The 57207-nt window shown below is 63.8% G+C and carries 51 protein-coding genes (2 of these 51 cut by a window edge); 31 read left to right on the forward strand and 20 right to left on the reverse strand.

Annotated elements, in window-relative coordinates; genetic code table 11:
* The 11 genes from CMV14_RS25375 to CMV14_RS25425 all read left to right on the forward strand — a co-directional run.
* Positions 1 to 148, forward strand: the 3' portion of a protein-coding gene (locus tag CMV14_RS25375; RefSeq protein WP_066701135.1) for a hypothetical protein. Its footprint begins 212 nt before the window's first position; 148 of the gene's 360 nt are visible here — the last part of the coding sequence; its start codon lies off the left edge, out of view; the stop codon is at positions 146 to 148.
* A complete protein-coding gene (locus CMV14_RS25380) occupies positions 141 to 815 on the forward strand; it encodes a TrbI F-type domain-containing protein (RefSeq protein WP_066701134.1) in 675 nt (224 codons plus the stop codon). Before CMV14_RS25375 ends, CMV14_RS25380 begins: the two co-directional genes overlap by 8 nt.
* Positions 796 to 1332, forward strand: a complete 537-nt coding sequence (locus CMV14_RS25385) for a S26 family signal peptidase (protein WP_066701133.1) — start codon at positions 796 to 798, stop codon at positions 1330 to 1332. Before CMV14_RS25380 ends, CMV14_RS25385 begins: the two co-directional genes overlap by 20 nt.
* Positions 1329 to 1985: a type-F conjugative transfer system protein TraW gene (gene traW, locus CMV14_RS25390; RefSeq protein WP_066701132.1), complete on the forward strand. Its 657-nt coding sequence runs from the start codon at positions 1329 to 1331 to the stop codon at positions 1983 to 1985. The genes CMV14_RS25385 and traW overlap by 4 nt, the downstream gene beginning before the upstream one ends.
* Positions 1985 to 2254, forward strand: coding sequence for a hypothetical protein (locus CMV14_RS25395; protein ID WP_066701131.1), 270 nt, complete (start codon positions 1985 to 1987; stop codon positions 2252 to 2254). Before traW ends, CMV14_RS25395 begins: the two co-directional genes overlap by 1 nt.
* Positions 2254 to 3273 (forward strand): conjugal transfer pilus assembly protein TraU, encoded by a 1020-nt coding sequence (traU, locus tag CMV14_RS25400; RefSeq protein ID WP_096367889.1) that lies wholly within the window; start codon positions 2254 to 2256, stop codon positions 3271 to 3273. The genes CMV14_RS25395 and traU overlap by 1 nt, the downstream gene beginning before the upstream one ends.
* Before the next feature lie 12 nt (positions 3274 to 3285).
* Positions 3286 to 4032, forward strand: a complete 747-nt coding sequence (trbC, locus tag CMV14_RS25405; RefSeq protein WP_066701129.1) for a type-F conjugative transfer system pilin assembly protein TrbC — start codon at positions 3286 to 3288, stop codon at positions 4030 to 4032.
* Positions 4033 to 4070: 38 nt separating this feature from the next.
* Complete coding sequence (traN, locus tag CMV14_RS25410) at positions 4071 to 5864, forward strand: conjugal transfer protein TraN (RefSeq protein ID WP_066967405.1); 1794 nt, start codon at positions 4071 to 4073, stop codon at positions 5862 to 5864.
* Between the two features lie 283 nt (positions 5865 to 6147).
* Positions 6148 to 6975 (forward strand): conjugal transfer protein TraF, encoded by an 828-nt coding sequence (gene traF / locus CMV14_RS25415; RefSeq protein ID WP_083216030.1) that lies wholly within the window; start codon positions 6148 to 6150, stop codon positions 6973 to 6975.
* Positions 6975 to 8429 (forward strand): conjugal transfer protein TraH, encoded by a 1455-nt coding sequence (locus tag CMV14_RS25420; protein ID WP_066701128.1) that lies wholly within the window; start codon positions 6975 to 6977, stop codon positions 8427 to 8429. The genes traF and CMV14_RS25420 overlap by 1 nt, the downstream gene beginning before the upstream one ends.
* Positions 8430 to 8447: 18 nt before the next feature.
* Positions 8448 to 11261: a conjugal transfer protein TraG N-terminal domain-containing protein gene (locus CMV14_RS25425; protein ID WP_066701127.1), complete on the forward strand. Its 2814-nt coding sequence runs from the start codon at positions 8448 to 8450 to the stop codon at positions 11259 to 11261.
* 8 nt (positions 11262 to 11269) lie between these two features.
* Here the strand turns inward: CMV14_RS25425 and CMV14_RS25430 are convergent, their stop codons facing one another.
* The 5 genes from CMV14_RS25430 to CMV14_RS25450 form a co-directional block, all read right to left on the reverse strand.
* Positions 11270 to 11473, reverse strand: a complete 204-nt coding sequence (locus CMV14_RS25430) for a hypothetical protein (protein ID WP_066701126.1) — start codon at positions 11471 to 11473, stop codon at positions 11270 to 11272.
* A gap of 331 nt (positions 11474 to 11804) precedes the next feature.
* The gene (locus CMV14_RS25435; protein WP_083216031.1) at positions 11805 to 12530 is read right to left on the reverse strand and encodes a superoxide dismutase; all 726 of its coding nucleotides are present in this window, start codon (positions 12528 to 12530) and stop codon (positions 11805 to 11807) included.
* Positions 12531 to 12561: 31 nt separating this feature from the next.
* Positions 12562 to 13977, reverse strand: coding sequence for a chromate efflux transporter (gene chrA / locus CMV14_RS25440; protein WP_066701125.1), 1416 nt, complete (start codon positions 13975 to 13977; stop codon positions 12562 to 12564).
* Complete coding sequence (locus CMV14_RS25445; RefSeq protein WP_066701124.1) at positions 13974 to 14825, reverse strand: chromate resistance protein ChrB domain-containing protein; 852 nt, start codon at positions 14823 to 14825, stop codon at positions 13974 to 13976. Before CMV14_RS25445 ends, chrA begins: the two co-directional genes overlap by 4 nt.
* 136 nt (positions 14826 to 14961) lie before the next feature.
* Positions 14962 to 15231 carry a metal-sensing transcriptional repressor gene (locus tag CMV14_RS25450; protein WP_066701123.1) on the reverse strand — a complete coding sequence of 90 codons (270 nt, stop codon included), beginning with the start codon at positions 15229 to 15231 and terminating at the stop codon, positions 14962 to 14964.
* 91 nt (positions 15232 to 15322) lie between these two features.
* Between CMV14_RS25450 and CMV14_RS25455 the strand changes: the two genes are divergently transcribed.
* From CMV14_RS25455 to CMV14_RS25480, 6 genes are all read left to right on the forward strand, one after another.
* Complete coding sequence (locus CMV14_RS25455) at positions 15323 to 16660, forward strand: MFS transporter (RefSeq protein ID WP_066701122.1); 1338 nt, start codon at positions 15323 to 15325, stop codon at positions 16658 to 16660.
* A 58-nt stretch (positions 16661 to 16718) separates the two neighbouring features.
* On the forward strand, positions 16719 to 17087 hold the full coding sequence (locus CMV14_RS25460) for a hypothetical protein (RefSeq protein ID WP_066701121.1): 369 nt from the start codon (positions 16719 to 16721) through the stop codon (positions 17085 to 17087).
* A gap of 54 nt (positions 17088 to 17141) precedes the next feature.
* Positions 17142 to 18410 (forward strand): TolC family protein, encoded by a 1269-nt coding sequence (locus CMV14_RS25465; protein WP_066701120.1) that lies wholly within the window; start codon positions 17142 to 17144, stop codon positions 18408 to 18410.
* Positions 18407 to 19555 carry an efflux RND transporter periplasmic adaptor subunit gene (locus tag CMV14_RS25470; RefSeq protein ID WP_066701119.1) on the forward strand — a complete coding sequence of 383 codons (1149 nt, stop codon included), beginning with the start codon at positions 18407 to 18409 and terminating at the stop codon, positions 19553 to 19555. The genes CMV14_RS25465 and CMV14_RS25470 overlap by 4 nt, the downstream gene beginning before the upstream one ends.
* Positions 19552 to 22788, forward strand: coding sequence for an efflux RND transporter permease subunit (locus CMV14_RS25475; RefSeq protein WP_066701118.1), 3237 nt, complete (start codon positions 19552 to 19554; stop codon positions 22786 to 22788). The genes CMV14_RS25470 and CMV14_RS25475 overlap by 4 nt, the downstream gene beginning before the upstream one ends.
* A 261-nt stretch (positions 22789 to 23049) precedes the next feature.
* On the forward strand, positions 23050 to 23268 hold the full coding sequence (locus CMV14_RS25480) for a hypothetical protein (RefSeq protein WP_066701117.1): 219 nt from the start codon (positions 23050 to 23052) through the stop codon (positions 23266 to 23268).
* Here the strand turns inward: CMV14_RS25480 and CMV14_RS25485 are convergent.
* On the reverse strand, positions 23254 to 23787 hold the full coding sequence (locus CMV14_RS25485) for a hypothetical protein (RefSeq protein ID WP_066701116.1): 534 nt from the start codon (positions 23785 to 23787) through the stop codon (positions 23254 to 23256). The genes CMV14_RS25480 and CMV14_RS25485 overlap by 15 nt on opposite strands.
* A 174-nt stretch (positions 23788 to 23961) precedes the next feature.
* Between CMV14_RS25485 and CMV14_RS25490 the strand changes: the two genes are divergently transcribed.
* The 5 genes from CMV14_RS25490 to CMV14_RS25510 all read left to right on the forward strand — a co-directional run bounded on the left by CMV14_RS25490 (position 23962) and on the right by CMV14_RS25510 (position 32975).
* Complete coding sequence (locus CMV14_RS25490; RefSeq protein ID WP_066701115.1) at positions 23962 to 24693, forward strand: ImuA family protein; 732 nt, start codon at positions 23962 to 23964, stop codon at positions 24691 to 24693.
* Positions 24614 to 26170, forward strand: coding sequence for a DUF6504 family protein (locus CMV14_RS25495; protein ID WP_066701114.1), 1557 nt, complete (start codon positions 24614 to 24616; stop codon positions 26168 to 26170). Before CMV14_RS25490 ends, CMV14_RS25495 begins: the two co-directional genes overlap by 80 nt.
* Entirely contained in the window at positions 26167 to 29436 is a 3270-nt protein-coding gene (locus tag CMV14_RS25500; RefSeq protein WP_066701113.1) for an error-prone DNA polymerase, read from the forward strand. The genes CMV14_RS25495 and CMV14_RS25500 overlap by 4 nt, the downstream gene beginning before the upstream one ends.
* A gap of 270 nt (positions 29437 to 29706) precedes the next feature.
* Positions 29707 to 31860, forward strand: coding sequence for a hypothetical protein (locus CMV14_RS25505; protein ID WP_139114822.1), 2154 nt, complete (start codon positions 29707 to 29709; stop codon positions 31858 to 31860).
* Between the two features lie 17 nt (positions 31861 to 31877).
* Positions 31878 to 32975 (forward strand): DUF4238 domain-containing protein, encoded by a 1098-nt coding sequence (locus CMV14_RS25510; protein ID WP_066703447.1) that lies wholly within the window; start codon positions 31878 to 31880, stop codon positions 32973 to 32975.
* Between the two features lie 78 nt (positions 32976 to 33053).
* On the opposite strand, the gene CMV14_RS25515 is transcribed toward CMV14_RS25510, so the two are convergent.
* From CMV14_RS25515 to CMV14_RS25525, 3 genes are all read right to left on the reverse strand, one after another.
* The gene (locus CMV14_RS25515) at positions 33054 to 33551 is read right to left on the reverse strand and encodes a GNAT family N-acetyltransferase (RefSeq protein ID WP_096367890.1); all 498 of its coding nucleotides are present in this window, start codon (positions 33549 to 33551) and stop codon (positions 33054 to 33056) included.
* Positions 33552 to 33630: 79 nt separating this feature from the next.
* Positions 33631 to 35034 (reverse strand): HEPN domain-containing protein, encoded by a 1404-nt coding sequence (locus CMV14_RS25520; protein ID WP_066703444.1) that lies wholly within the window; start codon positions 35032 to 35034, stop codon positions 33631 to 33633.
* Complete coding sequence (locus CMV14_RS25525) at positions 35031 to 35567, reverse strand: hypothetical protein (RefSeq protein WP_066703440.1); 537 nt, start codon at positions 35565 to 35567, stop codon at positions 35031 to 35033. Before CMV14_RS25525 ends, CMV14_RS25520 begins: the two co-directional genes overlap by 4 nt.
* A 13-nt stretch (positions 35568 to 35580) precedes the next feature.
* Between CMV14_RS25525 and CMV14_RS25530 the strand changes: the two genes are divergently transcribed.
* Complete coding sequence (locus CMV14_RS25530) at positions 35581 to 36609, forward strand: hypothetical protein (protein WP_233423699.1); 1029 nt, start codon at positions 35581 to 35583, stop codon at positions 36607 to 36609.
* Positions 36610 to 36661: 52 nt separating this feature from the next.
* Positions 36662 to 37438 carry a hypothetical protein gene (locus tag CMV14_RS25535; RefSeq protein ID WP_066703428.1) on the forward strand — a complete coding sequence of 259 codons (777 nt, stop codon included), beginning with the start codon at positions 36662 to 36664 and terminating at the stop codon, positions 37436 to 37438.
* A 4-nt stretch (positions 37439 to 37442) separates the two neighbouring features.
* On the opposite strand, the gene CMV14_RS25540 is transcribed toward CMV14_RS25535, so the two are convergent.
* A complete protein-coding gene (locus CMV14_RS25540) occupies positions 37443 to 38060 on the reverse strand; it encodes an SOS response-associated peptidase (protein ID WP_066703426.1) in 618 nt (205 codons plus the stop codon).
* Between the two features lie 57 nt (positions 38061 to 38117).
* On the opposite strand from CMV14_RS25540, the gene CMV14_RS25545 reads away from it, so the two are divergent.
* Complete coding sequence (locus CMV14_RS25545) at positions 38118 to 38639, forward strand: SOS response-associated peptidase family protein (protein WP_066969933.1); 522 nt, start codon at positions 38118 to 38120, stop codon at positions 38637 to 38639.
* Here CMV14_RS25545 and CMV14_RS25550 read toward each other — a convergent pair.
* A complete protein-coding gene (locus CMV14_RS25550) occupies positions 38636 to 40162 on the reverse strand; it encodes a hypothetical protein (protein ID WP_066703424.1) in 1527 nt (508 codons plus the stop codon). The two genes, CMV14_RS25545 and CMV14_RS25550, sit on opposite strands and share 4 nt — an antisense overlap.
* A 109-nt stretch (positions 40163 to 40271) precedes the next feature.
* A complete protein-coding gene (locus tag CMV14_RS25555) occupies positions 40272 to 41930 on the reverse strand; it encodes a hypothetical protein (RefSeq protein ID WP_066703421.1) in 1659 nt (552 codons plus the stop codon).
* 261 nt (positions 41931 to 42191) lie between these two features.
* On the opposite strand from CMV14_RS25555, the gene CMV14_RS25560 reads away from it, so the two are divergent.
* Genes CMV14_RS25560 through CMV14_RS25575 form a run of 4 tightly spaced genes read left to right on the forward strand, consistent with a single transcriptional unit; the run spans position 42192 to position 46828 of the window.
* Positions 42192 to 42770: a TnsA endonuclease N-terminal domain-containing protein gene (locus CMV14_RS25560; RefSeq protein ID WP_202820847.1), complete on the forward strand. Its 579-nt coding sequence runs from the start codon at positions 42192 to 42194 to the stop codon at positions 42768 to 42770.
* Entirely contained in the window at positions 42767 to 44449 is a 1683-nt protein-coding gene (locus tag CMV14_RS25565; RefSeq protein ID WP_066970322.1) for a TnsB C-terminal domain-containing protein, read from the forward strand. Before CMV14_RS25560 ends, CMV14_RS25565 begins: the two co-directional genes overlap by 4 nt.
* Positions 44440 to 45342, forward strand: a complete 903-nt coding sequence (locus tag CMV14_RS25570) for a TniB family NTP-binding protein (protein ID WP_066970319.1) — start codon at positions 44440 to 44442, stop codon at positions 45340 to 45342. The genes CMV14_RS25565 and CMV14_RS25570 overlap by 10 nt, the downstream gene beginning before the upstream one ends.
* Entirely contained in the window at positions 45329 to 46828 is a 1500-nt protein-coding gene (locus CMV14_RS25575; RefSeq protein WP_066970315.1) for a TniQ family protein, read from the forward strand. Before CMV14_RS25570 ends, CMV14_RS25575 begins: the two co-directional genes overlap by 14 nt.
* Positions 46829 to 46965: 137 nt before the next feature.
* Here CMV14_RS25575 and CMV14_RS27305 read toward each other — a convergent pair whose 3' ends face one another.
* The 5 genes from CMV14_RS27305 to CMV14_RS25600 form a co-directional block, all read right to left on the reverse strand.
* Positions 46966 to 47379: a hypothetical protein gene (locus CMV14_RS27305; protein ID WP_228227682.1), complete on the reverse strand. Its 414-nt coding sequence runs from the start codon at positions 47377 to 47379 to the stop codon at positions 46966 to 46968.
* A gap of 268 nt (positions 47380 to 47647) precedes the next feature.
* Complete coding sequence (locus CMV14_RS25585; protein ID WP_066703418.1) at positions 47648 to 47848, reverse strand: hypothetical protein; 201 nt, start codon at positions 47846 to 47848, stop codon at positions 47648 to 47650.
* 46 nt (positions 47849 to 47894) lie between these two features.
* Positions 47895 to 50954, reverse strand: coding sequence for a MobF family relaxase (gene mobF / locus CMV14_RS25590; RefSeq protein ID WP_066703415.1), 3060 nt, complete (start codon positions 50952 to 50954; stop codon positions 47895 to 47897).
* A gap of 3 nt (positions 50955 to 50957) precedes the next feature.
* Positions 50958 to 53252 (reverse strand): type IV secretion system DNA-binding domain-containing protein, encoded by a 2295-nt coding sequence (locus CMV14_RS25595; RefSeq protein ID WP_030090598.1) that lies wholly within the window; start codon positions 53250 to 53252, stop codon positions 50958 to 50960.
* On the reverse strand, positions 53242 to 53532 hold the full coding sequence (locus tag CMV14_RS25600) for a hypothetical protein (RefSeq protein ID WP_030090597.1): 291 nt from the start codon (positions 53530 to 53532) through the stop codon (positions 53242 to 53244). The genes CMV14_RS25595 and CMV14_RS25600 overlap by 11 nt, the downstream gene beginning before the upstream one ends.
* 658 nt (positions 53533 to 54190) lie before the next feature.
* Here CMV14_RS25600 and CMV14_RS25605 point away from each other — a divergent pair.
* Positions 54191 to 54409, forward strand: a complete 219-nt coding sequence (locus CMV14_RS25605) for a hypothetical protein (RefSeq protein WP_030090596.1) — start codon at positions 54191 to 54193, stop codon at positions 54407 to 54409.
* 113 nt (positions 54410 to 54522) lie between these two features.
* Here CMV14_RS25605 and CMV14_RS25610 read toward each other — a convergent pair whose 3' ends face one another.
* The gene (locus tag CMV14_RS25610; protein WP_066703412.1) at positions 54523 to 54750 is read right to left on the reverse strand and encodes a hypothetical protein; all 228 of its coding nucleotides are present in this window, start codon (positions 54748 to 54750) and stop codon (positions 54523 to 54525) included.
* A gap of 731 nt (positions 54751 to 55481) precedes the next feature.
* Here CMV14_RS25610 and CMV14_RS26965 point away from each other — a divergent pair.
* Positions 55482 to 55646 carry a hypothetical protein gene (locus tag CMV14_RS26965; RefSeq protein WP_157077779.1) on the forward strand — a complete coding sequence of 55 codons (165 nt, stop codon included), beginning with the start codon at positions 55482 to 55484 and terminating at the stop codon, positions 55644 to 55646.
* Between the two features lie 72 nt (positions 55647 to 55718).
* Here CMV14_RS26965 and CMV14_RS25620 read toward each other — a convergent pair whose 3' ends face one another.
* Positions 55719 to 56297: a hypothetical protein gene (locus CMV14_RS25620; protein WP_030090593.1), complete on the reverse strand. Its 579-nt coding sequence runs from the start codon at positions 56295 to 56297 to the stop codon at positions 55719 to 55721.
* A 211-nt stretch (positions 56298 to 56508) separates the two neighbouring features.
* Positions 56509 to 57207 carry the 3' portion of a DUF2493 domain-containing protein gene (locus CMV14_RS25625; RefSeq protein ID WP_030090592.1) on the reverse strand. The gene runs 276 nt beyond the window's last position, so only the last 699 of its 975 coding nucleotides appear in the window; its start codon lies beyond the right edge, outside the window — the gene reads right to left on this strand; its stop codon occupies positions 56509 to 56511.

Below are 57207 nucleotides of genomic sequence, written 5' to 3' on the forward strand. Positions count from 1 at the left end.
CTACGTTGCCGCGGACCCGGCGCGCACCGCCGCCTTCCTCAACATGTTCGCGATCGCGCACATGATCCTTTCCACCGCCGTCGTCGCTCTTCGCGCCAATCGCATCCTTCCGCAGCGTGCGGATGAGGGAGTTCCGCCTCATGGCTGACCAACCCCAACTCGACCTTCCTCCCCCTTCCGCGCCTGAGACCCGAGCAGCGAAGCGCAGGGTCGGTTTTGGCGGCTTCACGCGCGTCCAGATGCTGATCCTGTTGCTGCTCGTCGCTGCGATCATCTGGGGAATGTGGGTGACGCGGGCACTGACCCAGTCGAAACAAGACCATATCGTTTCGGCACGGTTGTCGGCGCTGGTCGGCGACTATGTCGAGGCACAGCGCTTCTCAGGCTCGCCGCCCGACCGCGTGCGCGCCGAGATGCAGGCGTTCATGTCCTCGCTCGACAAGGAACTGCAGCGCAGGAGCCAAGACGGCCAGATCGTGCTTGTCGGTGAAGCCGTGCTCACCAAGAACGTGCCGGACATCACCGACAGCCTGAAAATGGCGGTCTTTGCCTCGGGCGTTCCCGAACCCAAGCGTATGTCCGTCGAGGAATTGCAGCGGATGCAGGAGCTCTCGGCTGCCCAATCGGCGCTGGCCGCCTCGCGTGCAGCACCGCTGGCGGCGCCGGGGGCAACCATCGATCCGATGGCTGGCGTCCCCGGCGCCAGCCCTCAGGTGCCCGCGGGCCAGGCTTTTCCGGCCCAGCCAATCCCGCCGCAGATTCCCGGTGCGTCCGTCTCGACGTTCGGAGGACCTGATGGCAACGGCGGCCAATAGGGTGGAAGCCCTGCGTTGGCGTCCCCGCACGCGCATGTGGGGGATGCTGGCGGTGGCCGTCGCCGGGACGCTTGGCTTCGGCGCGATCGGCGAATGGCGTGATGGCCACGCCCTTTTGATCAACACGACGGACTCGCTCCCGAATTGGGCGTTTCTCATCCAGCGCCACAAGCTGCCGGCACGCGGCGACTATGTGTTCTTCGATCCGCCGCCCGGCGAGCTCCTCCGCCGCCATTTCGGCGCGAAGCCACAGATGTTCGGGAAGATCGCCTACGGCGTGCCCGGCGACATCATCAGCCATATCGGCCGGACGGTCGCCGTGAATGGTCACCCGGTCGCGCAGATGAAGCCCTTCACACGCTTCGGCGAGCCGCTGACTCCTGGCGCCACCGGACGGGTGCCGGCCGGATGCTATTTCGCGGCGACGCCTCACAAGGACGGCTTCGACAGCCGTTACGGCGAAATTGGCTTCGTCTGCGGGCGCCAGATCATTGGGACAGGGGAGCCAATCCTATGAGGATGCTTGTCACGAGCTGCGTGTGCGCGGTTGCGGCGCTAGGCGCGGCGCTCGTCTTTCCCCCGATGCGGTCGGAAGCGAAGGATTATGGCCAGGCGGCACAGGCATTTCCGGTGATCGAGCCGGATCTGCTTTCGACGATCGAAGCCCGACTGCGCAGGGCCGAGGCGAGTGGCGAACTCGCGCGCACCAATGAGATGTTTGCCAAGCGCGTCGAGGCGAAGGTTCGGCGTCCTGATCCCGTGGCGGGGATAACCGCGGCGCGAGCGGCCCGAAGCTGGGACTTCGATCCTTCGGTCATGATGGAGCGCGACATTCGCGATCAGAAAGGAAACCTGATCGCCGCGGCCGGCCAGCGTATCAATCCGCTCGACTTCGTCTCGGTCCGACAGGACCTCGTCTTCATCGATGGTGACGACCCCGCGCAGACGGCGTGGGCCATCGAGCATTACTCCGACATCAAGGCCAAGATCATCCTGGTCAATGGCTCGCCGGTCGAGCTGATGACCGCGAAAAAGCGGCGTTTCTATTTCGACCAGGCAGGCAAGCTCACGACCCGGTTCGGCATCGAGCACACACCGGCAATCGTCACCCAGGCCGGCAGGGTGATGCGCGTGTCCGAAGTCGCGCTCAAGCCCGGAAAAACAGGCTGATGCCACCTTGGCTAGACATGCTTCGCACGCCGATGGCGGCCCCCGAGACCGGCGCGCTGCGACGTCTGCGCCTGATTTGGCAGATGCTTTGTCTGATGCTCGGCGCCGCGATTATTGGCCTGCAGCCGCTATCGCTCGCCTTCGGGCGGGCGGCGCCATGCGCGATCGCAGTACTTCTGCTTGCCAATATCTGCACGACCGCCGTCTACCTCGCGCGGAAGCATCGCGCCGACACCTCATTTCTGGAAGCAAGCGGGGAGGAGCAATGATGCATAGCGCGCGATGGGCTCTGCGGCTCCTCCTGACGATGATCGCCGCCTTCATTCTCGCGCCGAGCGCTCAGGCCGCGGGACCGACCTGTCACGGGAAGTTCGTCAACCCGATCACCGATGTCTGTTGGTCGTGCCTCTTCCCGCTGTCGGTGGGCGGCCTCAAGATCTGGCCGAGCGGCCGGCCGGATACAGCCAATCCGGCTTCGCCTATTTGCGCCTGCGGCAGCCCCATTCCTCGGATCGGTATCTCCGTCGGTTTCTGGGAACCAGCGCGCCTCGCGGACGTGACCATGAAGCCTTGGTGCTTTCCGAACCTTGGTGGTATCCGCATCGCACCCGGCTTCGACATCGGACAGGGCTATTTGGCCGGCCCGTCGATGGTGGGCGGCCGCTCCCAGAGCACGGCCAAATGGCACGTCCATTGGTATGTGTACCCGCTCCTCTACTGGATGGAAATCCTGACCGACTTCGTCTGCTTCGAGCAGGCAAGTTTCGATATCGCGTACATGACCGAGATCGACCCGCTCTGGCAGGACGACTCGCTGACAGCACTTATCAACCCGGAAGCCATCGTTTTTGCCAATCCGATCGCCCAGGTTGCCTGCGCCGGAGACTGCATCGCCGGCACCGCCCATTTGCCGCTCGATCCGCTATTCTGGTGCGCTGGCTGCCAGGGCAGCATGTATCCGCTCAATGGAAACGTGCCGTCGTCGATCGGCCACGTTCAGTCCTCGCGGCTCGCGCTGTCGCGCTTTGCGTACAAGATGCACCGCGAGGCGCTGGCGTGGGGAACGATGGGGTCGGCGGGCCTCTGCAAGAAGTACCTCATGCCGATCATGCGGAAGCAGCAATACCGCTTTCAGATGGTCAATCCGATCCCGACCGTGAGCGGTCGCTTCGCTTGCTCCGCGATCGGGGCATCCACCATGCCGCCCGACGCAGGCCGCGCCTATCCCGCCGGTGGCGAGGACATGGGCTACCTGGTCTGGCGCAAACGCAACTGCTGCGTTCTCTAGGGGGGCCTTTCGATGCGCGGATATCTTTGGGCTTCTACTGCTGTTCTCGGCATCGCCAGCATATCGGCGGTGCTTGCGCAGAGCGTCGATGGGATCGACGTTCAGGCGATCAAGAAGCGCTCAGCCGAGCTTCAGGCTGATGCCGAGGCGTTCGTCAATCAGGTGAAGGACAGGGGTGATGCGTTCCGCGAGGAGGCGGCCAATGTGAATGACGGTGGCATGGCCAACATGCAGCGCGTTGCGAAGACCGATCTGCCCAAGGGGCCCGCTGGTCCGGTCGACTTCGACGAAATCGTAGCGGGCGCCGCGTCGAACGCGACGGTGGGGAAGGGCGAAGCACCCCAGTTCATAGTGTTTGCCAGCCTGTCGATGCCGCCACAGGCGCTCAAGCAATTGATCGGCGATACCGCGCGCGCGGGCGGTGTGGTCGTCTTCCGGGGCTTTCCGAACAATTCGATGAAGGAGTTTTCGTCCGCCCTCGGGAAGATCGTGACCCGGCAGGACGATTTCGCCAATGTCGGTATTGATCCGCGCCTCTTCCGCGCTTTCGACGTCCAAGCTGTTCCGACCTATATCGCCGTCTCGTCCGATTTCGACCTTTGCGCCGGTTTCTCGTGCCAGACCAAGGTTCCGCCCCACGACCGTCTCATTGGCAACGTCTCGGTTGAATATGCGCTCGAGCAGTTTGCCGAGGGGAATGGCCCGGGTGCCCGCGTCGCCGCCGTTGGGCTCTCCAACATGCGCAAGGTCAATCGGTGAGGTCGATCCCCGCCTCGGCTGCGCTCGTTGTCGCGCTGATGGTCGTAACGCCGGCGCTGGCGCAAACGACCGTCGAGGAGGCGCGGGAGCAGGGCAAGGAGCTCGGCACCCAGAAGCGCAACGATCCGACGCTCGTACCGTCGAGTGACGCCCCGGCGGCAGCGGTCCCCGGCTATTCCGGCCCGAGCCTGCCCGAAGGTTCCTATTTCGACGATCCCGAGCGACTTGAGGCGGCCGGTCAATCGGCGAAGTCCTCGAACGAGCAATATCGCATCACGACGGACGCCGATCGGACGCGCGCGACGTTCAGCAATTCGGAGATCTTGGCGGCCACGCAGAGGGCGACGTCGGTTGAGAACGATCCATCCACCTATCTGGCCGGTGAAGATTATAGCGGCGGTGGCGGGTCTTGTGTGCCGTTGCCACCGGCGGTTGGGAACGCAGGCTACTACGAAGCGACCTGCAATCAGGGCACGAAGATCGAGGACCAGCCGCGCTCCTGCTCGATCACGATGGTGCCGGAGACGACGACGGTCGACGCCTTCAAATTCTTTGTGGTTCCCAACAGCGCCTACGGCACCCCGTTCGCACGGTACGATTCGATGGCGCCGCATATAACGGCCGGGACATGCCGTCCGACTGGCGTGGTGATGCAGGCGTGCGCCGCCCATCGCATCTACGGCGTTTCGACGAACAAATTTTGCGACGATTACAACGCCACCGAATATGTTTGCTCCCAGGACCTGACGGGAATTGCCTTCCTCCCTAGCCCGATTACCGGACGGGATTGGCATGCCAAAACGACCGACACGCAGGTCACCGTCAAGAGGGCCGACGGCTGTGGACCTCTTACAGCGGATGCCATGTGCATGGCCGATCCTGCGGGGGAGATTTGCACCGAGGGCCCGGAGACCCGCGTCATCAATGGGGTGCCGATAACCCAGGCATGCTGGGCGTGGAAAAGAGACTTCACCTGCCACACGCTGACTCCCGCCAGCGACTGCGGCGACCTCGAGAGCAATCGGGCCTGCACCTATTTGCGGACCGAATGCCTTGATGACGAACCGAACGGCGGCGCATGTCAGGTCGAAAACCGGGTTTATAAATGCCCGACGCCCTTGAGTGGGACCAGCGACGCACCGCAATATATTTGCGGCGACGATGTCTACTGCATCAACGGTGATTGCGAGCCGATCGTTCGCGAGGCGTCGACCGAATTCAAGGATGCGCTCGTCGCCTTGCATTCGATCGACCAGGCCGGTGAGGAGTTCGACGAGACCAATTTCACGGTCTTCAAGGGCAATCGCGAGACCTGTCACAAGCCGGTGTTCGGGCTCATCAACTGCTGCGCCGGCAAAACGTCAGGCCTGCTGACGGTCGGTGCAGGCGCAGCCGCACTGGCCGGCGGGCCTGCGGCGATCGCCGCGTTGGCGACGCCCTTCCTGACCCTGTTCGCTTGTTCGCAGGACGAGATGAAGCTCGACATCAAGGATCGGATGGGTCTGTGCCACAATCTCGGAACCTATTGCTCATCGAAGATCCTCGGCATCTGCACAACGAAGCGGACCGCCTATTGCTGCTTTGAAAGCAAGCTCAGCCGCGTGCTTCAGGAACAGGGCCGGCCACAGCTCGGCAAGCCTTGGGGGAGCGCCAAAAAGGAAACGTGTCAGGGCTTCACCGTCGACGAATTTGCCCGCCTCGACCTCTCCGTCATGAATTTCACCGAGGTGTATGCGGACTTCATGGATGCGGCGAAGCTGCCTGACGAAGTCCAGACGATGACGGACATCCAGGCGAAAATTCAGTCCTACTACGACCTCCACGGAAAATGAGGCGGGTCAGATGTGCACCACGCCGGGGGGAGGCCGTCCGAAGCCAGAAAGTCAGGGAGAATGATCATGTCGATGCCGCTTCTTGAGCTGCCCGTCATCGCGGCAGCGCTGCTGCTTCAGCCAGCGCACGAGAGCCCGTCGCCGCGCCCGCCGTGCGCCTCCCGGCACGCCGCAACGGTGGCCGATTGCTGTGTTCATTTACCGGATTGGGAAGCGCGCAAAGAAAGCCCGCCCCGCGAACGCCCTGCACAGTCGCCCGGTAAGGCCGAGGGAGGGACGGAACATGGCAATTCTTGACCGGACGGTGATCCTTGCGGCAGCTCTCTCGGCGGCGATTTGGGCGCCCGCGCTTGCCCAGGACGCGCCCGCGGCCCGAAATGATACCATCGAGCAGGATCGGCCGGACGAATTCTACTGCGGCGAGCGCAGGCTGGGGCAGTGGTTCTATTGCGCGAAGCCAAAGCCGATGGACAACGCCAAGCCGGCGACGCCTGTCGAAGCGGATCGCGCCACGGATCGGATCGCCGCGATCGCCAAGCAACTCGACGAGCTGAAGGCCAAGGCCATCCTCGAGCCGACGGAAGCGAACGTCATCAACTATATCCGCTTCCAGCGCGAACAGCTCGATCGCGCGTCGACATTCTCGGACACCTGGCAACGCGCGCTCTGGCAGAACCCGGACCTCGACTATACGCTGCAACGCCCGGTTTCGACGGTCGGCAAGCGTCTGTGGCTCGATAATCGGAAGGCCGACCGCGATGCTGTCCTCACCAGCCTCGGCCAGCGCTACGGGCTGTTCTATTTCTATGCCCAAAGTTGCGGCGCGTGCGAGGTGTTCGCGCCGATCCTGCGATCGGTCACCGATAGTCATCGGATGACGGTGATGGCCGTATCCATGGACGGCGGGCCGAGCAGGGATTTTCCGAATTACGTCGTCGATTCCGGGCAGCGGGCACGAATGGGTGTGCCGGGCAATGAAACGCCTGCGCTGGTCCTGTTCGATACCCAGACCAAGCGGACGATTCCGGTCGGCTACGGCGTGCTCAGCGCCGACGAAATCATGGACCGCATCTTCATGCTGACCAACACCAAGGTCGGGAGCGACTATTGATGACACAGGCAAAAAAGGGCGTCCTGCGCCGGAAGTTCGGCTCTGGTCTGGCGTTAATCGCAGCTTCCCATTTCGCGATCGTCGGCGTCGCGCACGCTGATGTCGCGTCTGAGATGAACGGCTTCTTCAACGATGCCGGTGGCGCCGCAAATGTCACCGGGCCGACGGCATTCCAGGGTCAGTCCGCGGGCTATTACTCGCTTGGCAACGTGTGGACCCGCTTTCCGCAGAAGAGCGTCTCGCCGTTCAATCTGCAGCTTCCGAGCGCGCGGGCGGGCTGCGGCGGCATCGACCTGTTCGCAGGCAGCTTCTCCTTCATCAACGCCTCGGAAATCGTGGCGATGTTGAAGGCGACCGCCAACAATGCCCTTGGTTTCGCCTTCAAGCTCGCGATCGATTCCGTTTCGCCAGAGATCGGGAAGGTAATGGATGAGTTCAGCCAGAAGGCGCAGCTTCTCAACCAGATGAATATATCGAGCTGCGAGACGGCGCAGGCGCTGGTCGGTGGAATCTGGCCGCAGATGGAAACCACCCGCTCGACGATCTGCGAGGCGGTCGGCAACAGCCAGGGCATATTCTCCGATTGGGCCGCTTCACGGCAAGGCTGCAACAACGGCAACCGCCGGGACAGCACAATCGCTGGCAATACCGATGCGAGCATGAAGGACCAGCTCGTCGGCGAGCCACACAACTACACTTGGGAGGCGCTGAAGAAGTCCGCCAAATTCGGGGCGTTCGACCAGTCATTCTCCGAATATATCATGACGCTCGTCGGCACGGTGATCACCACGCCATCAACCGATCCGAGCGTAGGCGGGAAGGTCATCATGTTCGGGCCCGCCGAGGAGGCGGTGGTTACGGCGCTGCTCGACGGCACGGCGAACGCACCGGCGGTGAAGATGCTCAAGTGCAACGACACGGATTGCTACGATGTCGGTGAGCAGACCCTGACGGTGCCGGCCTCGTCGGCGTTGCGGCCGCGGATCGCAGGGATGATCCGCTCGATGAGCAGCAAGATCAGGACGGACACCGCGCTCGACGGTTCGGAGAAGCAGCTCCTCAACCTCGCGACCGTACCGCTCTACAAGATCCTGTCAGTCCAGGCCTATGCGCATTACGCGCTGACCGACGGCGAAATCGAAACGCTCTCAGAGATCGTCGCAGTCGATCTGCTGGCCGCGATGCTCGATAACATGCTCGATCGCGTCGAGCAGGCGCAGACTCACTATCAGACGTTCGACCAGGCCACCGCGACGCAGTGGAAACAGCAAATCGCTGCGACGCGGCAGAAATTCGCGCAGCGTGACGTGAAGCTCTCCAACAAGCTGCAGGTGACGATGCAGATCATCGATCGCAGCATCATGCTCGAATCCACGCTCCAGAATTCGATGACGCCGGGCATGGCGTCCGCGCTCAATTTCTCGCGCGGGTTGAACGCACAAGGGCTGAATTAGGGCAGGGGAGCCGGCGCGATGCTCGAGGTCTTTACGGTCGGGGGCGGGGAATATCTCGTCAACACCTTCAACGCCGTCGCTGCCTGGTCCGGGGGAGGTGGATACCGCTCGCTCCTCCGCGTCGTGATGGTGATGGGGCTCATCTACTCTCTGCTCGTCGTCGCCTTCACGATGAACTTTCGCGTGTGGATGAACTGGTTTCTGCAATCGACGGCGATCTATCTCTGCCTCATGGTGCCGACCATCGACGTGAAGGTCACCGACCGGATCAATCCGTCACTGGCACCGGCAACGGTCGCGAACGTGCCGCTCGGGCTTGGTGTTCTGGCAAGTTTCACCACGCAGATTGGCGACTGGCTGACGCGGACGGCCGAGACCGTTTTCGTGATGCCGAGCGAGCTCAACTATTCGACCAACGGCATGGTCTATGGCGCGCGCCTGTTCGACGCCACTCGCAACTTCGTGATCCGCGATGCCGAGTTCTCGACCAATCTTGAGGAGCATTTCAAGAAATGCGTCTTCGGGGACGTGATGCTCTACCGGAAGTCGCTGACCGTCCTGGCGCAATCGAAGGATCTCTGGGCGGAAATCGGTCCCGGCTCGGAAGCCCGATCGCAGGAATGGCTCGAACGGCAGGGCGATGGGACCGTCACCAGCGCGATCGTCACCTGCCGGCAGGCTTACGACATGCTAAATGCGCGGTGGGCGCCGATGATCGAGGCGAACACGCCGTTCTGGGGGAAGGAGCTTTACCCGAAGCTGAGCAACGCGCTGGCGGCCGACAAGCTGAGGCACGATCTGCCGATCGCCAATGCCGCGTTCACCGGCTCGGGCAGCAACTACAGCGATTCCATGCGGCAGAACACGGCGATCAACGCCTTCATGCAAGCCCGCAACAGCATGGCGGGCGGATCGGGCGCGGCGACGATCGACACCTTCGCGCAGACCCGCGCCGACATTCAGGCACGCAACACTTATAATTCGATCGCACAGCAGGCGATGGCCTGGGTGCCCATCCTCAACATCGTGCTGACCGTGGTCTTCTTCGCGATGTTCCCGGTGATATTCCCATTGTTCCTGATGCCGCAAACGGGTCTCGCGACCCTGAAGGGCTATGCGATGGGCTTCTTCTATCTCGCAGCCTGGGGGCCTCTCTATGTCATCCTGCACATGATCTGCATGACAAGAGCCGAGGCCGCCGCCGCGGGGGTCGCGCCCGGCGGCGTCACGCTGGGCACCTATGCCGGCATCGGCGCCGTGAATGGAGAGACTGCGACGATCGCCGGCTTCATGCTGATGAGCATCCCATTTCTCGCCGCGGGTCTTGCACGGGGCGCGATGTCGATCGCGGGCCAGGCGACCTCGATGCTTGCGCCGGCACAGAACGCCGCCGAGGCTGCCGCGCTGGAACAGACCACGGGAAACTATTCTTACGGCAATGTGAGCTGGGCGAATGCGACGTCGAACATGCGCCAGAGCGACCAATGGTCGATTGCGCCGAGTTTCACGGGCGGTGCGACCAGCGTGGGTTGGCGCCAGGACAACGGCGCCGTGGTGTCGGGCTTCGGCAATGGACAAGATGTCATCGACATGTCGGGCGCGATCTCGCGGCTGGGGTTCACGCCAACCATGAACAGCGGCACCGTCGCGGAATGGCGGGAAATGTCGAGCGCGGCGCATCGCCAAGCGCAAGCGTGGGAGAATGCCGCGCAGGATATTCTGACCAGCACACACACGAACCGAAGTGCGTTTGGGGTCTCGTCCGAGCGATCCAGAGGCTTTGAATCTGGAAGCGGGTCCACCGCAAATACAAATGTCGAGAAGTTCGATCGTGTTACCGGGTCGAGCTCGCAGGGCCTAGAGGAGCGCTCCTCGACCGGGTTGACCGATCGGATCTCGATGGGCCGTGATCGGTCAGCCGGCACGCTCGATCAGGTGACCGGCGGGATCAATGGCGGCATCGGCGGCGGCGGAGGTCGTAAGGGTGGCGGTGGGCGGGCAGGCGGCGGGGGACTTCTTCCCAATGTCGGCGGTTCCCTTGGGGTCAGCAAGACCGGGCAACAGGTCGACAATCTTCGCTATGGCACGGATCAAACGCGTTCCTCCGACAGCTCCAGCTCGTCTTCAAGCGGTGTGCGCGACGAGCACTCCAACGGCAGCGGAGCTAGCACATCCGACGGCACTTATGTTCGTTCAGGCTCGTTCAGCCGGTCATCGGTGACGTCATCGTCCTCGGTGAGCACCGAGGACGCCCTTTCGCGGGCACGATCCTATTCCGAGGCCGCGCGGCGTATGGAAGAGCTATCGCAATCCCTCGCGCGCGATGCGAGCTTCGCCGAATCGCACGGGATGCAGCTCAGCGAGAATATGAGCCAGGATCTTGCGCAATGGTACAGGCTGCAACAGGCCCTTCATCCCAACCTTGATGCGCCCGAGCTTTGGGCGACCGACTTAACGCCGCAGAAGCGCGCGGTCCGTGACCAATTGATTCAACAGTGGGCACAGGAAAAACGAGACGCGCTTTGGTCCGAGATCAGCGGCGATATCAAGGACCCGTCGCTGGTCGACGTGTCGCGGATCGATCTCGACGCCGGCGATGTGCGCGGCTCCTATAATCCGCGCGGGGTTAGCGGGATCGGTAGCGGTGGGGGAGGCGGCGACCCTGGCGCCGCTGCCCGCATGATCGCTGATGGACAGGCGAAGCTGGACGGTGATCGGGCGGCAGCGGAAGCCGCCCGTAACAATCGCGGTGGCGCGAATGTTGATCTACAATCCGAGGTCGGCCGCGAACTCAATCGCGGTTTCTTCACCGATCCGAACTTGCGGAAGTAAAGGACCGGTCAGAGCGTCAGGTAAAGATAGGCACCCGTCGCCACGAGCAGGACAAGCGAAATCACGCCACCGATCAGGCGGCCACGCGAAAGCTCGCTAGTATCGTCATCGCTCTCGTCGGAATTGATCTCATGCGGCATCGGATCGGCCGGCCTATAGATTGGGCCGCCGGGTAGATCTTTGGTGAATGCGTATGTGATCGTATCAAACATGGGCGACTTTCTACCGCCGACATCATATCATTGAGTAACTTCGCATTCAAACCGGAATAGGCCGATGCGGACACGTGCCACAATCGCAAATTCTGTTAAACCAATTTTGAAAAGAGACATTCTCGCGCAAGTTAGAAACGAGACTCTCGCTGGCGATAGGGCTGCCCAACCGTCGTTATGAGCCGGGGCAGTGTGGAGCCCTCCACACAGCTCAACGCTGCCCCGGCTCATAACGACGCTCGCTGTCGACAAACCAAAGGAACCATCGCTCTGCGATGAGCTCCCTCAATATTGAACAGACAGAGCGAAAGCTTCGTTGGCGGGCGTCTTTTTAACCGCCACCGAAATGGCTGGCCAACGTGTCGGCATGGCTCCACGCGATCGATCGCATGAACGCATCGACGTAGTCTCCTGCCTTGGCGCCGTAATCCATCGCGTAGGCATGCTCGTACATGTCGAGCGCGAGGAGCGGCGTGCTCCCGGCGAGGGTCGCGGTGTGGTCGGAGGCCCATTGGTTGGTCAGCCGGTTGTCGCGGTGGCTCCACTGGAGCAGCACCCAGCCCGATCCTCCGCCGAGTGCCTTGCCCATCCCGGTGAACTCCGCTGCCCAGCGATCGAAGCTGCCGAAGTCACGCTCGATCAGCTGGCCAAGCATGCGACCCGGGCGCGACGTTCCGCCAAGGCCAGCGAAGTAGAGCTCGTGCAGAATCATCGAATTCCAGGCGATCAGTTCCTCGCGCTTGAGGCCGTTGACCGTGAACCCCGGCGCCTTGATCGGATCGATCCCCGCGAACTGCGTGCTGATCGCCCCGAGCCGCTTCACCGCGCCGACGTAGTTGTTGTCGTGATGACTGACGAGCAGCCGCTCGGACAAGCCGGTGATCGACTTCGGATCGAACGGCAGCGGAACGGGCTGCGGCGCGAACGCTTTGCCGGCGGGACCGGCCGCGGCCGGAGCCTGTGCCACGGCTTCGGCCGAACCGAGGGCGGCGGCACCAAGAGTCACCATCGCGCCGGCGGCGAGAAGGTTGCGGCGATCAATCGTGGGGTCAGTCATGGGCGTCTCCTTTGGAAATGGCTGTGGCCGGTCATCCGACCAGCCCGGCGAGGTGAAGGGCGACGCCTGCGGCCGAAGCGCCGCCGAGCGTCAGGCAGATACCGACCTTCAGGCGGAACATGGCGATGATCGCCGCAAGCGAGATGGCGAGCGCCCACGGATCGACGCTGGTCAGCATCGGCATGTCGAACTCGATCGGGCCGGCCCGCAGCGGCCGCACCTGCCGGAAGATCGTGTGGATCGCGAACCAGACGGCAAGGTTGAGCACTACGCCGACGACAGCCGCGGTGATCGCCGCGAGCGCGCCGGAGAGCGCCTTGTTGCCGCGCATCCGCTCGATGAACGGCGCGCCGAGGAAGATCCACAGGAAGCAGGGAATGAACGTTACCCAGGTTGCGAGCAGTCCGCCGAGCGTCCCCGCGAGCAACGGAGAGAGCATCCCCGGATTGCGATAGGCGCCCATGAACCCGACGAACTGGAGCACCATGATCAGTGGTCCGGGCGTCGTCTCGGCCATACCGAGACCGTCGAGCATCTCGGTCGGGCTGAGCCAGTGATAGCCCTCGACCGCCTGCTGCGCGACATAGGCGAGCACCGCGTAAGCACCACCGAACGTCACCACCGCCATGGTCGAGAAGAAGGTGGCGATCTGGCTGAACACATTGGTCCGCCCGAGGAGCAATAAGAGCACCGCAACCGGTGCCAGCCACAGCACCATCCAGACGACCGCCTGGCGCAGCGACTGACGAATCGTGGGATTGGCGTGCGCGGGCAGCGCCTCGCCGAGCAGCGTGTCGGCATCCTCGACGATCTCGCCCTTGGCCGCGCCGTGCCCGCCGCCGACCTGGAACGCGGCGATCCCCGCGCGCCCACCGAAATAGCCGATCAGGCCAGCGCCGAGCACGATGACCGGGAACGGCACGCCGAGGAAGAAGATGAGCAGGAATGCCAGCACTGCCAACCCGCGCATGATGGTGTTCTTGAGTGCGCGGCTGCCGATCCGCACGACCGCCTGCAACACCACCGCGAGCACCGCGCACTTGAGGCCGAAGAACAAGGCAGAGACGATGCCGACCCGGCCGTAGAGCGCGTAGATCCAGCTCAAGGCCATGATCGAGACCGCGCCGGGCAGCACGAACAGCGCGCCGGCGACAATGCCGCCACGCGTCTTGTGCATCAGCCAGCCGATATAGGTAGCGAGCTGCTGCGCCTCGGGACCGGGAAGCAGCATGCAATAGTTGAGCGCGTGCAGGAACCGATGCTCGCCGATCCAGCGTTTCTCGTCGACGAGGATGCGGTGCATCACCGCGATCTGCCCGGCGGGACCGCCGAACGAGAGCGCGGCGATGCGCAGCCAGACCCAGAAGGCTTCGCCAAGTGTGACCGGCGCGACCGGTCCCGGCTGCCGCGACGACGCGACGCCCACTTCCACGGATGCGGTGCTCATGCCGTCACCGGCTTCGCGCGCGCGCCTTTCGGTTGATGCGAGACCCAGTCATGGGTCTCCCCGGTCGCATCGCGGCACCAGCGATAGAGCGCGTCATAGACGAGCATTCCGGCGTCGAGTTGTTCGAGATCGTCGGCATACATGCGCGACAGACCGAGCGACAGCGCGACCAGCCCCGCTGCCTCGGGAATGATATCGGGACGCCCGGTATCGGCGCCGCGCACGATCATGGCGAGATGGGCAAGCGGCTTGACCCCGGCCAGGCCGAGCCCGTCGAGCATCACGTCAAAGGTGCAGCGATCGCCGTCGTGGCTCCAGCGGATGCCGTCGCCCTCGATGTCGAACGGCGCCGCACCGAACCGGTCTGCGACCCCGACCACCTCGCCGGGCGCAACGAACAGGAAGACCGCGTTCGGATCGACGAAGCGGCGGATCAACCAAGGGCAAGCGATGCGATCGACCTTCGGCCGCGCGCGTGTGACCCACACGGTACGACCCTGCGGATCGCGCGTTGGCAGGATCGCTTCGGGCACCAGCGGATAACCGGCATCGACCCACGCCTTGACGCCGCCGTCGAGTGCTTCAGCTTCCGCGCCATCCTGCCGCAACCATGCGGCAGCGCCCTGGCTGAGCTTGTGGCCTTGCCAGCACGCGACCACGACCGGCCTGCCGCGGAAGCCGCCCGCCCAGTTGGCGACCTCGGCCCAGGGTCGGCGCATCGCACCGGGAATGAGGCGCGGATCGGCGGCGAAGTCTTCGTCGGTGCGAACATCGATGATGACCGGCGCCTTGGGCGTGCCGATCAGGCGAAATAGTTTGTCGACTTGGATGGAATTGAGCGCAGGCATGATGCGTCCTTGAGTTATCAAGAAGGACGCGATGCTTCAGCCTGTCGCCTCATGGGGTGATCGCGATCCCCATGCCGCGAATAAGCCTCCGGAGCCCGCGACTGTCAAGAAAGCTCTGCGCAAGAAAGCGCATTGGTCAGAGATATTTGGAGATCGCGCGGAACTGCGCGATCGCCTCCGCCGGTCCTTCACCCTCCTCGGCATGGACGAGGCAATGGTCGATATGATCGTTGATCAGTGCCTTCTTCGCGCTGGCGATCGCGCTTTCGACCGCCTGGAGCTGCTGCGCGATATCGACGCACGGCCGCTCCTCCTCGATCATCCCGACGATGCTTTTCAGGTGACCAGCGGCACGGTTCAGCCGCTTGATGATCGCCGGATGATTGGAGTGTGCATAGTGGGCCATGAGATAGCATCGCATGCAGGCGACCGACTGTCGAGAAAATATCCCCCTGGGGGGATAGACATGTATCCCCCCAGGGGGATATGGGGCGGGCGTGCTTACCGTGCTCGCCAACCGGACCTATCGTCATCTTTTCCTCGCCCAGCTCATCGCGCTGGTCGGGACCGGCCTGGCGACGGTCGCCCTCGGCCTGCTCGCTTATGACATCGCCGGTGGTGATGCGGGCGCGGTGCTTGGCACGGCGCTGGCGATCAAGATGGTCGCCTATATCGGCGTTGGTCCGATCGCCGGCGCGTTCGCCGACCGCGTGCCGCGCAAGGCGCTGCTGGTCGCGCTCGATCTGGTCCGCGCGGCGGTCGCGATCTGCCTGCCGTTCGTCAGCGAGGTCTGGCAGGTTTATGTCTTGATCTTCGTGCTGCAGGCCGCGTCCGCAGGGTTCACGCCGACGTTCCAGGCAACCATCCCCGACGTGCTCCCCGACGAGGGCGACTATACCCGCGCTCTGTCGCTGTCCCGGCTGGCCTATGACATGGAGAGCCTGACCAGCCCGATGCTCGCGGCGGCATTGCTGACGATCATCAATTTCCACTGGCTGTTCTCGGGGACCGCGATCGGGTTCCTCGCCTCGGCGGCTTTGGTGGTCTCATCAGGCCTCGCCAGGAGCGCCGCTTCACCGAAGGCCGATACTGGCATCTACGACAAGACGACCCGCGGAATCCGTATCTATCTCAAGACACCGCGCCTGCGCGGCCTGCTCGCGGTGACGCTTGCTGCGGCCGCGGCGAGCGCGATGGTCATCGTCAACACCGTCGTCATCGTCCGCGGACTCGGCTTCGGCCAGTCGCAGGTCGCCCTGGCGCTTGCCGCCTATGGCGGCGGCTCGATGCTCGCGGCGCTGCTGTTGCCGCGCGTTCTCGATCGTATTGCCGATCGCGCGGTGATGGTGAGTGCCGCCGCCTTGCTGACCGTCATGCTCGCCGGCCTCGCCACATGGGGCGCGACCGCGGGCGGCGGGCGGATTGGCTGGACGGTGCTGTTGCTCACATGGCCGCTGCTCGGCATCGCCTATTCGATGAGCGTCACGCCATCGGGGCGCCTGCTGCGTCGCTCGGCCAGCGCCGGAGACCGGCCCGCGCTGTTCGCCGCCCAGTTCGCGCTCAGCCATGTTTGTTGGCTGATCGCCTATCCGCTGGTCGGCCAGCTTGGCGCGACGATTGGAATGCCCGCGGCGCTGACCGCGATGGCAGGTCTCTCCGGGATCGGGTTCTTTGCAGCCGTCGCGCTATGGCCGAAGAGCGATCCGCAAGAGATCGCGCATGATCACGAGACGCTTGGCCCGGACCATCCGCATCTTCGCCAAGATCATAGCGGCGGCAACCAGAGCCATGTCTTCGTGATCGACGATCTGCACCAGCATTGGCCGCGCCAATGATCGCGCGTTCGTCTTGTGAGTTCACAGCTCTCGCGATAGGTCTTGTCGTATGACAGCAATGTCGATCTCCACGCGGCGCTTCGGCTCCGGTGGCGCGCTCGGGCGCGTCGCCGCGCTTATGGCGTTGTTCGCAATGATCGGCGTGCTGGCGCTATCGACGTGGCACGATGGCATGCCGCACAGCCATGCCGCAGTTCATGCAACCAGTGTCGATCGCGATCATCACGAGCATGCGCCAAGCAAGACGCCCGACATGGCGGATGTCCTGCACATGGCGGCGCACGCCGTGATCCAGACGATCGATGTACCGCGCCAGCCCGTGCTGGCTGCGATGCTCAAGCCGGTGCCGCTCCAGTGGAGCATTGCCGGCCCGCAGGCGCCCGGCGCGATCCACCCCGACGGACTCCTGAGACCCCCGCGAGGCTGAAGTCGCGCGCCCGTCTGGCGCGCCCGATCTTCAAGCCTTCAAGGGGAAATACCGATGCAAGCCTTTCGAGGCCGGCTGCCGCGGCGTGCGGTTGCCGGCATGCTGGCCGCGACCTGCCTCATGGCGGTCGCCCAGAGCGCCTATGCGCAGGTAGCGCCGCCATTCGCCACGCTGCTGCGTGAAAGCGAGGACGCTCCGCGGCTCGCGGTAAGCGAAGCCGGCGTCCGCCAGGCCGAAGGGCTGCGCGATCAGGCGCGCGCACGGCCCAATCCGAGTATCAATGTGATGACCGAGAATGTGGCGGGATCGTCACCCTATTCCGGGTTCGGGCGCGCCGAGACGACGCTGCAATATAGCCAGCCGATCGAACTGGGCGGAAAGCGCTCGGCACGGATCGCTGCCGGAGAAGCCGGCGTGGTCGCGTCGCGTGCTCGCGACCGCGATGCCCGGGTCGTTTTCGCCTATGATCTCGCACGCGCCTACGCCGCCGCCGAAATCGGTGACCGGCGCGTTGGCCTTGCCGAAGACGAAGTCGAGGAAGCGCAGAGCGACCTGAAGGCAGCCGAAGCGCTGGTCGGTGCGGGCAAGGAAACGCGGCTCCGCGCGCTCCAGGCACGCTCGGCGCTCAACGAGGTCAGCGCCCAGCTCGATCTCGCCAAAGCGAACCGCATCTCCGCTTATGTCCGGCTGTCGGCACTGGTCGGAGCGGATGCGCCATTTGCCAGCCTCGCTGAATCGCTGCTCGATACCGGTCCCAGCCCGGACATGGTTGGCCCAGTCGATCCGACGGCCAGTCCCGCGCTGCTCGTCGCCGAAGCCGAACGCGCGGCCGCAGCGCGCCGGCTCGATGTCGAAAGCCGCCGTGCGACACCCGACATCACCGCGAGCGTGGGCGTGCGCCGCTTGGAATATGAGGGTGCGACCGCGGTGCTCGGCGGCGTGACCATTCCGCTTCACCTGTTCGACCGCAACCGCGGCAACATCGCCGCCTCGCGCGCCGAGGTCGATGCCGCCGAAGCCCGGCTTGCGGTGCTACGCGCCGAGGCCCGTGCCGAAGCGCAATCGGCGGCCGCCGAGCTCTCCGCCGCTGAAAGCCGGGTGACCGCCGCGCGCGGCGCGCTTGCCACCGCCGACGAGACCTATCGTCTCGCCCGCATCGCCTATGAGGCAGGCAAGTCGCCGCTCGTCGAACTGCTCGCCGCCCGCCACGGTCTCGGCACCGCCCGCAGCACCGTTCTCGACGCCGAAACCGCCCGGTTCGAAGCGCGCGCACGCCTAGCCCGCCTCGCTGGCCGCACCATCACGGGGGAACCCATCCAATGAACGCCAATGAGAAACTCACTGCCGGCGCTGCGCTGGCGCTCGTGCTGGCTGCCGGCGCCGGGTTCGGCATTGCTCGCCTGACCGCTCCCACACCACAGGTCGAAGCAGCCGCCGAACAATCGGCCGCGCCATCGGACAGCGTCGCGATGACCGCCGAGGCGATCAAGACCTCGCAGATCTCGGTCGCGCCCGCTGCCTCGGGCGAACTCGACGCGGCGATCGCGGCATCCGCAACGCTCGAGGCGACGCCCGACGCGGAGGCGGTGCTGACCTCGCGCGCCGCCGGCACGGTGAGCCGCATCTTCAAGCGGATCGGCGATCCCATTCGCGCCGGCGAGACGCTGGCGCTGGTCGAGAGTCGCGATGCCTCGGCGATCGCCGCAGACCAGTCTGCTGCCTCCGCGCGGGTGACGCTCGCGGCCCGGCAACTGGCGCGCGAGCGCAGCCTGCTCGCGCAGGGCGTCTCGCCGCGCGCGGACTATGAAACGGCTGAAGCCAACCTCGCGGTCGCCCGCGCCGACGCAATGCGCGCCAGCGCTGCCGCCGGCGCAACGCGGGTCGCGCGTGACGGGCGATCGGTGGTGGTAGCCAGCCCGGTCTCAGGTCGTGTCACCGCAGCTCCCGCCAACCTTGGCCAGTTCGTTTCGGCCGAGACCGAGCTGTTCCGAGTGGCCGATCCCAGCCGTCTCCAGATCACGGCGAGCCTGCCGTCGGCCGATGCGCCGCGTGTCCGTGCGGGAGATCGCGTCGAACTCAGCCTGGCTGACGGCCAGATCATCGAAGGCCGGGTGCGGTCTTCGACGGGCGTGGTCGATCCCGACACGCGCGGTGCGACGGTGGTCATCGAACCAAGTGCCGGCGTGTCGATGCTGGCACCCGGCCAGCTCATACAGGCCCGCATCTTCGGCAGCGGTGGCGCCGCCAAGGATGGCGTGATGGTGCCGCAGGACGCGGTCCAGACCGTCGGCGACCGAACGGTCGTGTTCGTCCGCACGGCGAACGGCTTCAAGGCGACCAATGTGGAGGTCGGCAGCCGCAGCGGCGGACTGGTTGCAATCGTATCTGGGCTAAAGGCCGGCACGCCGATTGCGACTATCAACGCCTTCCTGCTCAAGGCCGAACTCGAGAAGGAGTCGGCGGAATGATCGGCCGCATCCTCCAACTCTCGGTGCGCGGCCGCTGGCTGGTTGCGTGTCTCACCCTGCTGGTCGTCGCGTTCGGCGCCTGGCAGATCACCAAGCTGCCAATCGACGCGGTGCCCGATGTCACCAACCGGCAGGTGCAGATCAGCACCTTTGCGCCGACGCTTGGACCGGTAGATATCGAGAAGCAGGTGACCTTCCCGGTCGAGACAGCGCTCGCCGGAATTCCGGGCCTGCAGATGACCAGGTCCTTCTCGCGCAATGGCTTCAGCCAGGTGACGGCGGTGTTCGAGGACACGACCGACATCTATTTCGCGCGACAGCAGGTAACCGAGCGTCTCGCCCAGGCCAAGGACAGCCTGCCTGCCGGCATCCAGCCCAACCTCGCACCGCTCAGCACCGGGCTTGGCGAGATCTTCTTCTATTCGGTCGCGTTCCGGCATCCCGACGGCAAGGGCGGCGCCGAACATACCGACGGCAAGCCCGGCTGGCAGTCCAACGGGAGTTACCTGACGCCCGAGGGCGAGCGGCTCACCACCGAACTCGCCAAGGCGGCCTATCTGCGCACGGTGCAGGACTGGATCATCCGTCCGCAGATGCGCAACGTGAAAGGCGTCGCCGGCGTCGATTCAAACGGCGGCTATGTGAAGCAATATCTGGTCGAGCCGAACCTCAATGCGCTTTCGACCTACGGCCTATCGATCACCGACCTCGCCGATGCGCTGGAGAAGGCGAACCTTTCGGCCGGCTCCAACTATGTCCGGCGCGCGGGCGAGAGCTTCCTCGTCCGCGCCGATGCGCGGCTCAGATCGATCGACGAGATCGAGCAGGCCGTCGTCGCGACCCGCGCGGGCGTCCCCGTGCGCGTCAAGGATGTCGGTCAGGTCGTCATCGGCGGCGCGGTGCGGACCGGTTCGGGCAGCCGCATGGGATCGGAAGCGGTCATCTCGACTGTGCTGATGCTGGTCGGCGAGAACAGCCGCATCGTCGCCAACAGCGCGGCCGAGCGGCTCACCGAAATCAACAAGGCCCTTCCACCTGACGTTTTCGCCGAGCCGGTCTATAACCGCTCGAAACTGGTCAACGCGACTATTGCCACGGTCGAGAAGAACCTGGTCGAAGGCGCGCTGCTCGTCATCGTCATCCTGTTCCTGCTGCTCGGCAATGTCCGCGCCGCGCTGATCACGGCGGCGGTCATCCCGATCACCATGCTGATGACGGCGGCGGGCATGAATGGGCTCGGCGTATCAGGTAATTTGATGAGCCTCGGCGCGCTCGATTTCGGCCTGATCGTCGACGGTGCGGTCATCATCGTCGAGAATGCGCTCAGGCGCCTTGCGGAGCGGCAGGAGCATGAAGGCCGTCTGCTCACGCTCGAGGAGCGGATGGGCGAGACGATCGAGGCGGCGCAGGAGATGGTCCGGCCGACCGTCTATGGTCAGCTGATCATCTTCCTCGTGTTCGTGCCGCTGCTCACCTTCCAGGGGGTCGAGGGCAAGACCTTCTCGCCGATGGCGATCACGCTCATGGTCGCGCTGGCCAGCGCATTCGTGCTGTCGATCACCTTCGTGCCCGCCATGATCGCGATCGTCATCAAGGGCCGGGTCAGCGAGACCGAGGTCAAGCCGATCCGCTGGTTCAAGGAGAAATACGCCCCGCTGCTCGACAAGGCGGTCGCGCGCCCGATGCCGTTCATTCTCGGTGGGGTCGGCGTGTTTGCCGCGGCTGTGTTCGCGTTCGGGTTCCTCGGTGAGGAGTTCATGCCGCAGCTCGACGAGAAGGACATCACCGTCACCAACTTCCGCGTGCCCTCCGCATCGATCGACCAGTCGACCCAGATGCAGCTGCAGATCGAAAACGCCCTGAAGACGCTGCCCGAGGTGGCGCTGGTCTTCTCGAAGAACGGCAACGCCGATCTCGGCACCGACCCGATGCCACCCAATGCCTCGGACACCTATGTGATCCCCAAGCCCGAGAGCGAATGGCCCGCCGAGGTCAAATCCAAGGAGGATATCCTGCGGCGGATCGAGGAGCGGATGAAGCCGCTGATCGGCAACCGCACCGAGATCCAGCAGCCGATCCAGATGCGGTTCAACGAGCTGATCGCGGGCGTGCGCGCCGATGTCGCGGTCAAGCTTTACGGCGACGATCTTGATGCGATGAGCGCGCAGGCCAAGCGCATCGCCGGCGTATTGCGCACGATACCCGGCGCGGGCGACGTCAGCGCCGAACAGACTGACGGTGCGCCGACCTTCGATGTGAAGATCGATCGGCTCGCGGCGGCGCGCTACGGACTGACGGTTGAGGAGGTCGCCAGTACCGTCGCCGCAGCACTGGGAGGCCGTGAGGCGGGGCTGTTGTTTGAAGGTGACCGGCGATTCTCGGTGGTCGTTCGCTTGCCCGACGCCCAGCGCGACGATCTTGAAACGCTCGGCGCCATCCCGGTGATGCTGCCCGCGGCCGATGGCCAGATTGCCCGCTCGATCCCGCTGCGCGAAGTGGCGCGGTTCAGCTACACCCAGGGGCTGAACCAGATCAGCCGCGAGAACGGCAAGCGCATGGTGGTCGTGCAGGTCAACGTCCGCGGCCGAGATCTGGGCGGATTTGTGCAGGAAGCGCAGGCGAAGATCGGCAACCTCGATCTTCCGCCCGGCATGTATACAGCCTGGGGCGGCACATTCGAAAGCCTGCAATCGGCCCGGCTGCGCTTGCTGATCGTCGTGCCAATCTGCTTCGTTGCCATCTACGCACTGCTCTACATGGCACTCGGCGGGCTCGTGCCGGCAGCGATCGTCTTTAGCGCGGTGCCGATGGCGCTCGCCGGCGGCGTGTTCGCGCTGCTCCTGCGCGGCATCCCGTTTTCGATCACCGCGGCGGTCGGGTTTATCGCGCTGTCGGGCGTGGCGGTGCTCAACGGCCTTGTCATGATGAGCGCGATCCGCAAGCGACGCGAAGAAGGGGCGGGCGAGGAAGACGCCATCGTCAGTGGCGCGATGCAGCGCGTGCGCCCCGTGTTGATGACGGCGTTAGTCGCCAGTCTCGGATTTGTGCCGATGGCATTGGCAACCGGTACGGGTGCCGAAGTCCAGCGGCCGCTCGCGACCGTGGTCATCGGCGGACTGATCACCTCGACCGTGCTCACATTGCTCGTTTTGCCGGCGATCACGGCTCTTGCTGCTCGGTGGCAAGTCCGCCGTGATCAACGATCCAAGATCGACGCCGCTGTCCAGAGTTAACGGCGGGCCACGAAGGCTACACTACCGAGGAGTGGACGGTCAGCTAAGTTGACCGTCCGCTGGTTGGCGGGATAAGTCGGGCTTCGAAGAGCAGCATTGGATCGCGGCAGGGGCGTCCTCAAGAGACGAGTCTCATTTGGAAATTGCGGAGGTGTCTCTTTTCGAAGTTGCGCTTACAAATTCTTAGAGCGATAATAAGAATTATGTTAAATATCAATATCTTATAAGAATATCAGTCCCGATACAACGCGGAGACCTTTCATGGAAGTCCGATTGAGCGCGACACCTAAAGGCAACGGATTTCAGGCAACGGTCGCATTGCCCGATGGGGTATCGATCAGCTCGGCCGAATCCTATCCCACCGAAGCCGAAGCGATCACCGCGGCGGCCGTGAAGTTGTTGGAGATGCCCGATCGCCTGATGCGCGCGACCGCAGTAGAAGCCGATCTTGCGATCAGCGGCAGCTCATCGCCGGCGTAGCGCCGCCAAGGTGTCCGGCATGATCGTGTAGACTGCCTCGCGCTGGGCGCCGCGATTTTGATGATCCACCCGATAGCCCTGATAGTGGCGTCGCAGGAGGCCGCCCCGACATAGATCCGACACTGCGCGGCTGACATTGCAGCGGCCCGATTGGCGAACCCGCTCACGGACCCTTTCTTCAATGACACGGTCAGCCTGTGTCGGATCGGCCGGTAGTTCGTCAGCCTGCTCAAGTGCCGACCGCACGGTTTCGATCGTCGAACGGCGCCAGGGTGTACGCTGCGCGATCGGAGCCAGCGCATCGCACAGCCAGTCGCGGACAGGCACGGCGTCGCCGTTCACCATCACGCTCGGTCCAGCCCTGCCCTTTTCGTCAGCGACTTCCTCCAGGAGCTGGAGGAGCATGTAGGAGAATTTTGGCCGCGGCGAAGCTGCGGCGATCGCCGCCAAAAGCCCCGGCGTGTCCATCCCTCGCGCGGGTTCGACGGATGCTTCGAATAGGTCTGCCTGATGGAACATAGCATGAATCTACTATGCACTTTGGTGGATGTGAATCCCACAAAGGACCGAAGGCGCTTTTTTTCTGGCGGATTCCACAGGCTTCGGAAGCGGTGCATTTGAGCTGCTTGACTCATCGCCGGGAACAGGAACAAATAAGGAACGAATCAACGAGTCCCGAGTCTCCTGAATGCCATGCGTCAATCAACCGTCCTTGAAGATTTGCGAGCGCGCATCGCGCGTATCGAGGGCGTAGGCGTTCAGCGCGAAGCGATCCCGTTCGGCATCGACGAACTGGATCAGCGATTGCCGGGCGGAGGCATTGCTGCAGGTGCTCTCCATGAAATGATGGGCAGTCCCGATCTCGCGGACGAGGCGAGTGCGACGGTCTTTCTGGCGGGAATCCTGGCGCGAATGGAAGGTCCCGTCTTCTGGTGCCTGCGCTGGCGCGACCTGTTTGCCCCTGCCCTTCATCTCGCCGGTCTTCATCCAGATCGGGTCATCTATGTCGAGGCCGGCAGCGACACCAATGTCCTGCTCGCGATGGAGGAGTGCCTGCATCACCCTGGCATCGCCGGTGTGGTTGGCGAAGTCGGGAAATATTCGACTACTGCATCGAAGCGCCTGCAATTGGCGGCGGAAAGCTCGGGTGTAGCGGCCTTCGTGTTTCGTCGCGCGGCGAAGGCCGAACAGGTCGCCGAAGGGACGGCAGCGATGACACGCTGGCGGATCACCGCTTCACCAAGCGAAGATCTCGGTCTGCCGAGCCTGGGTCGCCCTCGCTGGCATGTGGATTTGGAACGTGTGCGCGGTGGTAATCCGCACGCCTGGATCGTGGAGGCGTGCGATGCGACGGGTCGTATCGCTCTTCCTGCCGCACTGGTCGACCGACCGGCTGCGGCGGAAGATCGCAAAATTGTCGCCTGAGTGCCGTGACGGCCTGGTCCTTGATCTTCCGCTGGTGACCGCGGTGCCCGATCACGGCAGGAAAGTCATTGCTGCCGTCGATGCCGAGGCTAAGGCGCTCGGTGTCCGCGTCGGCATGACCGTGACGAAGGCCCGAGCGTTTGCCCCTGAATTGCAGGTCGTCGATGCCGACCCGGAGGGCGACCTGCAGGGACTTCGCGATCTCGCGCTATGGGCGGGCCGCCGATACTCACCCTTCGTATCACCGGATGCGCCCGACGGAATCTGGCTCGACATCACCGGCTGCGCGGGTCTCTTTGGCACCGAGAAGGCGCTGCTCAAGGATCTCCATCGCCGTGTTGCCGCGTCGGGGCTGGCTCTGCAGATCGCTGTGGCCGACACTGCAGGCTGCGCCCATGCCGTTGCGCGGCATGTACCCGCCGGCCGGCCGGTCACGATCGAGCCGGGCGGACACCGCACTGCCATTTCCATCCTGCCGATATCGGCGTTGCGATTGCCAGGACGCGAGGTCGAAGGTTTGCGCAAGCTCGGATTTGAGCGGATCGAACAGCTCATCGGTGCGCCGCGCGGCCCTCTCGCCAAACGGTTCGGCCGCGAATTGCATCGGCGGCTGGATCAGGCGCTCGGCTTCGTGCCCGAGCCGATCGAGCCGATCTACCCTGAACATCTGCCGCGGGCCCGTCGAGGTTTCATGGAGCCGATCGCGACACCTGAAGCCTTCGCCCAGGTGATCGGCGATCTCGTTGCCGATGTGGTGGGGCAGCTCACCTGTATCGGCAAGGGTGCTCGCCGATTGGATTGCTATTTCCACCGTGTGGACGGCCACAATCAGGCGATCCGCATCGGGACCGCAACCGCATCCCGCGACGCAGGCCATCTCGCGAAATTGCTGTGCGCTAAGATCGAGACGGTCGAGCCAGGGCTTGGCATTGAGGCAATGACCCTCGTGACGCCGCTGGCTGACGCGCTCGCGGCCCAACAGGATGAAGGGTTGGAAAGCCCGCGACGCGGGCCGAACCTCGCCTCTCTGGTCGATGCGCTCGCCAACCGTTTTGGTCCACGGAGCCTGCATCGGGCGGCACCGCACGCGAGCAGTATGCCTGAGCGCTCGATCACCACGATGCCCGCCCTTGCGAAAGATAGCGGCGCCCAGTGGGACGATGACCTCCCTCGCCCCGCCCGCATGTTGGATCGACCCGAGCCAATCGACGTGGTCGCCCTGCTGCCAGACGATGCCCCTCGCCTCTTCGTGTGGCGTCGAAAGCGCTATCGGGTGACCCGAGGCGATGGTCCGGAACGCTTGCACGGCGAATGGTGGCGCGAGAGCGGCAATGAGGCCGACAAGGCGCTGATCGTCCGGGATTATTATCAGGTCGAGACCGAGACAGGCGGTCGGTACTGGCTGTTCCGGCTCGGTGACGGCGTAAATCCGGCTACGGGCACCATGCGCTGGTTCATCCACGGTGCGTTCGCATGAGCGAGGTCGACGCCAACTATGTCGAGCTGCAGGTTACGACGCACTTCAGCTTCCTGAGGGGCGCATCATCCCCCGAGGAGCTGTTCGCCGCGGCCGCATTGCTCGGATTGCCTGCTCTCGGCGTCGTTGATCGAGGATCGGTCGCCGGCATCGTCCGGGCCTGGGATGCCGAACGGACCACCGGCGTTCGTGCCATCATCGGATGCAGGATCGATCTGAGCGACGGCACGGCGCTACTGCTCTATCCGACGGATCGCGCAGCCTATGGCCGAATGTGCCGACTGCTCAGCATCGGCAAAGAACGCGGCGGCAAGGGAGCCTGTCATCTCGACTGGTCGGATGTCGAACAATGGAATGACGGGCTCATCGCGATCCTGAGTCCTGACCGGGCAGACGTCGGCACCGAGGCCGCCCTTGCGCGGACGAAACGGATTTTCGCCGACCGTGCCTATCTGGCTCTGACGATCCGGCGGCGACCGAAAGATGCGATCCGGCTGCGTGATCTCGCGAACCTGGCGGCTGCGGCTCGCGTTCCTACGGTCGCGACCAATGACGTGCTCTACCACGCGGCGGAGCGCCACATGCTGCAGGATGTTGTCACTTGCATCCGGGAGAAATGCACGATCGACGAATTGGGCGCTCGGCGCGAGCGGTTCGCCGATCGGCATCTCAAGACCGGCCAGGAAATGGAGCGGCTGTTCCGTCGCTATCTCAAGGATGCGTCGCCCGTCTCTCGCACGCTCGAGATCGCAGCGCGGTGCAGTTTCAGCCTTGAGGAGCTCCGTTACCAATATCCGGATGAGATCAATGTGCCCGGCCGGACGCCGCAGGAGGAGCTGGAGCGGCTGACCTGGGAGAAAGCCCCCGACCGCTATCCCGAGGGGGTCGATGACAAGGTGCGCTCGCAACTGGTGCACGAACTGAAGCTCATCGCGGACCTTGAGTATGCGCCCTATTTCCTGACCGTCCATTCCATCGTGACCGAAGCGCGGCGGCGCGAGATTATCTGCCAGGGACGTGGGTCGGCCGCGAACAGTGCCGTTTGCTACGTGCTGGGCATCACCTCGATCGATCCGGTGCGCTCGGAATTGCTGTTCGAGCGTTTCGTGTCGGCCGAGCGGCGCGAGCCGCCCGATATCGACGTCGATTTCGAGCATGAGCGCCGGGAGGAAGTGATCCAGTGGATTTATGAGACTTATGGGCGGACGCACTCGGCGCTGACGGCCGTCGTGACCCGCTATCGCGCGCGGGGCGCGGTCCGCGAAGTCGGCAAGGCGCTCGGCCTGAGCGAGGACATGACGGCGGGTCTGGCCGGGTCCGTCTGGGGATGGAGCCAGGATGGCGTCGAGGAAAAACACGCGGAAGAGCTCAATCTGGACCTCGCCGACCGGCGCCTGGTGCTGACCCTGGAATTGGCCCGTCAGCTCATCAATACGCCGCGCCATTTGTCGCAGCATCCTGGCGGATTCGTGCTGACGCGCGATCGGCTTGACGAACTGGTGCCCATCGAGCCGGCTGCGATGGAAGATCGACAGGTGATCGAATGGGACAAAGACGATATCGATCTCCTGGGCTTCATGAAGGTCGATGTCCTGGCGCTGGGCATGTTGTCGTGCATGCGGCGGGCGTTCGAGTTCATGGAGAATGACAAGGGCCTGAAGCTCGATCTCGCGACCATCCCCGCCGAGGATCCGGCGACCTACGCGATGATCCGCAAGGCCGATACCTTGGGTGTCTTCCAGATCGAGAGCCGCGCACAGATGGCGTCCATTCCGTTGATGGCGCCGCGCACCTTCTATGATCTGGTCATTCAGGTGGCGATCGTGCGCCCCGGGCCGATCCAGGGCGATATGGTCCACCCTTATCGTCGCCGGCGCAACGGCGAGGAGGCCGTCACCTATCCGACCGAGGAACTGCGGCGCGTGCTCGAGAAGACCTTGGGGGTGCCGCTGTTTCAGGAGCAGGCGATGCGCGTGGCCATCGAATGCGCTGGCTTCACACCGAGCGAAGCGGATCTGCTTCGGCGCGCGATGGCGACGTTCAAGCTGACAGGCGGCGTCTCACATTTTCGGGACAAGCTGATCGATGGCATGGTCGCGCGCGGATACGATCAGGAATTCGCGGAGCGCACCTTCAAACAGATCGAGGGCTTCGGCTCCTATGGTTTCCCGGAAAGCCACGCCGCGAGCTTTGCGCTGATCGCCTACGCCAGCAGTTGGGTGAAATGCCATCATCCAGATGTGTTTTGCGCCGCGCTGCTAAATGCCCAGCCCATGGGCTTTTATGCCCCGGCCCAAATCGTCCGCGACGCGCGTCAGCATGGCGTCGAGATCCGCCCGATCGACGTCAATCACAGCCGCTGGGATTGCACCCTTGAGCCAACGGGCGGCCGCTATCTCGCCGTTCGGCTGGGCCTTCGCATGGTGAATGAGCTCGCCAACCGCGATGCCGCGGCGATCGTCACGGCGCGCGCCGATCAACACTATGAGAGCGTCGAGGAAATCCAGCGGCGTGCCGGCGTGGGGCGCGGCGCTCTGGATCGGATCGGCGAAGCCGATGGGTTCGGCTCATTGGGGAACAATCGGCGTGAGGGACTGTGGAGCGTTAAGGGGCTCGGCAATGCAGCATTGCCCTTGTTCGCTGCGGCGGACGAACGTGAAGGCAAGCTACGCCAGGAAGCGATCGAGCCGACGGTCATCCTTGCGCCTATGGGCGCCGGCGCGGAAGTGGTCGAGGATTATCGGGCCTCTGGCCTGTCGCTGCGGGCTCATCCGCTGGCGTTCCTGCGCGACGAATTGCGCAATCGCAAGATGATCACCTGCGATGAGCTGCAGTCCATGAAAGACGGCCGCTGGATCAATCTCGCGGGGATCGTGCTGGTCAGACAGAAGCCGGGCTCCGCCAAGGGCGTCATGTTCATCACGCTGGAGGACGAAACGAACGTCGCCAACCTGGTGGTATGGACCAACGTGTTCGAGAAGCATCGGCGCGCCGTCCTGGGTGCGTCGATGATGGGCGTGCGAGGCCAGGTGCAGCGCGAGGGCGAGGTGATCCATGTGGTCGCCCAGCGGCTCGATGATTTGTCGCCGCTCCTTGCCAGCGTTGGCACACGCACGGATGTCGCCGATATCTACCGGGTTAGTCGCGCTGACGTGGCCAAACATCCGCTGCGGTGCGATCCCCGTGATCTGGTATCGTGGGATCGCAGATCGCTGACGCCACCGCCTGATCCCGGCATAAGGGTCCGTTCGCGTGATTTCCGCTGATCCTGTCCAAACTCGCCGGCTCGCAGCTCCGGGGGAAAACGAGAGAAGTTCGGCGCAGTGGGAGCTTGTCATTAGACTAGCCGGTCGGTGCATAGGTATTCGGGCGAGAGACATCATTCCAGCTCATGGCAGGGAGCCTGGACCATTCCTATATCGCCTTCGGGGGCCAGCTTACGGCCAACGCGTCACAGTGTTTCTGTTCACGCCATTGACGTGTGAGCGGGTGAACGAGGCGCGCCAGCAACAGCCGGAGCAGGAAAGCAGCGTTTCATGGTATCTTCGTCCGCCGCGACAGTTGAAGCCCTCATCGCGACACTGCTTGCGACACGGAATCAGACCGACATGATTGCCAAGCTGGGCCAATCGCCGCGGCCTGCGATGTCCAAGGCGATCGGCGCCGAGATCCGGTCCGCAATCGAGACGCTCGGCGGTCATATCGAAGCAAAACGCCGCCGCGAGGCGACCGTGACGCTCCTCGCGCTGTTGTACATCGATGCCGCCTATGTGGTGCCCCGCCTGCGCCGGGCAGGTGTGCTGCGTGCTTCGCGTTACGGCTACGCCGGCAATCTGATCGGCACCCTCGCCAAGACCGCACTCCAGATACGGCCGTTGTTGAACGCTCCAGAACGCGCTCGCTATTTCGAGTCCGTGATTGCGCTCAGCAAATTGGCCTCCAACGCGCGCGCGCTCTACGACGAAATCGTCAAAATCCTCGGGAGCCGGCGAGATTGCGTTCTCAAGACCCTGCTCGTGATTCTCAATAACCAGTTCTACCAGGGCTGGGTCGCCGACCCTTCGCAGCCGTCCTGGTCGCCTCGCCGCTACACCACGGAAGAATATGTAGACGGCGCCTCGCTGATCTTCTCGATCTATGCCTCGCTGTTCCCGATCACCGACGAATGCTGCAATCACGTCGATATTGCTGCCATCACGACGGACGCGGTGGTCTATGAACGACTGCTCCTCGCGGCCGTGCGCCTCACAAAATTCAAGGACGCGGAAACCCAGATTGATGGGTTGCCCTATCAAGCGACGCTCGAAGGCGAGACCGTCACAATCTCATCGATCGACCCGGACATAGAGCGCTCCGTCCGCTTGGGCTACATTCAGAGCGACAATCAAGCGATCATCCGGATCCACCGTTTCCGGAACTCAAACCCGCCGATGTCCATGAGTGACTTTCTCGACATGGGCTTTGAACGTGACGCCTTTCCCGGCTTGCTCGAACTCGCGGAAAAGCCGGTCAGACGCTATCGAATGATGCTGCCGACGGCGCCGGAAATCTTCTCGATCTTCGCTGGGGACCAGATGTTTCGCGAGGAGGTGGAGAGCCTCCTCCTCCTCGATGTCAACAACTTTGGGAACGTCAGCGATCTGATCGCCGATGTGAATGAGCATGTCACCACCACCGACATCTTCAAATTTCAGAGGTACTTCACCTTCCTGAGCGGTGTGTACCAAAGGGCCTTGGCGCGGATTGAGGACGAGGCCGAGCGCACATTCCTCACCTTCACGTCGACCGTCTTTGTGATGTCTCACGACAATCTCTTCATGCAGATGATGTTGATTTTTAGGAGCGAAGCAAAGGTGCGCTCCCTGATCGATCTGATGAAAATGACCATCAGCACCGGTCACATCGATCTGCAATATCGACCGTTGATCGACCTCGGCGGCTACTACGTCATTGCCCCTCAGGTGCTGGCCGCCTCGAATCTCGTCCGTAACACCATCGTGGCCAACGGCCTGCGACCGATCGCACTCGGCCCCGAAGACCAGATGGTGAACGCAGTGATCGACGCGCTCAAATCCGCGGGGTTCAAGGTTGAATCCGGCGTGGAACTGCGTGCTGGCGGGCTCGATTTTGAACTCGACATCGTCGCCTGGCGCGATGGCCATCTGTTTTTCTTCGAATGCAAGAACGCCTACCACCCGTGCTCACCACACGAGATGCGCAACAGCTATGATCACATTAAGGTCGGGCGCGACCAGCTGGACAAGCGGCGGCGGGTCTTTTCGGAGACGACCCACAAGAGCCAATTGTTGAAGAAGCATGGCTGGGCGGTCGATCCGTCTGCCGAAGTCCACACCGGAATCGTCACCGCAAATCGTATCTTTCATGGTGCGGCCCTGAACGGCCATCCGGTTCGCCAGGCGCATGAACTCATCAATGTCCTGACCATGGGCAAGCTGAGCGGTGAGGAGCGCAGTCTGTCGATCTGGGCCGGAAGCGAATTCCATGCGCTCGATCTTGTGACCTATCTCGAGGGCGATTCCATCGCCGCCAAACAACTTGCGGCGCTCGACCCCACAGACTGGGAAGTCGCGATGGGATACAGGCGACTTACGCTCGCGACCTATGTCCTTGATCCTCTGAAACTTCAGGGGATCATGGAGGCAAGCTACCCGGCCGTTGAACACGCATGATGCGGACACGCCGATAGATGGCCGACAACAAGAACCAGCACTTCGTCCCTCGGGTCCACCTTCGGCCGTTCACGGTCAACGGAGAGGGGCTGGCGATCAACCTGTTCAATCTCGATCGCATGAAGGCCATTCCCAACGCACCCGTCAGGAATCAATGCTCGGGCGACTATTTCTACGGGCAAAACAAGCTTCTCGAGAACGCGATCAACTTCATCGAGGACCCTTATGGGCCGATCGTCCGCCACTTGTCCGATGGCGGCGCGGTCGGTTCAGCGGTCAAGGTCGTCCTCAAGCGGTTCATCTATCTCCAATACCTCCGGACGGAAGCCGCCTCGCTGAAAGCCAGTGAAATGGCGCTGGCGCTGCAAGATGTTCCTGGATCCGACCTTCCCGTGCCAACGGTGAAGGAGGCATCGAAGGAGGCCGTCCAGGCCGCGATGCTGAACTACAAGGACACGATGCGGATCGTCGACGATCTCACGCTTTGCATCGCGCGAAACCGGTCAGACCTCCCATTCTTCACCTCCGACGATCCGGCCATCCTGACCAACCGCCTGCATATTCAACGGCCGCGCAAGGGCCGACCGAGTTTCGGGGTAAAGACCGCTGGGGCCATCTTTTTCCTGCCGCTCTCACCTTCTCTCTGCGCAATCCTTTACGACGGGGCTGTCTACACCTCTGGCCACCGGGCGCACTGGATCGACATCGATCGGCACCAGGATATCGAGGCGCTCAACGCCCATCAGGTTCTTGGCTGCTGGGCCAACGTGTATTTCCGGGAATGGGGCGATCGCGATACAATTGCGTCGCAGGTAGAGGCCGGTAAACCCGGACGGCCTGCCACTCGGCAAACGGTGACCCAGGCCGTCCTCGAAAAGAGCGACGATTGGGGCGAATATTACGCCGTCAGGAAGCCCACCGATATCAGAAACGGGGAGAAGGTCCTTGTCCATGTAGCGACGAACCACCCAGCCCCTTCGACCTGGCCCTCATTTCTGCGCTTCCGCTCGAACGCGCACGCCTACTCGAATGACACCGGCGCCGGCTTGACCCGCCGATGGTGCCTTGAACAGGGATTCGTGCAGGGAAGCGGCTATCGAAAGATCTCGGTCTAGCGTGTGGGCGCCGATAGCGCGATTTCCGCTGACGCACCCGGCCCGGAACGCAGCGCAAGAAACAGCGAATAGGGCTCTCTACTCGCCGCCAAATGCGGGATGATATGTGACGATGCCGCTGTGGTGCTGCTGATCGAACGAGAGCCGCTGAAAAAACTCTGGCGGGGCTCCTGCTAACCGCAGGTCGGGATCGACGGCAAAGCCGAACCGGCGGTAGTAAGCGGGATCGCCGAGAACCACGCATCCTTTCGAGCCTTGCCGCTTCAGGTCGGTGAGACCTGCCTCGATCAGCGCACTGCCGACGCCCTCTCGTTGGCAATTTGGGTCAACCGACACGGGGCCAAGCCCAAACCACCCGTCGAGAATGCCGTCGATCATGACTGGGGAGAATGCGACATGGCCTACGATATTCCCACCGTTGGCAGCGACAAGCGAGATCGTCAGCGCACCCGCATTGCGCAGCCCATCAACGATTGAGGCCTCGTTGCCGTCACTGTGCTCCGCTGCGAGGAAAGCGGAAGTAGTTACGGCGCGGATAAATTCCTCGTCCGCAGGTTTCTCGGGTCGTATCTGCATCGGTATCATCATAGCAAAGTGTCGAAGGCCCTCAACGGTAGGGCGGCGGCCTATCGATAGGTTCAGCCTGACGAAGGTCTCATGCAATATCGCCCAACAGGTCGCCCATGGCGTTGTTCGAGGTCGGTGTCCAAGCCGTGAGCCGTTCGGCGATTGCACAGAAGCAGCGCGCGAAGGCGACCTGGCCGCGATGAATGTCAATCGCGTGGTCAGGCTCGCCCGTATGAACGATGGCGCTGCGGGCATAGTAGATCGCCAGAACGCTGGCCTGATAGTTCGCCACGCCTGGCACCCCTTTGATGCAAATCCCAATCCGGCGCCGCAGGCGCTCTGCAATCGCGGGGGCATATTGGTCCGTGAGCAGCGTCTCGAACGCCACCGCCAGCGCGACGATCGCCTCCGCCTCGTTCGCCCGGGCACTGAACGACTGCCGGAACCAGTCCAAGGCAGTGAGCAGACGGCGGTAAAGGCGGTTCTCCGGTTTCGAATGCGTGGCGATACTGACGTGACGAAAATAGCCTCGCTCCACCGTGTTCAACGCCTGCGTCACCTTCGCCGCAAGCCGCCGCATGCGGGACGTCGCCAGTGCGGTGGTGGAGAGCGTCGCGGCGACGTCAGAGAGCTTGGCCAGCTCGAGCTGGGAGACGTTCATGGGCACGCGGCGCGTGGACATCGGGCGGCCAGGGATCGCCTCACCGATCATATAATGGGCGATGTCGAGCGTCTCGAAATTGTTGACGAAGGACGAATTGCGGTGCCGGTCGAGCGGCCCGACTGCCTCCTGCGACAGGCTATGCAGCATCAGCAGGTTCGCCGCTGCCACCCTGATCTTGAGTGAATAGACGAACTGGTTCTCGTACATATCGCCAGTGAACGACGTGAGGCGGACCAGCATGAGCGGGTTCTTTCCGAACCACTTTGCCGAGTAAGCGAAGTGCCGGAAATCCGACTTGTCTATGCGCTGCTTCACGCCGAGCCCCCTTGCCATCCGCTCGATGCTGGCGACGGCCGCGTCGAACGAATTGCTCTGGGTACTCACGGCGAAGCCCGCGCTCCTGAAGATCGCCTCGGAGCGGAGCTTGCTGTCCTTCGCGAAGATCCGCGGCATCTCCATCCCGAAACCTGTCAGCGGATAGAGGACGAAGCCCGGCCTGTCGGCGCCTGCGGTCGCGAGCCCGGCGATGACCCGCGCGGGCACATCCCCGCCCCCATTCTTGGCGGTGTGCAGGATATAGTCGTCGAGCAGAGAGCGCCCGATGTAGAACTCGTTCGACCATAGCGTGCGCGCGATCGCCGCGCGGAGCTGCAGGATATGATGCTCGATCGCCTGGCGATCCTTGGCAGACAGCTTGGTTTCGTCCGTGACGAGATCGTCGATGCTGTCGAACTGGGTCAGCAGGTTGTGCTTGGCCTTCAGGAAATCGTCGGACTGTTTGAGCTTCTTGCCGAGCGTGACGGTCAGACCGCCGAGCGTCGAGGTCATTCGCCCCCCTCGCTCTTGCGGGACGCCTGCCATTCTCGCGCCGCCGCCTCGATGTCGAACCCTTCGATCGACAGGCCGACAATCGTGTTGATGAAGGCCTTCGCCTCGGCGATCACGGCTTCAGCCTCCTCGGGATTGCTGAAGGCTCCTTGGTGCACCACGGCATTGCGCACCGTGTTGATCTTCTCGGCCGACGCTTTGAGCGCCTTTCCGATCGGACTCTTGTCCGGCGTCTCGAAATAGATCGGAACGAACAGCCGAGTGACCTTTAGCGGAAGGCCATTGGCCCAACGCAGGAACATGTCGACGATGGTGTCATCGAATTCGGTCTTGCGGGCCCATTCCGTCCGAATGGCATAGTTGGCCGCGATCTCCGCTGCCGTGGCGCAACGGACGATCGCCGCAGATGGCTCTTCTCGAAGGTGCAGGCCGGATAATTTGGTCCATTGTGACTGCAATTTTTCGAGATCGGTGCGTTCGTTATAGGGCTTTGACGATTTCTCGCGATGTGCGTTGCTGTTTGCCTTAGCCATTTGCCCCCCAATTTTGCTGCCCGCCGCCCGATCAGGGCAAGCTCTTCAATATCTTTTCTACGATGAAGGTATAGCTTGCGATGCGGGCGGGCTGATCGGAATTGCCCTGCTTATAACGGGGGATTCCATGACCGCAGTTACGGCGGCGAACGTCTTTTACATCAAGCTGGGCCGGGGCGGTGACTGGGAGACGGAGAGCATCCGCGACGGCGTGCTGCGCTTTGGCTACCGCGAAGTGCCGCACGACCTTTGCGTGGCAGGCGACTGGCCCGGCGTTTGGGACGCGATGAAGGATCGTCGAGGGGACGCCGGCGCTGCAACTCGCGATGTGAAGCAAATCCGGGCATTTTACGAGAGCGACGAGGATACCATCTTCATCACCTTCGTCGGCGGCTTGCTCTATTGGTGTCGGCCGGTCGGCGAGATCGAGATCCTGCCCGACAACAGCCATCGCCGCGCGACCCTGGATGGCTGGCACAGCACGTCGGTCGGCGGCAGTCTGTTGACGGCTGACCGGCTGTCCGGGCGACTGCTCAAGGTCCAGATGTTCCGCGGGACGATCTGCGACGTGCGCGCGGCCGACTATCTGCTGCGCCGGTTGAGCGATGAGCTGTCACCGGAGGTCGCAGCGGCGGAAGAGGCGGAACGCGCCCTCACAGCGGCGATCATTCCCCTGATGCGACTGCTGACCTGGCAGGATTTCGAACTGCTGGTTGATCTGGTCTTCTCGAGTAGCGGATGGCGCCGGCTCAGCCAGGTCGGCCGGACCCAGAAAACGATCGACCTCGAACTCGTGCTTCCGAGCACTGCCGAACGCGCCTTCGTGCAAGTGAAATCTCAAGCCACTCGGGCAGCTCTCGACGACTATGTCGGCCGGCTGGCCGAAGCGGAGGCCTATGATCGCATGTTCTTCGTATGGCACACCGGCAACATCCCAGAGAATGAAGGCCCGGACGGGGTAATCCTACTCGGGCCGCAGCGCCTCGCGCGAATGGTCCTCGACGCAGGGCTGTCGTCCTGGCTCCGGGAGAAGGTCTCGTGAGCACTATCACCCCCGGACCGGCGCGATCACGGCCGGCGCGAAAGGACTGACCGTGGACTACGAACCCTATCCCGACGAGGTGGATGACGAGCCTCGATATCGTCCGGTGGCTGAGATCGGACAGGCCGAACTCTACGAAGCCCTGATGACCCTGGCAGGGTTCGGCGAGAATCCATTTTTGAGGATGCAGGCGAGCCAGCTGTGCCTGGTCGACAACATGCTCAATCACATCGAGCAGGAGATCCTTGAGCATCAGCTCGACGACGAACCGCCGCGCGGCCGGATGGCGCAGCTGTCGGCCCTGACACCCATGTGGATCTATGCGGCCTACGAACTGCTCCGCACCTGGCGCCAACGGTGCGAGGAGGTCATCAAGCTCGCGGAGAATGGCGGGATCAATCTCAAGGCCACCAACCTCGAACGCGATCTCGGCTACCGGCATTACGATAGGGAGCTGCGGGCCCAACAGCTTCGCGATGCTCAGGAGCGACCCGAACTCGTCGATCAGATGCGGATCGATCTACGCCGGACGGAAATGGGCTTCACCAGGCTGGAATTCCTGCGCGTTGCGCTCGCCAAGCATGAGGTGAGCAAAAAGGGAAACAAGAAGCCCATCGCCTTCGCGCCCGGGCTCGCCACCGTCGATCGCCATTGCGGATCGATGCAATATGAGCTCTCCAACGGTGGCTCGATCATCGACTATGTTACGCGGCGCGATATGGCTGAGACGATCCGCTATATCCCCGAGATGGAGAATCCGAGCGACGAGGATCTTGCTGGATTCAGGGTCTATATGAACCCGCCGGATGTCGAGCCCCCGGCGGCCTGAGACCTCAAAGCAGCGACGCTTGCGCCGCGGCCGGTGGATAGACCTGCAGCGGCAGGAGGCTGCCCTTCGGCAGGAGGCCAAGCACCTCCTCTGCTGGTACTGAGGGATCAAGCCAGTCGGCCCACCGGTCGCGCGGTAGCGGGATGATCTGACGGGAATGATAGGGCGCGACATCCTCGCCGGGCTCCATCGTCAGCATGGTGAACGCCTCGCCGATTTCCGGATGCGATCGCCAGATGCCGGCGATGCAGAACCAGGGATGGTCCTTCATCGTGAACAGCCATTTTGTCTTGCGCTTCTGGCCCGGTTCGAGCGGCGCCGTGAACTCATAGAAACCGTCGGCCGGAATGAGGCAGCGGTGCGAAGTGAACTCGCGGCCCTCGGAGCGGAAATTATAGACCGGCCGCCCATTCTGGCCAGGCCAGCTCCATCGCCGATTGACGAGCTCGCCCGATCCCCTGCCCTCGCCGCTGCGCACGATAGGCGCGACGTCGCTGATGTTGATGTCTGCGCGGGCCGCGACATTGGGCGTCCCTTCGGGCATTTTGATCTTGATCTTGAGGTCGTCGAAATCCTCAACGATCGAGGCGATATCGACCTCCAGGCGATAATCATTGCACATCGGTCATCCGTTCCACTGGTCCTTGCGACTCATCGTCGTTCTATATATGTTCTTGTCATGGCGACGCCAACACCGTTCGACTCCGAGGCCCCCCTCGAAAAGCTCTTGCCCATCATCCGGCGAAATCCGGACGATATGCAAGAAATGGAAATGGTCGAGGCCCGGTGGGGCTCCAATCCACGCTTCAGCGGCGGGGCCTCCTTCCGCTTCGTGCGCTCGGAGGGCCAGATCTTCCCCAGCCAGCGCTGTCTGGTGCCCGCCTCGGAATTCCACATGACCGTTAGCGGCGGCAAGCAGTATCGGGTGCGGCTCGAAGACGGCAATTTCTTCTATCTCGCGGCGATCTGGGAGCCGGCCATGGCAGAGTGGCCCCTGTCCTTCCGGGTCATCACCGTCGCGGCCAATCCTGAAGTCAGCCACTATCAGGATCGACACGATGCCATCATCCTGCGCCGGCAACGCATGCAATGGCTCGACCACCTGCTCCCAGAGATCGACCTTCTCGAAACACCGCCGGCCCGCACCTTCATCGTCGAGGAAATAAACGGCGGCCCGAGGCAGAAGAGGCTTGCCGTCTAGTCCGGGATCTGGATTTCCATCGCCGCCATCTGAGCGATCAGCTCTGCCCTGGTGATCCGAACATCAAAGCGCCATTCAAGGAGCCGCACACCGTGGCGAGCCAGCAGCGCGCGCTTTTTCTCGTCGCGGAATTGCGTGAGCTTGAACCCCTCTTCGCCGCCGAAGAGCGTCACGGGCGCGTAGTGCTGCTGCCCCTGATACTCGATGGCGAGGCCCAGCTCCGGCACATGGATATCGACGGACTGCATGCCGAGGAACGCCGGGCGCCATTGATGGACCGCGGAGGGCCATAGGGTTCGAACCAGATCGAGCAGCGCCACCTCGGACACCCAGCCCCGTCCGATCTCGGGAATCGACCTCTCGCGGCGGAACGCCTCTTCGGCAGCGACCATGGCGGTCGCAAAGAACGCGGATGCCCCGGTGTCGGCGGCCCCGATGTTGATGGAGAAAATCCGGCCGCGCCGCGCACCGTGGTTCGTGAACTGCGCCATATGACGCCGATAGGCGGCCCAATCCGAAGCGGGCGGCATGGGCGGTATCATGGTCGACCCGAAATCCGGCCGAAGCCTGATCATTTCCTCCAGGACAGGCGGCTCCAGCGTGAATTGCGCATCGAGATGGCCCAGGAATGCCTCGAATTCCTCCAGCAGACGCCCCGCAATGAGCGATGATTCCGCATGTTTGCGCGCCAGTACGCGAATATCCTGCGCGCGCAGCGGCGATCCTGTCAGGAATCTGAGATAGATGACCTCGTCGAACAGAGGCTCACGATCGCGGCCGGGCACCGCCTCGACCAGCGTAAGTGCCTCGTCGAGCCGATCAGCCTGTGTGAGTTCAAGAACGCGCTGCCAATGCGGATCGGGATCCCAAGGTTCGCCATCGACATCCGGAAGATCACCTGGGAGGCCGGTGCCGTCAGCGCCACGCCATTGGTCGCCAAGCAGGCGTGCCTGCAATCCGTAACTCCGGGCCCGTTGATTGTCTTCCCATACGCGGGCAGTCGGCAAGGCTGGATCGAGGGGATTGGGCGTCCAGGACTGACCTTGGGCGATTCCATCGGGCCGCATCACATAGCCGATGTCGAATCCCGCGGCGGCGTAATCAGCCATGGCGAGATCGCCGATAGCTTCAACGATGCGCTCGAACAGCCGGACCTGATCCTGACGGACCCCGATCGAGAGCAGGACGCGGCCACGCGCCGAGATCTGCCGGAAGATGCCCGGCGCATGGACGGAAAGCTTAACGGCGCGTTGCCGCCGGATCCCCGGCCCTTCGAGGAAGTGAATGCGATGGGTAATGTCGTCGGGGAAGTCGGGATAGCTCAACGGCACCGGCTCCACCGCCTTGGGCACCCGCTTCTTGGGCGGCGCCTCCGGTCCATATTCTGTCAGCAGCTCACCGCAGAGCGCCGATAGTCGAGTGAAATGAACGGCCGTTGCCGAGCCTGCCGCGCGTTTCCCTGCGAGCGTCGCGTAGAGTTTCTGCCACTTTGCCAGGTCCTTTCGATAGAATTCGCGGGACATCCGGCTGCGCAACGTATCCTCATGGAGCTTGGCTGCCTCACGGAACGCCTGAAGACCGGCATCTCCCTCTTCCGGTGACGGGGGCTTGAGCTCCACAGCGCGCACCCGGTCAGTCGAACGACGGCGAGCCGTCGGCCCAGCCCGACGCCTGCCAGCGGATATTGAATTGCTCCTGCAGCTGCGGCTGCATCGGCGCGGCTAGATCGGTCACCTGAAGCTCAGGCAGGAACAGCTCGGGCTTTCGGATCTTGCGACCGCCACCGCGGGCGCGCGTCAACTGGACGTCTTCCACTCCCCGGAATGCGATGGAAACGAGGCCGGAACCGGCCAGGCCCACGTCGGCGAGCACGGCGGCAAGACGCTCGAGATGGGCGGCGATCGATGCTTCCAGCTCGCGACCATTCACCAGGATCTCGGGATCATCGTCGATCCGGGCGCCGATCATCGCCTCGAATTCAATCAGGCCGGGTCGAACAAGGCGCGTGCGCCACCGGGTCTCCGGGTTATTTTCGGTCTGAATGAGCGGCAGGCCATAGCTCCACCATTGGCGCTCATCCGAATCTGACTGAACCCGGACCTGGCTGTCAGGCGGAAAGCGGAGCGCCGCAGCGAGGACGGTCTTTGGATCGAGAGCCGGCCGATCCATCGCAGCGAGCGGCACAATGCGCAGCGTCATGCTGGGCATGGCGACGATCTCGGGAAGCCCTCCTCGCATCCGGTCCGCCGCCAGCTCTGAAATCGCGGTCCGCGCGGCCTCCCAGCGGGGATCCACCTGCGGCGCCGTTGGCGCCGGCGGCGCGACACGAATTCGGGAGCGCCCAACCTTCTCGAACGCATCTATCGCGCCGATCAGCGTTCCGGCGCGCGCATTGAGTTCCCGGATCGCATCCAGGGTGACCTGCTGCGTGCCGTGCCGCACGTCATAGTCGGTCTTCGGCCAGACCATGTTGGGGTTCCGGTCCATCACATGGATGCGCTCATAGACCAGCTCCATGAGAGAGGTGTTCGCCGCGCGAAGCGCCATGGCGGCCTCCTGTAGCGCGGTGTCCTCGAAATCGAAGGCAGCGCCCGCCCAGGTAGCAGCCATATCATCGAGGGGATCGAGTGCCTTGCGCGGATAGGGCGTCCCGAAATTATGCTCGCGCAGGAACTGGCGCAGCAGCTCCGGGATTTGCTGGCGATACCGCTGCAACAGCTCAACATCATGAGGGTGAGGTTCGGCCGGCGGCGCAGCCGCCATAAGAACCTCGTCGTCGAGAATCAGGCGAAGAGCGCTCTCCAGATCCTTCTGAAGCCCTGCCCGCGCCGCCTGGCGCTCCTCGTCGGTCGCGTCGGCCGGACAGTGGAAGAGGATCGGCCGTTTGAAATGGGTGAGGTCGAACGGAAGAGGATGCTCGTCGGGATGGCCCATCGCTGTGTTCATGACGCCGATCATCCTGCCCCACCCGCGCGATTTTAGCGCCCAGCCATGCTCGAGCAGGACATTGGGGTTGGGCGAGAGCTGGCCCTTGGCGCGCGTGGCAACGTGCGTGAGGTCGGACAGGAAGGCGACCGCCCGGTCGATCTTTCCGAAGATGGTGTCCGCGAGCGGCGGCATGCCCGGCACATTCACAGTGTCGCGATCGGCGCGAAGCTCACGATCGGCGGGATCAACGTCGGCGTCCGCATTGACGGTTCGAATGGCGCGGTCCAGCGCCCACTGAATCAAGCCGCGACCGATCCGGTTCTCCGTGTCGCTTTGCCAGGAATAGAAGATTTGGTGCGGCATTCAGGTAGCGATTCTCGTCGTTATGGTGGTCGCCCTCGCTAACATGCCTGCCTGGCCCAAGCATCATGGACGCACTTTTGTCGGTGTTCCATCTTTCGTGAATCGGCGCGATTCAGAAACTGAGTCGGAACGATGATTTGAGTTCTATTGGCTTTGTTCCATTGCTGTGAACTGGTCCAAAAATGTGCCATCAACGTGAACTGAGTCGCGTTGCAAATGGAGGGCAAGTTGCGCCGCATCCCGCTCAGCCGGCGATCGCATATGATCGGTTCGCAGTCCTTGGAAACCGGGGTCGCGGAGCACGAAAGCGCTCTGGAGCGGGATTTCGTGACGCTCACGAGCTTTGCCGATGCTTGCGCCGTAGTGACGGCGCAGCCGGTTACAGTCCGGTTCCGGCAAAGCGGGCGGGCGCGGCGATATACACCCGACTTCCGCGTCGATTGGAGCGCAGGTTCCAGCGAGCTGGTGGAAGTCAAATATCGCGTCGATCTGCGTGCTGGCTGGCAGCATTTGCGGCCCGCCTTCGCGGCGGCCCGGCGCTGGGCGCACGAGCATGGCGCGCGTTTCAGGATCGCAACGGAGCTTGGCATCCGCGGACCGAGGCTCGAAGCGGCAAAGCGGCTCCTTCCCCTCAGAAATGCTCCCGTGGACCTGGCGCTGGCCGAGCTGGCGGTGGCGCGGGCGCGGGAGACGGCAATCGACTTCATCGAGCTGGTCGATGCGTTGCCGGCTTCGCGCGAAGTTGCGCTCGGGGTGGTCTGGCGGCTGATCGCGCGCGGGGCGCTGATCGTCGACTTGTCGGTTCCGATCGTGCCCGGTTCATCCGTGAGGGCGGCGTGACCGTCCCCGACCTGACAGAGGTTGCAGAAGCCGCCTGGGACGAGGCGCGGCGATGCCTTCCGGTGATCCGCCGTCTTGCGGAAAGCCCCAACCGGTCGCGGGCAGAAGTTGTAGCTGCGGGCGCGGAACTGGGATACGGGCCGACCCACATCTATAACCTGATACGCAGCTATGTGGCCGATCCGCGGCTGACGAGCCTGCTGCCGAGCAAGCGAGGCCGAGCGTTCGGCTACTCCAAGCTCGACAATGAGATCGAAGCGATCGTCAGCGAAGTGATCGACAGCCTGTATCTCACGCGGCAGAAACCCAAGATCGTCGATCTTGTCGCGGAGGTTCAACGTCGTTGCATCGCGCGCGGCTTGAACGCACCAGGCCGCAAGGGAATTACCGCCCGGTTGCGGGCTCGGCCCGCCCGTGACGTAGTTGCCAAGCGAGAAGGCCGCAAAGTGGCCCGCGACCGCTATGCACCGGCAGTAGGGTCGCTCGAGGCGCACTGGCCACTGTCGTTGATCCAGATCGACCACACGCTTGTCGACGTAATCGTGGTCGACAGCGAGACGCGCGCGCCGATCCAGCGTCCCTGGCTGACGCTTGCGATCGACGTCTGCACGCGCTGCGTTGCCGGCTTCCACCTATCGCTGGAACCCCCTTCAGCCACGTCCGTGGCGATGTGCCTTGCGCACGCTGCGCTCGGCAAGGAAACCTGGCTGGCCACGCGTGACATCGACGCGGTGTGGCCGGTTCGCGGCGTGCCGGAGCGGCTCCACCTCGACAATGCCAAGGAGTTCCGGTCGGAGGCGCTGAAGCGGGGGTGCGAGCAATATGGCATCGCCATCGACCACCGGCCTGTGCGAACGCCGCACTATGGCGGGCATATCGAACGGCTGATCGGGACGATGATGGGCAAGGTCCATCTGCTGCCCGGAACGACCTTCTCGAACATCCGCGAGAAAGGCGACCTCAATCCCGAAAAGAGCGCCGCGATGACGCTGGACGAGGTCGAGCGCTGGCTCGGCCATGCGATAGCCGGCGTTTATCATCGCGATCTGCATCGCGGGATCGGCACGACGCCGCTCGCTGCATGGCAGCGCGGCATCGCCGGCGACGGTCGGACGCTCGGCAGGGGCGAGCCCACGGCGGTCGCCGATCCGCGCCGCTTCCTGATCGACTTCCTGCCGATCGAACGACGCCTGGTACGCCGCGAAGGAGTGTCACTGCACTCGATCCATTACTGGGCCGACGTGTTGGCGACCTGGGTTGGCCATCCCGAGCGCATGATCGTGCGCTATGATCCGCGCGACCTCAGCCGCATCCATCTCCTCGGTCCCGACGGCACCTATTACGACCTTGGCTACCGCGATCTGCGTCGCCCGCCGATCAGCCTGTGGGAGCATCGCCTGGCGCTTAAGCGCCTTCGCGACGAGGGACGCGCGCAGGTCGACGAGGCCGCGATCTTCCGCACGATCGAGATCATGCGCGGGATCGCCGACGAAGCAGTCCGAGCCAGCAAGACGGCGCGGCGCCAGCGGGAACGGCGGCTGCGCGTGATCCAGGGAGGGGCGAACACGCCTGCGGCTGATCCGGCGGATGACGGTTCTCAGGCCCCGACCGAAACCGAACCGCTTCTGGATGGCACGCTACCTCCCGACAATATGCTGCCGTTCGAGGAATGGAGTTGAGCACCGACTATCCGCATCTGCACCCCTCGGCCCGTGCATGGGCCGATGAGGACGCAGCATCCCGGATACGGCGCGTTCGCGCGGATCGGTGGATCGGCTATGCACGCGCAGACACCGCTCTGGCCGCGTTCGACGATGTGCTGTCGTTCCCGAAGCGGACACGGATGCCGAACCTGTTGCTGGTAGGCCAGACGAACAACGGCAAGACGATGATCGTCGAGAAGTTCCGGCGGAGCCACCCGCCGACAGCGGCCACCGATACTGCTGACGGTGTTGCCCATGTCCCGGTCCTCAAGATCCAGATGCCTGCGGGGCCTGACGAACGCCGCTTCTTCGGTGCGATCCTCGAAGAACTGGGCATGGGCCAATGGCACGGTGGCAATCTTGCGGGACGCCAAAGCGACGCTCTGCGGCTGATGCGGATGGTCGACGTTCGAATGCTCATCATCGACGAGTTGCACAATATCCTCTCCGGCGCCCGCAACCAGCAGCGTCGCCTGCTCAACTTGCTGCGATGGCTCGGCAACGAGTTGCAGATCCCGCTCATTGGCGTCGGTACGGTCGAAGCGCTCTATGCGATCCGCAGCGATGACCAGCTCGCCAGCCGGTTCGAGCCAGTGCCTCTGCCGCTGTGGACCGAGGGCGCGGAATATCTGCGCCTGCTCAGCACGCTGGAGGCGCTGTTGCCGCTGCGCAAACCGTCCGGGCTCGCCGGTCCGGTGCTGGCGGGAACGATCTTCACGCGCTCCGAAGGCGTGCTCGGCGAAATCGTCGCCATCATCATACGTGCGGCCGTGGAAGCGATATCGTCCGGGGCGGAGGCGATCACGCTGCGGATGATCGAACGATCCAGGTTTACCTCTCCCTCGGACCGTCGTCGTGTGGAGATCTGAGCTTTACGCAACGGAAGTCCACGAGCCACTCGCCCCGCTGAAGTATGTCCTGCCGGTCTATACGGCGCCGATCGCCGGCGAAGCGCTGCTGTCCTGGCTCTCCAGACTTGCCGCGATGGTCGGGCAATCGCCGCTTCTGTTCACCCGCCATGCGTTCGGGATAGATAGCTTGGGACGCCCCGAATGGTGGCGGCGTCCGACGACGGATCAGCGTGACAGGCTGCTGGCGGTCAGTGGCCTTACACCTCGGCAGCTCGATCGCATGACCTTGCAAGGTTGGTCGACAGCTCGGAATGATGAGACAGACACGCGGTTCAGCCCGAGGCGCGTCACCCATCCCAGGCAGTATGCGAGAGGTGTCCGCACGATGTTCGTCTGCGGGGAGTGTCTCGCCGAAGACGAGATACCGTATCTGCGGCGCGAGTGGCTGATCGGTTGGCAGGCAGTCTGCCCGCGGCACAGGAAGGTGCTGATGCGCGGATGCCCGCATTGCGGATGGAAGCTCAGCTCGCTGTGGCTTCGCGGCAAGGAACCGATCGACTGGCACCGTTGCACACGATGCCAAGGCGCTCTCGTGCTCGATGGCCCGCGCGCGATCGACGCCGTCATCACGTTGCAGAAGGCGATGGTTGAGACGAAGCGCCGCGGAGCCGGCGTGATCCCCGGCTTGGGCCTCATCCAATGGGAGTTGTTCACCGTTATCGTCGATCTCGTTCTGCGCGCAGTCTGGGCCGAAGCGAATATCGACCGCCGCGAAGCGCTGTTCGCGATGGTGGCAAAAGACCTCTCGCTGCTACGCGTTGGCAGGTTCCGGACCAACTGGAAGGGCAACTACGGCGCTTTGGCGCTGATGTCATGGATACTCGCCGAATGGCCCCACCAGCTGAGGCGCGTGCTTGAAATGCTCGACACTCCAAGCATCGATACCCTGCTTGGTCAGCTCGACGAACTGACCGAGGCATCGAAAATACGCGCCAGAACACTGATGCGCGATGTGCTGGATCATCGTCCCCAGACCGCGGGCTGGCGGCAATGGCTCAGCGGCTTGGTCGCCGATGGAATGGACTTCCGGGCTCTCGCGCAGGGAGCTGCCGAGTGGCGGCATATAGAGCGGTTTACCGCGCTTGCCATGCTGAGCGAGGGGCGGTCGATCAGAGACACGGCGAGGGTTCTTCAGGTCAGCACCAACATGATCAAGCGGTGGATCGAGGTCGGAAGTACCTATGGAGTGGAAGCCGTCCTTAGACGGCCGCTGCGAATAACTGACCTCACCAACGACCAGATCGGAGAGATCGCAGCGTGGCTTGCTACGATGCCGCGGCCTTCGCACTGGACGGGTGACACTATCCGCAGCGAGATCGCCGCGCGGTTCGGGCTAATGATCACGACACATGCCGCTTTGCGACTCTTCGTGGAAAACCATCCTCGACGACCCGAATGGTCCAAACGATCCCCAGTACGAAATGATGGAACCGGTACGCGTTGATGGCACCAGTTCACGAATGACGGAACACTGACAACTTTCCCTCGTCGAATGATTGTCATCAATGACACTCTACCAGGCGTTTCGGGGTAAAGTGTCATTGATGGCATCTTAGGTTCTGGTGGGGCGGGCCGCCCCGGTCAAAGCGGCGCTGGTCGAGAGCCCATCATCCGCGTCTCCAGATTGCCGCCGGGCCGACGATGCAGGTCGATGACGTGACCCATCGTCGGCGTGAACTCTATCAGACTGGCCACCGTCTCGTAGGATGTGTTCGGCCCGAAATAGCGCCTCGCGCCGTGCCACTTCCGCCCCTCGATCAGGCGGACCCGGTACGTACCCGCAGGCACCGGCAGGGACACCCGGTCATTGGCGGCAACATAGATCGACAGTGCATGGGCGTTCGTATCCGGGTCCACCAATTGCACCACCGTGTTGGAATCGGCTGCCTCGATCGTGAGATTGCTGCGTTTGATCAGACCGATAACATTGGCCCCAACCGTAACCGACCCGCTCCGGAAACGGCTGCGCCGGCTCGAGATCAGGAATCCAGCCATGACGCTGCGCGTCCCCATAGAATGGGATCAGGATCAGCAGCAGGCTCAGCACCGGCAGGGCGAAACGGACAGCGATCGCCGCCGCAGACGGTTGTCGGCGATATCGCTGGTGGCGCGGATCAAGCCAGGCCGCCTCGATCCGCCCCCTACCCTCGTTCCATCTCGTCCGGTTGGCGCGCTGTCTGTGGCGCGCTCGCATATAGTCGCGATCATCGATGCCCATTGGACAGCCGCCTCCTGCCGAATGTCCGGGCCGCCGACGTCCGGATCAAAACCAACCGCCCTTGCGGCCTTCGCCCGCGTCACGAAGGTTTCGGCCGTCGATGGCGGAGCGGCGGATCTCCAGCTCGACCTCATCACCCTTGCGCCGGGTGCGGAAGTCCGCATTGCTGAGGCCGTTGCGCCGGGCATAGTCCTCGGCGGCCTTCTCGCTGCCGAACTTGCCGCCTTCGTCAAAATCCCATGCCATCGTCACTCTCCTTGCTTTCAGCCGGCACCGCGCCGACCGTTCGTCATCAAAGAGCAAGGCCCAGGCTGCGCTCGGGCAGCGGCGGCAGCAGGTCTGCCTTTTCGGGCTTGAGATCCGGGGGCGCCTTGAGGCCGTCGCCCTTGATCGGTGCTGCGGGCTCAAGCGGCCCGTCCGGAAGGGGGGGAAGATCGGCGAGGATGTCCGGCTGATCCGCGAGGTTGATCCCGTCGATCGGGCCGGGATCGAACTTCACCGGCTTGGCGCCGCCCTTCTTGCCGTCGATATCGAGGCGGCCGACCGTCTCTAGGGCCGAGGTCTTGTTGCCGGCATTGTGGTCGAGCTGGCGTTCGAGCTTTTCCTTATCGTCCACGATCATGGTGAGTTCGTCGCGCACCCGCGTCACGCCCACATTGAACAGGCGCTGGTTCGACAGGTTGCGCTCATGGCTGTCCATGACCGTGATCGCCTTGTCGGTGGTGATGCCCTGCGCCATGTGCATGTTGAGCGCGTAGGCGAGGTCCAAACGCGAGAGCATCGGATCGCCCGGCGCCAATGTCAGGGTCTGATTGCCCGCCGTCTCGACGGTGATGCCCGAGGCATCGGCCGAGATGATCCGGGCGAGCGCCGCGTTGTGCAGGTCGCGCGGCTTGTCGTTCGCGGTCCAGCGGATGCGATCCCCCTCGCGGACATGCAGATCCTTCTTCTCGGTGAGTTCGAGCCGGTCCCGCTTTTCGGTGGGCGAGAGGCGCTGCGGGTCGAAGCGAATCTTGCGGCGCCCATCGACCAGTTCGACCTTGCCCGAGGGCAGCACCCTGGAGACGTCATAGCGTCCCTGCGCGAGCCCGACGTCCTGCGCGCCGCCGCGGCCGACATCGAGGGTGAGGCCGGGCCGATAGCTGGCGGCGTAGCGAAGCTCCTCGCGGGTCAGGTTCACGCGGTCATAGACGATGAGATGGATGCCCTCGCCCCGCACGGTGCCCTCGGCGGCAAGGCCGTCCTGGATGCGCTGGTTGATGATGGCGCGGGACTCCCGGCCAGACGCAAACACCTGGGTCGCGGCACGGTCGTCCGCCCCCAGCGCGAGCCACCTGTCGGCGGCCTCTTCGGGCGGGTTCGCGCTTTCGTGGACGTTATCGCCCAGCACCTTCATCGCCTCGCCCGCCTTACCGACATTGGCGAGCGCGGCGACGGTGCGCAGCGTGTCGGTCCGCTGACGGATATTCTCGTCCATTCGGGCCATCGTGCCGCCGGCGGCCTGGATCATCGCGAAGGACTTGCCGGCGTCGATCGAGGAGAGCTGCTGGCGATCGCCAACCAGCACGAGCTTGTCGATGCCGAGCGCCTCGACGATGCTGTGAAGCTTCAGCATGTCGGCGCTGGAGACCATCGAGGTCTCGTCCACGACCAGCATCGCGCCGCCGAGCCGCTCGCGCGCCTCCTCGTAGCGCGGCGTATCGCGCTCGGTCAGGTAGCGCTCGTTGGCGAGCACGAACGAGGCGATCGTCTGGCTCTTGATCCCGGCCCCTTCGGCGAGGTCGGCGACCATCTTGTTCTGGAAGGCCAGGCCCAGCACATCCTTGCCTTCGCCTTCCGCGATCCGGGCAACCGCCTGCAGCATGGTCGACTTCCCGGCGCCGGCGACGCCCTGGACAGTCACGGTCCGATCTTCGGAGGAGAGGATCAGGGTCGCGGCTGCGAGCTGCCCCGCATTGAGCGGGCGATCGGCGACCTCCTGCAGGCGGGCGGGCCCATCCTGCGCGGGGAGTATCGGCACCGCCTTGCCCACGCCCGCATCGACCGCCTTGAGAACGGCTTCCTCGGTGCGCAGCGCCTCCTGGGTGGTCACCATCCGGACGCCCTTGTCGCCGGCGCGGGCGACACCGGGGATTAGCTGGCGGTTGTCGTAGAGCTGCTCGATCCGGTGCTCGACCGTCTCGATGGTGACGCCCTTCAGGCCGAGGTCCAGCGCGGTCTTGGAGAGCTTGTTGACGTCGAACGCCGCCTCGCGTTCGGCGAGGATGCGGACGGCCGAGGCTACCGCCAATTGCGTCCGGGCGACGGCCGGCGATTTGGTGGCGCGGGCAAGGCCGCTGTCGATCAGCGGATCGGGCGAGCGAAGGAAGCCGCCGATGAGATCGCGCGCGCCGGCGATCGCGTCGGTGACCGCCCGGAAGCCCCGCTCCAGCTTGTTGTCGGCGGCGCCCTGCCCTGCCCGGGCCAGCGCCGAGGCGAGCAGTCCTTTGCCGTCGAACCCGAGCTCCGCCGCCTTGTCGATCCATCCTTTGAGGAGCCCGTCGCGGTCCTCGACATTGAGCTTGGGATCGCGGGTGGTGGTGGTCACGCCGTCGCGCCCCTTGGCCGAGACGATGCCGAGCTCGGCCGCCTTCTCGAGGATCGCCTCGCGCCGTTGGCTGAAGGCATCGATGATCGCCTTGGGCACGCCCATGATCTCGAACGTGCCGTGCTTGCCCTTGAGCTCGACCTGGTAGCCGAGCTTCTCCAGCCCGGCGCGCAGGTAGGCGTGGTAGATCGCCCCGACGACCGCGTTATTCGACCAGATCTTGTCGGCGTGCAGCGCCTGCCATTTGCCGTCGGGCATCTGGGTCAGATTGGCGATGACGGAGTGGACATGGGCCTGCGGATCGAGCGCGCGACTGGTGTCGTGCTGGAACAGCGCATAGACGAGCTTGCCGGTCGGCACCGGCACCTTGCGACCCTCGACGTCCTTGCGCCCTTCGGCGAGATTCTTCTCGACCCAGGCCATGGTTTTCTGGACCGCGACCATGTTGGCGGCGAGCACCCGCTTGTCGCCGGCGACATAGGCCATGACCGACACGGACTTGGGCGCGGAGAAGGTGAGGTCGACACCGTTGCGCCGGTTTTCGACCTGGGCGACGCCCTCTCCGCTCGGCAGGACGCCGCTCAGAATCTGCTCGAAGCTTTCGCGGCTGACTTCGCCTTCAAGCGCGAGGGCTTCGGCCCCTGCCCCGCCCCAGGCACTGACCTCGGAGGAGCCATCGGCCGTGTAGTAATTGTCCTTGAAGTCGTCCTTCGCGAAATAGTTCGCGGCGCCTGATGCGGAACGGACGGCGGCGACCGAGAGCATGGATCAGATCCCCATGTCGAGATCGTCCTGGTCACGGCCCGCGGCGAAGCCCTGACGCAGTTCGATGAGGGTCTGATCCTCGACTTGCGGCGCCTGCGGTGACGGTCCGCGCCGGTCGTCGGCGGGCCGCTGGCCGGTCTCCTGCTGGGCGTCCCTGCCGCGCGCGCCGTCCTCCTTGCCGCCGCCCGCTCCCTTCGCCTGCGGGGGCACCGGCCGGTCATCGCTACGCGGGGCGGTACGATGGGTTTCGGCGGCCTGGTCCTCGCTCGGCGACTGCAGGATCCGCGCCGCCATTTCCTTCGCAAGATTGGTTGGCTCGACCACCTCATCCACGATCTGGACGGCGCCGTCCCTGCCGCCGGCCTCACCGCCCTCCTCGTCGAAAATCTCCTCCCCGCGCTTGGACCGGACGGGCTGCATCACGGGACGCTTCAGGAAGCCCGGCGCCACGATGGGGTAGTTCTTCCATTCGAGAAGGATGCGCGCGGCCGGGAAACCGTCGGGGAATTTCACGAACCCGTGCATCGAGGGCAGGTTGGTGATGTCGTCGGGGATCACGAGGGGCTCGACCTGCTTGCGCGGAGTCAGGGTCGAGGCGTCGCGATTGTTGTTGTAGCCGTAGCTATAGGCCTCATCCATCTGCCGCACTTCGCGGTTGCCGATGTACTGCGAGCACTCCTCGGCGGTCTTGAACTCGCTGGTCGCGAGGATGAGCTTGGAGCGGGCGAGCGAGGCGAGATTTCGCGCGCCTTCCTCGCCATAGACCTCGACGAGCTTCTGGAAGCTGTGGAGCCCCAGGATCATTGCGCCGCCGAAGTTCCGCGCGGTCTGCAGGCCCTTCTCGATCGCAGGCAGGCGGTGCAGCGCGCCGACCTCATCGAACATGAACCAGGTCCGCAAGCTGCGCGTGCGCGGCAGCGTCATGAGGCTGGTGATGGCGATGTTCATCCAGAGCGTCAGCAGCGGCCGGTTCATCTCCAGATCGTCGTAGTCGGAGGTGACGAACAGGATCGATCCGGGCGCGCGCTCGGTGGTCATCCAGTGCCGGATCGAGAACGGCTCTCCTTCGTCGGGCAGGAAACGCAGGACCTGCGCATTGGTGTTGAAGACGGCGCGGATCGATTCCGCCATGCGGGCCGCTTCCGGGGCGGTCAGCGGGTCGGCGATGGTGTTCGCGAGGAAGCGATGCACCCGCTTCAAATCGGCGGTCATCAGGTTCTCGGCGAGCGCCAGGTTGGTGGTCTGGCCGCGCTCCTGAAGCCGGACGCACATCTCGATGAACAGGGTGCGGGCCGCGAGCGCCCAGAAGGGCTCGGACGAGCCGCCATCGGAGGGAATGAGCGCCGCGGCGGCCGACGTGAAATGGCTGTAGGTCGAGCAGTCGTTGAAGATCGACCAGGCCGGGCAGCGCTGGTCCATCGGGTTCAGGATCGTGTCGCGCATGGGATCGTAGAAGGCTTCGACATAGGCGCCGGTGAGATCGAAGATCACGGCGCTGTCCTGGCGCTGGCGCATCTGGCTGACCAGACTCCTGAGCTCGGTGGTCTTGCCCGCGCCGGTGGTGCCGATCAGCATGGAATGGGACTGCTCGAGGCGGTGCGGATAGGGGATGCCGGCGAGCGTATAGGGATGGTGGATGCCGCCCGCCTTCCGTGTCGCGAACGGCAATTTGAGCACGGCGGCGGACGAGCGGCCGGGGAAGAACTCGCGCGCGTCCTCCGCGAATTTTTCCGCATTGTGCTGCGCGATTTCGGAGACCAGCACGGCGCGATCGACCAGCATGGCGCCGCGCTCATGGCGTTCCTGAAGGATCGAACGCCCACGCCTGCGCGAGATGTCGACGAACCAGATGGTGAGTGGCGCGACCACGAAAACCGAGACGAGGATCGAGCCGATCAGCGCCCGGATGGTGGTCTCCCAGGCCTGCTGCACGGCCGGGATATAGGGCACCACGGGCATGACCGTTTTGTAGATCTCGCCATTGGGCAGGGTGACGTTGACGCGCTTGTTGGGATTGAGGTCGACCCAGTTCCAGAGCGCCGAATAGATCTTCATGCAGACGAGCTGGAATCCGTGCTCGTCGAGGCGGATCGAGAGGATGACGAACCAGGCCGCGAGGAAGGCGAAGAACCAGACCATGATGGGCAGCCGCGCGCCCGAAAACCACATCAGCATCTCGTGGGTGAGAAGCTGTGAGCCGCGGGTGAAATTGCCCGAGTTTCGCTGCACGCGGCCGCGCGCAGAGTGGTGGGTCAGCGGGATGTTTTTCCCGTTCGAGCGGATGTCCTCACGCGCCATGATATTGCACCAGGCGCTTGTCGGTTTCGGCAACGAGGCGGTCGCGAAGCTCAGGATATTGCTCGCGCAGAATGACGTCGAGCACGAGCTGCTGGAACTCGCTGATCCGGGCCAGGCGGCGCTGGCTCGCGGTCAGCACGTCGGAGGATGAAAGGAAGACATTGAGGGCCGACCGGATGACGTCGGCGACGCTCAATTTCTGTTCGGCGGCGATCACGCTGAGGCGGTCCCATTGGGCGCGCTCCAGGCGGACGTTGTAATGCCGGTAACTGGTAGCCAAGACCAACCTCCTAGCAGGGAGGCTGGTGGGGACTGAAGAATGGCTCTATTTATAGCCGAGCGACCCGGTTCCGGCAAGTTGATCGTCATGGACCAGCAGGCCGTAGTCTCACAGACTACGCGCGAATGGCTGATTTCCGCCGTTTTTGCCCGCCCACCAGCTCGTACTACAACGTAGTCTCCTTTCCTTCCGCGCTAACCCGTTGTGAAACAACGGAACTCATGCACCTTCAGGTGCGTAGGGTGTGCTAATCCCAAGAGCCCGATCCCCTGTCCCTGGGCCTGTTACGATGTCGTCGGAGAGGAGCCGGTTGCCGGGACCGGCGAGGTACGCGCCGCCGTGAGGCGGAACGCGCGAGGCCGGTGTCACCGATCCGATCAGGGCGCGAAAAGCCCCGATGCGCAGCATCAACGTCGGCCAAAGGGCCGCGTTGGAAAGGCGAGGATCGTGACCCGAAGGGCGGAGACAAGGCGCATGCCTTGGCTCCGTGAGGTTGGGCTCTCGTTGCCTGAAGGGCATCGGGAGCCCTAGCGAATAGAGCCGTCGTCGGGCGCAGGCCCGATGCGCCCAGCCCCATGAATCTTCTTCTTCCTGCCCTCACCAACCAGCGCTATGTTCAGCCAGTTCATAGCCCGATTAGCCTTCACAAGAGGCACCTATGGCAAAGACACTGGAACAGGAGAGACAGGCTCTCGAAGAGGATCAGCGCCGGCTGGAAGAGCGGCGCAGGAAGCTCGAAGAGAAAGAGCGCGAGCAGGCGATCGCGACGATCGAGAAATCCGGACTGCTGAAGCTTGAACCTAAGCGGCTCGCCGATCTGACGGCCCGCATCAAGACACTGGGTTTCGAGGAAGTCGAAAAGCGGCTCAAGGCCTGAATCATCCCCCGCCGCGGCAACGCCGCGGCACGGTCATGGGGGGCTCGATGCCCCCCGTGACCGTTCCTCTCCCAGCAAAAAAAGGGGAGAGGCCGCAGCCCCTCCCCTATCGTTCAGAATTCGTCGATGATGCCGCCCGGCGCGGTGTAGACGATCCGGTCGATCATCGCCTGTCCGAGCGCGCCGTAGTCGCCCTCGTCAATGGCGAGGAACCCCAGCTCATCGTGCTCGACCACATGCTGGTCGAAGTAGCTGTGCATCGCGCGGCGCTCGGCATTGGCGACGGCGGCGAAGTAGGCGGCGTGCTGATCGGCGGCGGCGATGTTCGTGATCGTCTGCATGTTCGTCTCCTGTCGTCTTGAATGACAGGGGAATGGCGTCGGGCGGGCGGGACCGTGTCAGGCCTCGCCGGCTTGCCGGCGACCGCAAAGCGGCGGTGGGGGTCACGATTTTCTTCGGCGGCCACCGTCGTTCGAGATTGATGCGCAGCGCCCGATCCGCCGAAGAAAATGGTGGGGCCCCGCCGGGCTTGAGACGGTCTCGTCCGCCCGACAGAATGGGAAGACTGTGAGAGATTTTTCCTCTCGGGGAAGCGCCTCCGGCAAGGCGTAGCGGCGCGCGGACCGACGGGTCCGTGCGGCACGCGAGCGAGCCGGTGTCGTCACGATGAAACGCCGCCCCATCATGGCTTTTGCGAATTATGAGAACGGCGTGCACGGACCCTTCACCGATCTCGGCCAGCGGGCGGAGCGGATGGACAATCCACTGATCCGGGAGGGTGCTGGACAGGGCCGAAACGACTTCGCCTTGGTGTCACAGGAGGTCTGTGTTAGGCGCCGGATTGCGCTGCGAAGGCTGCGGCGCCGGGACTGGTAATCCCGTCGAGAAAGGCAGCTCGGTGTGATCTCACGCCGGGGTGCCTGCGCACATGTCCAGGTGCCTTGGCACTAAAAGCGTAGGCGCATGTCTCGACGTGTTACCAGCCCCGGCTCCCGCGCACGGCGCGGGAGCTCTCCGGGGAGGAGCGACGGCCCGGAAGCTCGCGAGGATGGACCGCGCTCGAGGTAGCGATATGGACCTCTCGGAGACGGACCCGACGGTAACACGGGCGCTTGCGCTGGCATTGATGCGGCAGGCCAAAGAGTATCTGGCGGCGACAAACGATGTCGATGCCGCCGACCAATTGCAGCGCGCGATCGATACCCTGCTGACACCGCGAACGCCGGTCGCGGCATAGGCTCGCAGCGGCATTGCGGGGCGCGCCGCGCGCGGCGACGCGCCCCTTCGCGACGTCTGGTCCGGGCGGAGGCTATGCCCATTCCAGACGGGAACTGTCGTCAAGATCTCCGGTCGCGATCAGGCGGTCGAGCCGGGACAGGTATGGGGCTGCACCCTGCGCTTCGACGCTGCGCCGGATCGCGGGATCAGCGAGGCGGGCACGGACATTGTCGACCGGGATTTCGCCGACGCTCTCCGGTCGCAGTCCAAGCCCTTCGAGCAGCGCGAACGCATTCTGATAGGCCAGATCGAGTTCGAGGCCGAGATCGGAGGTCAGCCCGACCGACAGGGTGATCGGGCCAGTGTCGCCCTCGCGATAGACGCTGACCCGGCGGCCGCGAAACTGGGCCTCATCCAGCACCGTGATGACATCGGTCTGATAGTCGAAGATGCGTGCGATGCTGGCGAGCGCCAGCGGGCAGACACGCGCCTCGAACCGATAGGAGAGATAGTCGTCCTCCGCGAAATCCGGATCCAGCAGGGTCATGTCGAGACGCTCGCCTTGGCCGCGCAGAAATTCCCGGAAGGCGGCGAGCTGGCGGGCGTTGATGACGGCGGTCTGGCGTTCCTGATGGTCGGCCGATGTGGTGATGCGAAACACAATGGACATCTCGTCCTCCCTTGCTGAACGCAGCACCCGTCCCTTCTCCCCTCTGGCCGCCTGGCGGGGCGAAGTCGGTGCGAATGGTGGCCATTGCGCGAGCGCGCCAGCGCTCAGTCCCCCGCGGCGCGAAGGGGCTCGATGCCCCTGAGCGCCGCATGTCCACGCAGAAAAAGATGGAGAGGCCCCGGCCGAAGCCGGAGCCCCTCCAAGCGAGCACTCACGCGCTGCGCTGGGTGCGCTGGTGCGCGAGGCGGACGATGTGCAGCGGCACCCCCGCCTGCCGCAGCTTCTGGGCGAGGTTCTGCTGGATGCCCGAGCCTTCGCAGATGACGGCTTCCACCGGCTTGAGACCGAGAATGCGGTCATTGCGGACGAAGGCGGCGCGGTTGCCCTGACTGCGATCGAGGCGGAACTGGATGACCTTGACGCCGCGCGATGCCGCCCATGCGTGCGCCACGGCATCGCAGCCCTTCGCTTGCGCGGTGGTCGCGAGGATCATCTCCGGGATGCGTGCCTTGATGCTGTCGAGACCGTTCCAGAGCAGGTCCACGTCCTCCCACACCTGACCACCGGAGAACGCCACGACCGGGCCTTCGGGGGCGAACTGCTCGCGGCGCTCCCGGGCTTTCGAGGCAAGATAGTCGCGGGCCTCGATCATCGATGCGGTAAGCGCGCTGGAAACCCGGCTTCCCCGCACCGGCGAGAAGGGCTTGCCGGTTTCGACCCGATAGACCTCGGCGGCATGGTCGCGCATGCATTCCATCGCCTCGCGGCAACCCTGGAGGGTCTGGCAGAGGAGCTGGGTGTCTTCGAGTTCGGTCGCGTAGATCTCGGACGGATCATAGCTGCGTGCGAGATCGCCGAGCTTCTTGGCGGCGTCATCCTCGCGGCCCTCGATACGCTTCGCCACGACATG

Source organism: Rhizorhabdus dicambivorans (assembly GCF_002355275.1).
Taxonomy (GTDB): Bacteria; Pseudomonadota; Alphaproteobacteria; order Sphingomonadales; family Sphingomonadaceae; genus Rhizorhabdus; species Rhizorhabdus dicambivorans.

What these genes read in the sequence shown, in the direction of transcription:
- CMV14_RS25380 (WP_066701134.1), top strand. Translation starts at nt 141, where the DNA reads ATGGCTGACCAACCCCAACTCGACCTTCCTCCCCCTTCCGCGCCTGAG.
- CMV14_RS25385 (WP_066701133.1), top strand. Translation starts at nt 796, where the DNA reads ATGGCAACGGCGGCCAATAGGGTGGAAGCCCTGCGTTGGCGTCCCCGC.
- traW (WP_066701132.1), top strand. Translation starts at nt 1,329, where the DNA reads ATGAGGATGCTTGTCACGAGCTGCGTGTGCGCGGTTGCGGCGCTAGGC.
- CMV14_RS25395 (WP_066701131.1), top strand. Translation starts at nt 1,985, where the DNA reads ATGCCACCTTGGCTAGACATGCTTCGCACGCCGATGGCGGCCCCCGAG.
- traU (WP_096367889.1), top strand. Translation starts at nt 2,254, where the DNA reads ATGCATAGCGCGCGATGGGCTCTGCGGCTCCTCCTGACGATGATCGCC.
- trbC (WP_066701129.1), top strand. Translation starts at nt 3,286, where the DNA reads ATGCGCGGATATCTTTGGGCTTCTACTGCTGTTCTCGGCATCGCCAGC.
- traN (WP_066967405.1), top strand. Translation starts at nt 4,071, where the DNA reads ATGGTCGTAACGCCGGCGCTGGCGCAAACGACCGTCGAGGAGGCGCGG.
- traF (WP_083216030.1), top strand. Translation starts at nt 6,148, where the DNA reads ATGGCAATTCTTGACCGGACGGTGATCCTTGCGGCAGCTCTCTCGGCG.
- CMV14_RS25420 (WP_066701128.1), top strand. Translation starts at nt 6,975, where the DNA reads ATGACACAGGCAAAAAAGGGCGTCCTGCGCCGGAAGTTCGGCTCTGGT.
- CMV14_RS25425 (WP_066701127.1), top strand. Translation starts at nt 8,448, where the DNA reads ATGCTCGAGGTCTTTACGGTCGGGGGCGGGGAATATCTCGTCAACACC.
- CMV14_RS25430 (WP_066701126.1), bottom strand. Translation starts at nt 11,473, where the DNA reads ATGTTTGATACGATCACATACGCATTCACCAAAGATCTACCCGGCGGC.
- CMV14_RS25435 (WP_083216031.1), bottom strand. Translation starts at nt 12,530, where the DNA reads ATGACTGACCCCACGATTGATCGCCGCAACCTTCTCGCCGCCGGCGCG.
- chrA (WP_066701125.1), bottom strand. Translation starts at nt 13,977, where the DNA reads ATGAGCACCGCATCCGTGGAAGTGGGCGTCGCGTCGTCGCGGCAGCCG.
- CMV14_RS25445 (WP_066701124.1), bottom strand. Translation starts at nt 14,825, where the DNA reads ATGCCTGCGCTCAATTCCATCCAAGTCGACAAACTATTTCGCCTGATC.
- CMV14_RS25450 (WP_066701123.1), bottom strand. Translation starts at nt 15,231, where the DNA reads ATGGCCCACTATGCACACTCCAATCATCCGGCGATCATCAAGCGGCTG.
- CMV14_RS25460 (WP_066701121.1), top strand. Translation starts at nt 16,719, where the DNA reads ATGTCGATCTCCACGCGGCGCTTCGGCTCCGGTGGCGCGCTCGGGCGC.
- CMV14_RS25465 (WP_066701120.1), top strand. Translation starts at nt 17,142, where the DNA reads ATGCAAGCCTTTCGAGGCCGGCTGCCGCGGCGTGCGGTTGCCGGCATG.
- CMV14_RS25470 (WP_066701119.1), top strand. Translation starts at nt 18,407, where the DNA reads ATGAACGCCAATGAGAAACTCACTGCCGGCGCTGCGCTGGCGCTCGTG.
- CMV14_RS25475 (WP_066701118.1), top strand. Translation starts at nt 19,552, where the DNA reads ATGATCGGCCGCATCCTCCAACTCTCGGTGCGCGGCCGCTGGCTGGTT.
- CMV14_RS25480 (WP_066701117.1), top strand. Translation starts at nt 23,050, where the DNA reads ATGGAAGTCCGATTGAGCGCGACACCTAAAGGCAACGGATTTCAGGCA.
- CMV14_RS25485 (WP_066701116.1), bottom strand. Translation starts at nt 23,787, where the DNA reads ATGTTCCATCAGGCAGACCTATTCGAAGCATCCGTCGAACCCGCGCGA.
- CMV14_RS25490 (WP_066701115.1), top strand. Translation starts at nt 23,962, where the DNA reads ATGCGTCAATCAACCGTCCTTGAAGATTTGCGAGCGCGCATCGCGCGT.
- CMV14_RS25495 (WP_066701114.1), top strand. Translation starts at nt 24,614, where the DNA reads ATGCGACGGGTCGTATCGCTCTTCCTGCCGCACTGGTCGACCGACCGG.
- CMV14_RS25500 (WP_066701113.1), top strand. Translation starts at nt 26,167, where the DNA reads ATGAGCGAGGTCGACGCCAACTATGTCGAGCTGCAGGTTACGACGCAC.
- CMV14_RS25505 (WP_139114822.1), top strand. Translation starts at nt 29,707, where the DNA reads ATGGTATCTTCGTCCGCCGCGACAGTTGAAGCCCTCATCGCGACACTG.
- CMV14_RS25510 (WP_066703447.1), top strand. Translation starts at nt 31,878, where the DNA reads ATGGCCGACAACAAGAACCAGCACTTCGTCCCTCGGGTCCACCTTCGG.
- CMV14_RS25515 (WP_096367890.1), bottom strand. Translation starts at nt 33,551, where the DNA reads ATGCAGATACGACCCGAGAAACCTGCGGACGAGGAATTTATCCGCGCC.
- CMV14_RS25520 (WP_066703444.1), bottom strand. Translation starts at nt 35,034, where the DNA reads ATGACCTCGACGCTCGGCGGTCTGACCGTCACGCTCGGCAAGAAGCTC.
- CMV14_RS25525 (WP_066703440.1), bottom strand. Translation starts at nt 35,567, where the DNA reads ATGGCTAAGGCAAACAGCAACGCACATCGCGAGAAATCGTCAAAGCCC.
- CMV14_RS25540 (WP_066703426.1), bottom strand. Translation starts at nt 38,060, where the DNA reads ATGTGCAATGATTATCGCCTGGAGGTCGATATCGCCTCGATCGTTGAG.
- CMV14_RS25545 (WP_066969933.1), top strand. Translation starts at nt 38,118, where the DNA reads ATGGCGACGCCAACACCGTTCGACTCCGAGGCCCCCCTCGAAAAGCTC.
- CMV14_RS25550 (WP_066703424.1), bottom strand. Translation starts at nt 40,162, where the DNA reads ATGTCCCGCGAATTCTATCGAAAGGACCTGGCAAAGTGGCAGAAACTC.
- CMV14_RS25555 (WP_066703421.1), bottom strand. Translation starts at nt 41,930, where the DNA reads ATGCCGCACCAAATCTTCTATTCCTGGCAAAGCGACACGGAGAACCGG.
- CMV14_RS25560 (WP_202820847.1), top strand. Translation starts at nt 42,192, where the DNA reads ATGATCGGTTCGCAGTCCTTGGAAACCGGGGTCGCGGAGCACGAAAGC.
- CMV14_RS25570 (WP_066970319.1), top strand. Translation starts at nt 44,440, where the DNA reads ATGGAGTTGAGCACCGACTATCCGCATCTGCACCCCTCGGCCCGTGCA.
- CMV14_RS27305 (WP_228227682.1), bottom strand. Translation starts at nt 47,379, where the DNA reads ATGGCTGGATTCCTGATCTCGAGCCGGCGCAGCCGTTTCCGGAGCGGG.
- CMV14_RS25585 (WP_066703418.1), bottom strand. Translation starts at nt 47,848, where the DNA reads ATGGCATGGGATTTTGACGAAGGCGGCAAGTTCGGCAGCGAGAAGGCC.
- mobF (WP_066703415.1), bottom strand. Translation starts at nt 50,954, where the DNA reads ATGCTCTCGGTCGCCGCCGTCCGTTCCGCATCAGGCGCCGCGAACTAT.
- CMV14_RS25595 (WP_030090598.1), bottom strand. Translation starts at nt 53,252, where the DNA reads ATGGCGCGTGAGGACATCCGCTCGAACGGGAAAAACATCCCGCTGACC.
- CMV14_RS25605 (WP_030090596.1), top strand. Translation starts at nt 54,191, where the DNA reads ATGGCAAAGACACTGGAACAGGAGAGACAGGCTCTCGAAGAGGATCAG.
- CMV14_RS25610 (WP_066703412.1), bottom strand. Translation starts at nt 54,750, where the DNA reads ATGCAGACGATCACGAACATCGCCGCCGCCGATCAGCACGCCGCCTAC.
- CMV14_RS26965 (WP_157077779.1), top strand. Translation starts at nt 55,482, where the DNA reads ATGGACCTCTCGGAGACGGACCCGACGGTAACACGGGCGCTTGCGCTG.
- CMV14_RS25620 (WP_030090593.1), bottom strand. Translation starts at nt 56,297, where the DNA reads ATGTCCATTGTGTTTCGCATCACCACATCGGCCGACCATCAGGAACGC.